The 50,423-nt window shown below is 40.6% G+C and carries 49 protein-coding genes, 1 pseudogene and 1 riboswitch; of the genes and pseudogenes, 11 read left to right on the plus strand and 39 right to left on the minus strand.

Annotation, left to right across the window (positions count from 1 at the left end):
* Positions 1-232: 232 nt before the first annotated feature.
* Entirely contained in the window at positions 233-355 is a 123-nt protein-coding gene (locus tag ACPC57_RS06215) for a hypothetical protein (protein WP_318150612.1), read from the minus strand.
* A gap of 315 nt (positions 356-670) precedes the next feature.
* On the opposite strand from ACPC57_RS06215, the gene ACPC57_RS06220 reads away from it, so the two are divergent.
* On the plus strand, positions 671-901 hold the full coding sequence (locus ACPC57_RS06220) for an RNA polymerase epsilon subunit (protein ID WP_105126479.1): 231 nt from the start codon (positions 671-673) through the stop codon (positions 899-901).
* 3 nt (positions 902-904) lie between these two features.
* The gene (gene rnjA / locus ACPC57_RS06225) at positions 905-2,584 is read left to right on the plus strand and encodes a ribonuclease J1 (RefSeq protein WP_274504324.1); all 1,680 of its coding nucleotides are present in this window, start codon (positions 905-907) and stop codon (positions 2,582-2,584) included.
* Between the two features lie 226 nt (positions 2,585-2,810).
* Here the strand turns inward: rnjA and glnA are convergent, their stop codons facing one another.
* The 13 genes from glnA to ACPC57_RS06290 form a co-directional block, all read right to left on the minus strand.
* On the minus strand, positions 2,811-4,157 hold the full coding sequence (glnA, locus tag ACPC57_RS06230; protein ID WP_434065695.1) for a type I glutamate--ammonia ligase: 1,347 nt from the start codon (positions 4,155-4,157) through the stop codon (positions 2,811-2,813).
* 27 nt (positions 4,158-4,184) lie between these two features.
* The gene (locus ACPC57_RS06235; protein ID WP_024392055.1) at positions 4,185-4,556 is read right to left on the minus strand and encodes a MerR family transcriptional regulator; all 372 of its coding nucleotides are present in this window, start codon (positions 4,554-4,556) and stop codon (positions 4,185-4,187) included.
* A gap of 75 nt (positions 4,557-4,631) precedes the next feature.
* A complete protein-coding gene (locus tag ACPC57_RS06240) occupies positions 4,632-5,147 on the minus strand; it encodes an FUSC family protein (RefSeq protein WP_217374312.1) in 516 nt (171 codons plus the stop codon).
* A gap of 544 nt (positions 5,148-5,691) precedes the next feature.
* Positions 5,692-6,891 carry a phosphoglycerate kinase gene (locus tag ACPC57_RS06245; RefSeq protein ID WP_418126808.1) on the minus strand — a complete coding sequence of 400 codons (1,200 nt, stop codon included), beginning with the start codon at positions 6,889-6,891 and terminating at the stop codon, positions 5,692-5,694.
* A gap of 137 nt (positions 6,892-7,028) precedes the next feature.
* On the minus strand, positions 7,029-7,871 hold the full coding sequence (locus ACPC57_RS06250; protein WP_434066521.1) for an aldo/keto reductase: 843 nt from the start codon (positions 7,869-7,871) through the stop codon (positions 7,029-7,031).
* Between the two features lie 14 nt (positions 7,872-7,885).
* Positions 7,886-9,085: an iron-containing alcohol dehydrogenase gene (locus tag ACPC57_RS06255; protein ID WP_434066522.1), complete on the minus strand. Its 1,200-nt coding sequence runs from the start codon at positions 9,083-9,085 to the stop codon at positions 7,886-7,888.
* Between the two features lie 187 nt (positions 9,086-9,272).
* Positions 9,273-10,283 (minus strand): type I glyceraldehyde-3-phosphate dehydrogenase, encoded by a 1,011-nt coding sequence (gap, locus tag ACPC57_RS06260; RefSeq protein ID WP_277845161.1) that lies wholly within the window; start codon positions 10,281-10,283, stop codon positions 9,273-9,275.
* A gap of 226 nt (positions 10,284-10,509) precedes the next feature.
* Positions 10,510-12,591 (minus strand): elongation factor G, encoded by a 2,082-nt coding sequence (gene fusA / locus ACPC57_RS06265; RefSeq protein ID WP_434065693.1) that lies wholly within the window; start codon positions 12,589-12,591, stop codon positions 10,510-10,512.
* A 500-nt stretch (positions 12,592-13,091) separates the two neighbouring features.
* Positions 13,092-13,562: a 30S ribosomal protein S7 gene (gene rpsG / locus ACPC57_RS06270; RefSeq protein ID WP_105182784.1), complete on the minus strand. Its 471-nt coding sequence runs from the start codon at positions 13,560-13,562 to the stop codon at positions 13,092-13,094.
* A gap of 16 nt (positions 13,563-13,578) precedes the next feature.
* Positions 13,579-13,992, minus strand: coding sequence for a 30S ribosomal protein S12 (gene rpsL / locus ACPC57_RS06275; RefSeq protein WP_002940030.1), 414 nt, complete (start codon positions 13,990-13,992; stop codon positions 13,579-13,581).
* A 229-nt stretch (positions 13,993-14,221) separates the two neighbouring features.
* Positions 14,222-15,844 (minus strand): chaperonin GroEL, encoded by a 1,623-nt coding sequence (gene groL / locus ACPC57_RS06280; RefSeq protein ID WP_217374318.1) that lies wholly within the window; start codon positions 15,842-15,844, stop codon positions 14,222-14,224.
* A gap of 98 nt (positions 15,845-15,942) precedes the next feature.
* Positions 15,943-16,224, minus strand: coding sequence for a co-chaperone GroES (groES, locus tag ACPC57_RS06285; protein WP_217374319.1), 282 nt, complete (start codon positions 16,222-16,224; stop codon positions 15,943-15,945).
* Between the two features lie 569 nt (positions 16,225-16,793).
* The gene (locus ACPC57_RS06290; RefSeq protein WP_289647110.1) at positions 16,794-17,189 is read right to left on the minus strand and encodes a single-stranded DNA-binding protein; all 396 of its coding nucleotides are present in this window, start codon (positions 17,187-17,189) and stop codon (positions 16,794-16,796) included.
* A gap of 65 nt (positions 17,190-17,254) precedes the next feature.
* Here ACPC57_RS06290 and ACPC57_RS06295 point away from each other — a divergent pair, with 65 nt between their 5' ends.
* Together ACPC57_RS06295 and ACPC57_RS06300 are read left to right on the plus strand one after the other, a co-directional pair.
* Complete coding sequence (locus ACPC57_RS06295; protein ID WP_434065692.1) at positions 17,255-17,494, plus strand: hypothetical protein; 240 nt, start codon at positions 17,255-17,257, stop codon at positions 17,492-17,494.
* Positions 17,495-17,620: 126 nt separating this feature from the next.
* Positions 17,621-17,995 carry a DUF2785 domain-containing protein gene (locus ACPC57_RS06300; RefSeq protein WP_434065702.1) on the plus strand — a complete coding sequence of 125 codons (375 nt, stop codon included), beginning with the start codon at positions 17,621-17,623 and terminating at the stop codon, positions 17,993-17,995.
* A gap of 33 nt (positions 17,996-18,028) precedes the next feature.
* On the opposite strand, the gene ytpR is transcribed toward ACPC57_RS06300, so the two are convergent.
* Genes ytpR through ACPC57_RS06320 form a run of 4 tightly spaced genes read right to left on the minus strand, consistent with a single transcriptional unit; the run spans position 18,029 to position 20,272 of the window.
* On the minus strand, positions 18,029-18,652 hold the full coding sequence (ytpR, locus tag ACPC57_RS06305) for a YtpR family tRNA-binding protein (protein ID WP_434066523.1): 624 nt from the start codon (positions 18,650-18,652) through the stop codon (positions 18,029-18,031).
* A gap of 18 nt (positions 18,653-18,670) precedes the next feature.
* Entirely contained in the window at positions 18,671-19,627 is a 957-nt protein-coding gene (locus tag ACPC57_RS06310) for a DUF1002 domain-containing protein (protein ID WP_217374322.1), read from the minus strand.
* 43 nt (positions 19,628-19,670) lie between these two features.
* Positions 19,671-19,991 (minus strand): thioredoxin family protein, encoded by a 321-nt coding sequence (locus ACPC57_RS06315; RefSeq protein WP_217374323.1) that lies wholly within the window; start codon positions 19,989-19,991, stop codon positions 19,671-19,673.
* The gene (locus ACPC57_RS06320; RefSeq protein WP_171989715.1) at positions 19,988-20,272 is read right to left on the minus strand and encodes a DUF4651 domain-containing protein; all 285 of its coding nucleotides are present in this window, start codon (positions 20,270-20,272) and stop codon (positions 19,988-19,990) included. The genes ACPC57_RS06315 and ACPC57_RS06320 overlap by 4 nt, the downstream gene beginning before the upstream one ends.
* 212 nt (positions 20,273-20,484) lie before the next feature.
* Between ACPC57_RS06320 and pepA the strand changes: the two genes are divergently transcribed.
* Positions 20,485-21,546, plus strand: coding sequence for a glutamyl aminopeptidase (pepA, locus tag ACPC57_RS06325; protein WP_217374324.1), 1,062 nt, complete (start codon positions 20,485-20,487; stop codon positions 21,544-21,546).
* A gap of 44 nt (positions 21,547-21,590) precedes the next feature.
* Here the strand turns inward: pepA and ACPC57_RS06330 are convergent, their stop codons facing one another.
* The 11 genes from ACPC57_RS06330 to comGA all read right to left on the minus strand — a co-directional run bounded on the left by ACPC57_RS06330 (position 21,591) and on the right by comGA (position 29,655).
* Positions 21,591-22,847 carry a bifunctional folylpolyglutamate synthase/dihydrofolate synthase gene (locus ACPC57_RS06330; protein WP_318151034.1) on the minus strand — a complete coding sequence of 419 codons (1,257 nt, stop codon included), beginning with the start codon at positions 22,845-22,847 and terminating at the stop codon, positions 21,591-21,593.
* Positions 22,848-22,901: 54 nt separating this feature from the next.
* Positions 22,902-23,453, minus strand: coding sequence for a folate family ECF transporter S component (locus ACPC57_RS06335; protein ID WP_277837564.1), 552 nt, complete (start codon positions 23,451-23,453; stop codon positions 22,902-22,904).
* Positions 23,454-23,494: 41 nt separating this feature from the next.
* A riboswitch (THF riboswitch) is annotated at positions 23,495-23,584 on the minus strand.
* Between the two features lie 123 nt (positions 23,585-23,707).
* Entirely contained in the window at positions 23,708-24,895 is a 1,188-nt protein-coding gene (locus ACPC57_RS06340) for an acetate kinase (protein ID WP_434066524.1), read from the minus strand.
* Positions 24,896-24,944: 49 nt separating this feature from the next.
* On the minus strand, positions 24,945-25,898 hold the full coding sequence (locus ACPC57_RS06345) for a class I SAM-dependent methyltransferase (protein WP_434065865.1): 954 nt from the start codon (positions 25,896-25,898) through the stop codon (positions 24,945-24,947).
* A 19-nt stretch (positions 25,899-25,917) separates the two neighbouring features.
* Complete coding sequence (comGG, locus tag ACPC57_RS06350; RefSeq protein ID WP_434065864.1) at positions 25,918-26,418, minus strand: competence type IV pilus minor pilin ComGG; 501 nt, start codon at positions 26,416-26,418, stop codon at positions 25,918-25,920.
* Positions 26,396-26,854 (minus strand): competence type IV pilus minor pilin ComGF, encoded by a 459-nt coding sequence (gene comGF / locus ACPC57_RS06355; RefSeq protein ID WP_434066525.1) that lies wholly within the window; start codon positions 26,852-26,854, stop codon positions 26,396-26,398. The genes comGG and comGF overlap by 23 nt, the downstream gene beginning before the upstream one ends.
* Entirely contained in the window at positions 26,817-27,110 is a 294-nt protein-coding gene (gene comGE, locus ACPC57_RS06360) for a competence type IV pilus minor pilin ComGE (RefSeq protein ID WP_217374330.1), read from the minus strand. Before comGE ends, comGF begins: the two co-directional genes overlap by 38 nt.
* A complete protein-coding gene (comGD, locus tag ACPC57_RS06365; RefSeq protein ID WP_160864045.1) occupies positions 27,082-27,486 on the minus strand; it encodes a competence type IV pilus minor pilin ComGD in 405 nt (134 codons plus the stop codon). Before comGD ends, comGE begins: the two co-directional genes overlap by 29 nt.
* A complete protein-coding gene (comGC, locus tag ACPC57_RS06370) occupies positions 27,476-27,754 on the minus strand; it encodes a competence type IV pilus major pilin ComGC (protein ID WP_217374331.1) in 279 nt (92 codons plus the stop codon). The genes comGD and comGC overlap by 11 nt, the downstream gene beginning before the upstream one ends.
* Position 27,755: 1 nt before the next feature.
* Entirely contained in the window at positions 27,756-28,793 is a 1,038-nt protein-coding gene (gene comGB, locus ACPC57_RS06375) for a competence type IV pilus assembly protein ComGB (RefSeq protein ID WP_318151035.1), read from the minus strand.
* Positions 28,705-29,655: a competence type IV pilus ATPase ComGA gene (gene comGA, locus ACPC57_RS06380; RefSeq protein WP_318150623.1), complete on the minus strand. Its 951-nt coding sequence runs from the start codon at positions 29,653-29,655 to the stop codon at positions 28,705-28,707. The genes comGB and comGA overlap by 89 nt, the downstream gene beginning before the upstream one ends.
* 87 nt (positions 29,656-29,742) lie before the next feature.
* Here comGA and ACPC57_RS06385 point away from each other — a divergent pair, with 87 nt between their 5' ends.
* On the plus strand, positions 29,743-30,693 hold the full coding sequence (locus ACPC57_RS06385) for a S66 family peptidase (RefSeq protein ID WP_217375199.1): 951 nt from the start codon (positions 29,743-29,745) through the stop codon (positions 30,691-30,693).
* A 60-nt stretch (positions 30,694-30,753) separates the two neighbouring features.
* On the opposite strand, the gene ACPC57_RS06390 is transcribed toward ACPC57_RS06385, so the two are convergent.
* The 4 genes from ACPC57_RS06390 to pbp1b all read right to left on the minus strand — a co-directional run bounded on the left by ACPC57_RS06390 (position 30,754) and on the right by pbp1b (position 41,786).
* Positions 30,754-31,095, minus strand: coding sequence for a DUF1033 family protein (locus ACPC57_RS06390; RefSeq protein ID WP_217374334.1), 342 nt, complete (start codon positions 31,093-31,095; stop codon positions 30,754-30,756).
* A 124-nt stretch (positions 31,096-31,219) separates the two neighbouring features.
* Positions 31,220-34,864 carry a DNA-directed RNA polymerase subunit beta' gene (gene rpoC, locus ACPC57_RS06395; protein ID WP_434066526.1) on the minus strand — a complete coding sequence of 1,215 codons (3,645 nt, stop codon included), beginning with the start codon at positions 34,862-34,864 and terminating at the stop codon, positions 31,220-31,222.
* A 177-nt stretch (positions 34,865-35,041) separates the two neighbouring features.
* Positions 35,042-38,614, minus strand: coding sequence for a DNA-directed RNA polymerase subunit beta (gene rpoB, locus ACPC57_RS06400; RefSeq protein WP_217374336.1), 3,573 nt, complete (start codon positions 38,612-38,614; stop codon positions 35,042-35,044).
* Between the two features lie 766 nt (positions 38,615-39,380).
* Complete coding sequence (pbp1b, locus tag ACPC57_RS06405) at positions 39,381-41,786, minus strand: penicillin-binding protein PBP1B (protein ID WP_434066527.1); 2,406 nt, start codon at positions 41,784-41,786, stop codon at positions 39,381-39,383.
* 152 nt (positions 41,787-41,938) lie between these two features.
* Between pbp1b and tyrS the strand changes: the two genes are divergently transcribed.
* The 3 genes from tyrS to ACPC57_RS06420 all read left to right on the plus strand — a co-directional run bounded on the left by tyrS (position 41,939) and on the right by ACPC57_RS06420 (position 44,451).
* Positions 41,939-43,195 (plus strand): tyrosine--tRNA ligase, encoded by a 1,257-nt coding sequence (gene tyrS / locus ACPC57_RS06410; protein WP_217374338.1) that lies wholly within the window; start codon positions 41,939-41,941, stop codon positions 43,193-43,195.
* Positions 43,196-43,251: 56 nt separating this feature from the next.
* Positions 43,252-43,629 (plus strand): HIT family protein, encoded by a 378-nt coding sequence (locus ACPC57_RS06415; RefSeq protein ID WP_274504334.1) that lies wholly within the window; start codon positions 43,252-43,254, stop codon positions 43,627-43,629.
* A gap of 111 nt (positions 43,630-43,740) precedes the next feature.
* Positions 43,741-44,451: a PASTA domain-containing protein gene (locus ACPC57_RS06420; RefSeq protein WP_434066528.1), complete on the plus strand. Its 711-nt coding sequence runs from the start codon at positions 43,741-43,743 to the stop codon at positions 44,449-44,451.
* A 48-nt stretch (positions 44,452-44,499) separates the two neighbouring features.
* On the opposite strand, the gene ACPC57_RS06425 is transcribed toward ACPC57_RS06420, so the two are convergent.
* The 6 genes from ACPC57_RS06425 to ACPC57_RS06450 form a co-directional block, all read right to left on the minus strand.
* Positions 44,500-44,709 (minus strand): heavy-metal-associated domain-containing protein, encoded by a 210-nt coding sequence (locus tag ACPC57_RS06425; RefSeq protein ID WP_130554922.1) that lies wholly within the window; start codon positions 44,707-44,709, stop codon positions 44,500-44,502.
* 167 nt (positions 44,710-44,876) lie between these two features.
* Positions 44,877-45,326 carry a CopY/TcrY family copper transport repressor gene (locus tag ACPC57_RS06430; RefSeq protein WP_277837549.1) on the minus strand — a complete coding sequence of 150 codons (450 nt, stop codon included), beginning with the start codon at positions 45,324-45,326 and terminating at the stop codon, positions 44,877-44,879.
* 103 nt (positions 45,327-45,429) lie between these two features.
* The gene (locus ACPC57_RS06435; protein ID WP_277845169.1) at positions 45,430-46,938 is read right to left on the minus strand and encodes a zinc ABC transporter substrate-binding protein AdcA; all 1,509 of its coding nucleotides are present in this window, start codon (positions 46,936-46,938) and stop codon (positions 45,430-45,432) included.
* Between the two features lie 9 nt (positions 46,939-46,947).
* On the minus strand, positions 46,948-47,760 hold the full coding sequence (locus tag ACPC57_RS06440) for a metal ABC transporter permease (RefSeq protein ID WP_130554925.1): 813 nt from the start codon (positions 47,758-47,760) through the stop codon (positions 46,948-46,950).
* Positions 47,753-48,457 (minus strand): metal ABC transporter ATP-binding protein, encoded by a 705-nt coding sequence (locus ACPC57_RS06445; protein ID WP_434065857.1) that lies wholly within the window; start codon positions 48,455-48,457, stop codon positions 47,753-47,755. The genes ACPC57_RS06440 and ACPC57_RS06445 overlap by 8 nt, the downstream gene beginning before the upstream one ends.
* Positions 48,458-48,901: a zinc-dependent MarR family transcriptional regulator gene (locus ACPC57_RS06450; protein ID WP_217374341.1), complete on the minus strand. Its 444-nt coding sequence runs from the start codon at positions 48,899-48,901 to the stop codon at positions 48,458-48,460. It abuts the gene before it with no gap.
* Between the two features lie 87 nt (positions 48,902-48,988).
* Here ACPC57_RS06450 and ACPC57_RS06455 point away from each other — a divergent pair.
* Together ACPC57_RS06455 and ACPC57_RS06460 are read left to right on the plus strand one after the other, a co-directional pair.
* Positions 48,989-49,171: pseudogene (locus ACPC57_RS06455) on the plus strand (DUF3173 domain-containing protein); the annotation flags it as partial.
* Between the two features lie 3 nt (positions 49,172-49,174).
* A complete protein-coding gene (locus ACPC57_RS06460; protein ID WP_434066529.1) occupies positions 49,175-50,308 on the plus strand; it encodes a tyrosine-type recombinase/integrase in 1,134 nt (377 codons plus the stop codon).
* Positions 50,309-50,423 lie beyond the last annotated feature (115 nt).

Raw genomic sequence — 50,423 nt, forward strand, 5'->3', positions numbered from 1 at the left:
GTCTTCATAGCTCAATTTCATAAAAATAGCACCCCAAAAGTTAGATTTTTTCTGTCTAACTTTTGGGGTGCGGTTCAATTTCCCAGTCTGTTATGCCTTTGATTCTTTCTTTAATTCTACTACTTGGTCATATTGAATATCCTCATCGATATGGTGGGCGATTCATGAACTAATGTTGATTCCCTCAACTGCCACAATCAACTTGTCCGCTGCTAACACGGATTGACCCAACTCAAAACGTGATAGCTGGGCCACTGTAAAATTTCCTCTGACGATATCCTTTTTGCTTGACCAAACGAGAACGACGAAGTTCTCGATAAAATTGACCTAACCCTACCTCTGGTCCTGTCCCCATTGTCTACCTCCTCTCAGTGAACCATCACAATATATTGTTAGATTTGTCATAATAAACATTTATATTTTTATCGATTTGCAATGTTATATTTGTGATTCATGATAATTTCAGAAGATACCACCCAGGTTCTCACCTGATTTTCATTTTTCTAACACTTCCATTTACCAAGTCCTAACTTTATGATATAATAAGGAGAATTATTTAGACTGTCGAAATCAACAACTCCAGAAAACTGAATACCAAGCAACAAATAGAAATCTATTTGGGTCTTTTTTCGTAGGTTGCAGTCAAAGCAGAAAGGAATATGTATAACATATGATTTATAAAGTTTTTTATCAAGAGTCAAAAGTGAGTCCTCGTCGCGAACAGACACGCTCACTTTACATGGAAGTTGAAGCAGAAAGCGAATTACAAGGTCGTATTATTGCGCGTGAGCTAGTAGAAAAAAAATACCCACAATACAATATCGAATTCATCGAACTTCTATCCGAAAAGCACCTCCAATATGAGAAGGAGCATGCTGATTTTAGTATTACGGAGTTCTAATCCATGTCAACAATAAATCTAAAACCCCAAGAAGTTGGCGTCTTTGCCATCGGTGGTTTGGGAGAAATCGGAAAAAATACCTATGGTATTGAATACCAAGATGAAATTTTGATTGTTGACGCAGGTATTAAATTTCCTGAAGACGATCTTTTAGGTATTGACTATGTCATCCCAGACTACTCCTATATCGTTGAAAATCTAGACCGTGTCAAAGGTCTAGTCATCACACACGGTCACGAAGATCATATTGGAGGAATTCCATTCTTACTCAAACAAGCGAACGTACCTATCTATGCTGGTCCGCTAGCACTATCTTTGATACGCGGTAAATTGGAAGAACATGGCCTGCTTCGTGATGCTACTCTCCATGAGATTAATCATAAGACAGAGCTTACCTTCAAACACTTAAAAGTTAGTTTTTTCCGGACAACTCACTCAATTCCAGAACCACTTGGAATCGTCGTAGACACACCCCAAGGTAAAATTGTCTGCACCGGTGACTTTAAATTTGACTTCACTCCCGTTGGAGAACCAGCTGACTTGCACCGTATGGCTGCGCTCGGTGAAGAGGGAGTCCTCTGTCTTTTATCCGATTCAACTAACGCAGAGGTTCCAACCTTTACTAACTCCGAAAAAGTTGTTGGTCAATCCATTATGAAATTGATTAAAGGCATTCACGGTCGTATTATCTTTGCATCATTTGCCTCTAACATTTTCCGCCTTCAACAAGCAGCCGATGCAGCAGTAAAAACAGGTCGAAAAATTGCAGTTTTTGGCCGTTCAATGGAGAAAGCAATTGTAAATGGTATTGAATTAGGCTATATAAAGGTCCCCAAAGGTACCTTTATCGAACCAAATGAAATAAAAGAATATCCAGCTAATGAAGTCTTGATTCTATGTACAGGTAGTCAAGGTGAGCCTATGGCTGCACTTTCTCGAATTGCTCATGGTACCCACAGACAAGTCCAACTTCAACCAGGTGATACTGTTATCTTCTCGTCCAGTCCTATTCCGGGAAATACCACAGGGGTTAACAAATTAATCAATATTCTGATTGAAGCAGGTGTAGATGTTATCCACGGTAAGATTAACAACATCCATACCTCTGGACACGGTGGCCAACAAGAGCAAAAACTCATGCTCCGTCTCATCAAACCAAAATACTTCATGCCTGTTCATGGCGAATACCGTATGCAAAAAATCCATGCTGGTTTAGCTGTCGATACTGGCGTTCCTAAAGAAAATATCTTCATCATGGAAAATGGTGATGTCCTTGCACTTACAAAAGATTCAGCTCGCATAGCCGGTCAATTCAACGCCCAAGACATTTACGTTGATGGCAATCGGATTGGCGAAATCGGTGCAGCTGTTCTTAAAGATAGACGCGATCTCTCTGAAGACGGTGTCGTTCTCGCTGTTGCAACAGTCGACTTCAAGTCGAAAATGATTCTTGCTGGTCCTGATATCCTTAGTCGGGGATTCATCTATATGCGTGAATCAGGAGATCTTATCCGTGAAAGTCAACGAATTCTATTTGATGCCATACGAATCGCCATGCGCAATAAGGACGCAAGCATCCAAACGGTCAATGGTGCAATTGTCAACGCCCTCCGACCATTCCTATATGAAAAAACAGAACGTGAGCCAATCATTATCCCAATGATTCTCACTCCGGATAAATAAAAAGGTCCAGTGGACCTTTTTATCTTTGAGCCCAAAATTTGAAAAGCGAAAACAAAGGTCCAGTGGACCTTTTTATCTTTGACCCCAAAATTTGAAAAGCGAAAACAAAGGTTCAATAGTAAAAAAATAGCTTTGAATAACGTCATAAGAAACGTTGATTCTAAGCTATTTTTTAATATTCAAAATTTGATCTGAATGAGAATAATTTAGTTTTTGCACATCCACATTAATACAAATCTAAATAGTTATCAATTTCCCATTGAGAAACGTAAGTTGCGTAACTTGCCCACTCAATCTTCTTAGCTTCCAAAAAATTAGTATAGATATGGTCACCCAATGCCGAACGAACAACATCATCTTCTCTCAAGGCTTTAAGAGCATTGTGAAGAGTTGATGGAAGATCTGCAATACCTGCTTCGCGACGTTCTTCATCTGACATTGCATAAATATTTGACTCTACTGGAGCAGGAGCCTCAATCTTGTGTTCGATACCATCTAATCCAACTTCCAAAAGAACTGCCATAGCCAAATATGGGTTAGCCGTTGGATCTACTGAACGCAATTCTAAGCGAGTTCCCATTCCACGTGATGCAGGTACACGAACCAATGGAGAACGGTTTTTACCTGCCCAAGCAATATAAACAGGAGCTTCAAAACCAGGTACCAAACGTTTGTATGAGTTTACTGTAGGGTTGGTAATTGCAGTGTAGTTATAAGCATGTTTAATCAAACCACCAAGGAAGTGATAAGCTGTCTCTGACAATTGCATGCCACGTGAATCTTCTGGATCAAAGAAGGCATTATTGCCGTCTTTATCAAAGAGTGACATGTTACAGTGCATACCTGAACCAGCAATTCCAAATTTAGGTTTAGCCATAAATGTAGCATACAAGCCATGTTTTCGTGCAATCGTCTTAACAACCAACTTAAAGATTTGGATATTATCACACGCTTTCAAAACATCCGCATATTTAAAGTCGATTTCATGCTGACCAACCGCTACTTCGTGGTGGCTCGCTTCAACTTCAAATCCCATTTCAGTCAAAACATTTACAATTTCACGACGAGTATTGTCCGCAAGATCTGTAGGCGCCAAGTCAAAGTAACCACCCTTATCATTCACATCAAGAGTTGGATTCCCTTGCTCATCCATTTTGAACAAGAAGAATTCTGGTTCTGGACCAAGGTTAAAGGATGAGAATCCTTCTTTTTCCATCCGACGAAGAGATTTCTTCAAGTTTCCACGAGGATCTCCCGCAAACGGTTCACCTTCAGTCGTATAAATATCACAAATCAAGCCTGCCACACGTCCATTTTCATCTCCCCAAGGAAAAATAGTCCATGTGTTTAAATCTGGATAAAGGTACATATCAGATTCATTAATACGTACAAAACCTTCAATAGACGAACCATCAAACATAACTTTATTTGATAAAACTTTTTCAACCTGCTCTTCTGTCGCAGGAATCTCTACGTTTTTCATCACTCCCATAATATCAGTGAACATGAGACGTAGAAATGTAACATTTTTCTCTTTAATATCACGTTTAATATCCGCTGTTGTGACAACCATATTTTTTTCTCCTCTTAATTAAACCTATTACGACGACCGAAAGATCGAGCTTGGACTTGAAAATCGCCCTTGTCTGCTAAATTCATCATGTAGGATACGACGCACATCCTCATCAGTTAAAGTTTTCTGTTCTGCTTGAACCTTTTCCTTTGCTTTACGATTAGCGTATTCTTTTTTAATCGCTGCAATGTTTAGGCCCTCATCCAAAAAATCTTTAATTTCAAGGAGTAAATCCATATCATTTAGAGAATACAAGCGGCGATTACCTTCGTTCCGATCAGGTTTTATCAACCCATGATCTTCATAGTAACGAATCTGACGCGCTGTTAAATCAGTCAATTTCATTACACTACCAATTGGAAAAATAGCTAAGGAACGTCGAAACTCTTTTTCTCTCATAATGAACTCCTTTCTGCACACTATTATAGGGCAGAATTCATAAACAGTCAAGAGTTGATGTCAGGTTTTGTGACATCATTCTTTATAAAATCGATTTTTTATCAAATTTACATCATAATTTACAATAACAGATATAAATACCCCGACGAAAGTTTCGAAAACTCTTTGGAGGGCGTAGAAAATCGAATCTCCTGCAGGAACTGAGAGAGCAATCATCAACATCGTAGCAACCCCGCTAATAACACCTGGAGCATTATTAAACGAAACATTCGTCATAATGGTTAGCATCGTAAAAATAGGGATGAAAATTAAGGTCACCCAAAAATTATGAGAGAATAGATCACTTAGAATAAAATAAAGCAAGGCATAAAAGCCACCTATTGAATTACTAAGGACTCGAGAAGAGCCAAAATGAACACTTTTCCCAAAATCTTCACGAAGACTGAAAACTGCTGAAAGAGCCGCAATCTGAATACCATCCCATTTTAAAAGATGAAACAATAAAATGACTAAAAATACAGCTAGACCTGATTTTAAAGTTCTCATACCCAATTTAAACTTCTGGGTATCAAATTTATATCTCTTAAACATACTTCTATTCTAACATGATTTGTTAAAAAATGATTCTAAATGCACATAATGTTATGAATCATTCGGACATCTTAGTGTAAAAATATTACCAGATACTTCAACACCACCAAAGAAAAAGAATTCCCAACTTTACAAAAAAATAAGTAGCCTATAGTTGATTTTAACACAAGACAAGAAGCCAAAAGCATTAGTAGAGCTTGAAAAGGTGAGTTTACGAAGTAATACTCAATGAAAATCAAAATCAGACTTTCTCCAAAGGTTCAGGGAACCTTTGGAGGTTGAAAATGGGCGAACGTAGTTTGTTTCGCTCTGATGCAAATCGAACTCTGTTCCCTTTATATTTCAAGGGAACAGGCTGTCAAACTCCACTGGAGTTTGACAGTCATCAAATCAAGTCAATAACGTCCGATTTTGATTTTCGAAGAGTATAAACAAAAAATGATTACACAACAAAACTTTTTCCTCCGAGCCGACACATCAGAGCGCAAATTGCATTCAAAAAAAGACCGGAGCTCAGGCCCCAGCCTCATTTCGTCGCAATTTTTTACTTGTCAGTAAGAGCTGCAAGTCCTGGAAGCACTTTACCTTCGAGGAGTTCCATAGATGCGCCACCACCAGTTGAGATCCATGAGAATTTGTCTGCATATCCAAGGTTGATAGCTGCAGCAGCTGAGTCACCACCACCGATGATTGATTTCACACCTGGTTGTTTCACGATTGCGTCCATTACACCGATTGTACCAGCTTGGAAGTCTGGGTTTTCAAACACACCCATAGGGCCGTTCCAAACAACTGTTTTTGCACCAGTCAACTCTTCGTCAAACTTAGCGATTGACTTAGGACCGATATCAAGACCAAGGAAGCCTTCTGAAATTGCTTCACCTTCAGTGTCGCGAACTTCAGTGTATCCAACAAATGCATTTGCTTCTTTTGAGTCAACTGGCAAAATCAATTTACCATTAGCTTTTTCAAGAAGCGCTTTTGCCACATCCAATTTATCTTCTTCTACAAGTGAGTTACCAATTTCAATACCTTGAGCTTTGTAGAATGTGTAAGTCATACCACCACCGATAATAACTTTGTCTGCTTTTTCAAGAAGGTTCTCGATAACACCGATCTTATCAGATACTTTTGAACCACCAAGGATTGCCACAAATGGACGCTCTGGATTTTCAACTGCTTCTTGGATGTATGCAATTTCGTTTTCCAAAAGGAAACCTGCTACTGCTTTTTCTACGTTTGCTGAGATACCAACGTTTGATGCGTGTGCACGGTGTGCAGTACCAAATGCATCATTAACGAAGATACCATCACCAAGTGAAGCCCAGTATTTACCAAGCTCTTCGTCGTTTTTAGATTCTTTCTTACCATCAACGTCTTCGAAACGAGTGTTTTCAACAAGGAGAACTTGTCCATCTTCCAAAGCATTGATAGCCGCTTCCAATTCAGCACCACGAGTAGCACCAGCTATGAAAGCAACTTCTTGACCCAATTTAGCCGCCAAGTCAGCTGCTACAGGAGCCAATGATTTACCTTCTTTATCTGCTTCTTCTTTCACACGACCAAGGTGAGAGAAAAGAATGGCACGTCCACCTTGCTCAAGAATATACTTGATTGTTGGAAGAGCAGCAGTAATTCGGTTGTCGTTAGTGATAACGCCATCTTTCAAAGGAACATTAAAATCAACACGGACAAGAACTTTTTTGCCCTTCAATTCAACGTCTTTAACTGTCAATTTAGCCATTAGTTAGACTCCTTAAAATTTTTTATCTTACTAATTATAGCACATTATTCATTAAATGCCTATTAAAATCTCACTTATTGTGATATTTGTAACAATGATTCCGGTCGTAGCTGAGTATCTACCCGAGCGATACCCAATTAAAAATTAACTTCATCCGGATTGCTCTGGCTGTTCACGCCATCTATTCCATCGAGTCGGAGTATGTCCTCTTCCGATAATTCAAAATCAAAAATATGCAAGTTTGCTTCAATATTTGCAGGAGTTACTGATTTTGGCAATGGCAAGAAACCTTTTTGCAAAGACCAACGAAGTGCAATTTGTGCAATAGATTTACCATACTTTTCAGCTACTTCTTGTGCAACAGGGTTCCCAAATATACTTCCTGTTCCAAGTGGACTGTAAGCCTCTAACAAAATTTGGTGTTGACGACAAAAATCAACTAGCTCAGTTTGAGGGCAGCCAGGAGCTAACAGAACTTGATTGATTTGAGGTTTCGTTTCAGCGGTTTCAAATAATGCCTCTAAGTGATGAACCATAAAGTTTGATACCCCAATTGCACGCGTCTTCCCTTCTTTATAGGCCTCTTCTAAAGCATTCCAGACACTCGCATTACGTTTTTTCCATGCATCATTTTCACGCAATTCTACAGGATTTGGCCAATGAATAAGAAGTAAATCTACATAGTCTAGACCTAACTTAGATAAGGATTCATCAATTGATGCCTTTGCAGATTCATAATCCTGCTTATCATTCCAAATCTTAGTCGTTACAAAGATTTCTTTCCGGTCCAACTTGCTATCTGCAATAGCTCGTCCCACACCCACTTCATTGCGATAAATCTGAGCTGTATCGACATGAACATAACCAACTTGCAGGGCATGACTAACACTCTGATATACAACTTCCCCTTCAGGAATTTGCCATGTACCGAAACCAATCTTTGGAACTTCTACTCCATTGACTAATGTATATTTTTCCATCTTTCTTTCCTCACTTAATAAAATTTTTCCATAGGGATAAATGAATCACGCACAATTGCCTCAACATCTTCAACAGTTAAGGGCACAAATACATTCCCTCCCAGTTTCCCATGTAGAACTGCTTGTTCACTCATCACTCTTACCAATTCTTGCGTCGGAATTCCGACATCTGATAATTTCATTGGAATTTCTAATTCATTTTCAAAAAACGAATACGTCTTAGAAATAGCCTGTCTGGACAGTTCTTCCTCTGTTCCTTCAACTAATCCCCACACATTTCGTGCATAAGCTGCAAATTTTGCATGAGTTGTCGGATCTGTATCCACGCAAAACTTCATCCATCTTGGGGTTAGAATTGCAAGACCAATTCCGTGTGTAATATCGTAATAGGCTGACAATTCATGTTCAATTGCATGGCAGGTCCAACCGCCTAATCGACCTCCAGCCACCAAACCATTTAGGGCCAAGGTAGAACTCCAAAGTAAATTTGCACGAGCAGTATAGTTTTCTGGGTCAGCTATTGCGACCGGACCATGCTTGATAATTGTTTTCAACAAGCCTTCTGCAATACTATCTTGAACGTCTACTCCATCTGTTCGATTGAAATATTGTTCAAACAGATGGCTCATCATATCAGCAGCACCAGCAGCAGTTTGCCATTTTGATACGGTGTATGTTAAAGTTGGGTCTAAAAACGATGCCTTTGGAATCAACTCCCAGCCACCTGTACCAAGTTTTTCGTTTGTAACCATATTGGAAATAACAGCACCCCTATTCATTTCTGTTCCTGTTGCTGCCAGTGTCAAAATATCAACAATAGGGATTGCCTTTCCTATCAAGCTACTATCCTTTACTAAATCCCACGCATCGCCATCATAAAACGCTCCCGCAGCCATGACTTTACTCGCATCAACAACGGATCCCCCGCCTACAGCTAAAATTACTTCGATACCGTTTTTTCGAATAAGATCTACACCTGTTCGGACAGAATCAATTCTAGGATTTGGCTCAATACCTGCTAATTCAATAAAAGTAAAACCATGCTCATTTAGTAAAGTTAGTACACGGTTATACAATCCTGAACGTTTAATTGACCCTCCACCATAAACCAAAAGAACATTTTTTCCGTAGGTTCCTAATACTTCTGGTAATTCCGTCAAACGGTCACGACCAAAACGAATATCTGTAGGAATCTGTAATCGAAAATTATTCATTTCTTTTCCTTTCTACTCATCCTTATTGTATGCATTTCGTATACCTCAAAAGTATATTACAGCGAATCTTTTCCAAGATTCAACTGCTAACTATATGATAAGTATATCACGTCTCATTCGAAAATTGGATTTTCAGAAATGGAATCGCAAAAAAAGAGGCCGAAGCCTCTTTGATTTTCACTAAGGATTATTTAGCGATTTTTGCGAAGTACTCAAGAGTACGAACAAGTTGTGAAGTGTAAGACATTTCGTTATCGTACCAAGAAACAACTTTAACCAATTGTTTACCATCTACATCAAGAACTTTAGTTTGAGTTGCGTCAAACAATGAACCGAATGAGATACCTACGATATCTGAAGAAACGATTTGATCTTCAGTGTAACCATATGATTCGTTAGAAGCAGCTTTCATAGCAGCATTTACTTCGTCAACAGTTACATTTTTCTCAAGAACAGCAACCAATTCAGTTACAGAACCTGTTGGAGTAGGTACGCGTTGTGCAGCACCGTCCAATTTACCGTTCAATTCTGGGATTACCAAGCCGATAGCTTTAGCAGCACCAGTTGAGTTAGGAACGATGTTAGCAGCACCAGCACGAGCACGACGAAGGTCACCACCACGGTGTGGACCGTCAAGGATCATTTGGTCACCAGTGTAAGCGTGGATAGTTGTCATCAAACCTTCAACAATACCGAAGTTATCTTGAAGTGCTTTAGCCATTGGAGCCAAACAGTTTGTAGTACATGAAGCACCTGAGATAACTGTTTCAGTACCATCAAGAATGTCATGGTTAGTGTTGAAAACGATTGTTTTAACATCGTTACCACCAGGAGCAGTGATAACAACTTTTTTCGCACCATTTTCGTGGATGTGTTGTTCAGCTTTTTCTTTAGAAGCAAAGAAACCAGTAGCTTCAAGAACGATTTCTACACCATCAGCAGCCCAGTCAATGTTAGCTGGTTCGCGTTCAGCAGAAACTTTAACGAATTTGCCGTTAACTTCAAAACCACCATCTTTAACTTCAACAGTACCGTCGAAACGACCTTGAGTTGTGTCATATTTCAACAAGTGTGCAAGCATAGTTGGGTCTGTAAGGTCATTGATACGCGTAACTTCAACACCTTCAACATTTTGGATACGACGGAATGCAAGACGGCCAATACGACCAAAACCGTTAATACCAACTTTAACTACCATTTATGATTTCCTCCTTATGAAAATCGAGTTATATTTTTTAAAAGGCAAGCCTTTTAATCCTATTGTGAAAATTGTAACTTGTAGACTTACAAGAAAGTTTTCAACGTGATTATTATATAACTATTTGACGAAAATTGCAAGTATTTGCCACCTCTATCTTGCAAGCTATTTATGAAAATTTTAATGAAAAAATGAAAAAGGCAGCCGAAGCTGCCTGGGTTAGCAATTATGCATTGCGGCCGTTTTTCTTAATAATTTCATCTTGTACAGATTTTGGTACATCTTCGTAGTGGTCAAATACCATCATGAACGTACCGCGACCTTGTGTTGCTGAACGAAGAACAGTTGCGTAACCAAACATTTCAGCAAGTGGTACATAAGCACGAACGATTTGTGTGTTACCACGAGCTTCCATACCATCGACGCGACCACGACGTGCAGTAACGTGACCCATAACGTCACCTAGGTTTTCTTCAGGTGCAGTGATTGTTACAAGCATCATTGGCTCGAGAATAGTTGGTTGAGCTGATTTAGCCGCTTCTTTAAGGGCAAGAGATGCTGCCACTTTGAAGGCTGTTTCAGATGAGTCGACATCGTGGTATGAACCATCGTAAAGCTTAGCTTTAACGTCAACAATTGGGTAACCAGCAAGAACACCGTTAGCCATAGATTCTACGAGACCTTTTTCAACCGCTGGGATGAATTCACGTGGAACCACACCACCGACGATAGCGTTCTCGAACTCGAAACCTTTACCTTCTTCGTTTGGTGTGAATTCGATCCAAACGTCACCGAATTGACCTTTACCACCAGACTGGCGTTTGAAGAAACCACGAGCTCGTGTAGGAGCGCGGAATGTTTCACGGTATGATACTTGAGGAGCACCTACGTTTGCTTCAACCTTGAATTCACGACGCATACGGTCAACAAGGACATCCAAGTGCAACTCACCCATACCAGAGATAACTGTTTCACCAGTTTCAACGTTTGTTTCAACGCGGAATGTTGGATCTTCTTCAGCCAATTTAGAAAGGGCAATACCCATCTTGTCTTGATCAGCTTTAGATTTAGGCTCAACCATCAATTGGATAACTGGTTCTGGAACGTGGATTGACTCAAGGATGATTTTTGCTTTTTCATCTGTCAATGAGTCACCAGTTGTAGTATCTTTCAAACCAACCGCAGCGGCGATGTCACCTGCATAAACAGTTTCAATCTCTTGACGGCTGTTTGCGTGCATTTGAAGGATACGTCCGATACGCTCACGTTTACCTTTAGAAGTGTTCAATACGTATGAACCGCTGTTAAGAACACCTGAGTATACACGGAAGAATGTCAAACGACCTACGAATGGGTCAGTCATGATCTTGAAAGCAAGAGCTGCAAATGGCTCTTCATCTGATGCATGACGTTCTTCTTCAGCATCTGTATCTGGGTTAACACCTTTAATAGCAGGGATGTCAAGTGGGCTTGGAAGGTAGTCGATAACCGCATCAAGCATCAACTGAACGCCTTTGTTTTTGAAAGCTGAACCACACAATACTGGGAAGAATTCAACGTTGATAGTTGCTTTACGGATAGCAGCTTTCAATTCTTCGTTTGTAATTTCTTCACCTTCAAGGTATTTCATCGTTAATTCTTCGTCAGTTTCAGCAACTGCTTCAATCAATTTTTCACGGTATTCTTCAGCTTGCTCAAGGTATTCAGCTGGAATATCTTCTTCAAGAATATCTGTACCAAGGTCGTTAGTATAGATTTCAGCTTTCATCTTGATCAAGTCAATGATACCACGGAACTCATCTTCAGAACCGATTGGCAATTGGATTGGGTGAGCATTTGCTTGAAGACGCTCATGAAGTGTGCTTACTGAGTAAAGGAAGTCCGCACCGATTTTATCCATTTTGTTCGCAAATACGATACGTGGAACACCATATTCAGTTGCTTGACGCCATACTGTTTCAGTTTGTGGCTCAACACCTGATTGTGAGTCAAGAACGGTTACCGCACCATCAAGAACGCGAAGTGAACGTTGTACTTCGATTGTGAAGTCCACGTGTCCTGGTGTGTCGATGATGTTTACACGGTGGTTTTTCCATTGAGCTGTTGTTGCAGCAGATGTGATAGTTATACCACGTTCTTGCTCTTGCTCCATCCAGTCCATTTGTGATGCACCTTCGTGAGTTTCACCAATTTTGTGGATTTTACCAGTGTAGTAAAGAATACGCTCAGTTGTCGTCGTTTTACCCGCGTCAACGTGCGCCATGATACCGATATTACGAGTTTTTTCCAATGAAAATTCGCGTGCCATGAGGTTTGTTCTCCTATATTTTATAATTCTATTTTGATTATACCATATTTTAAGAAAAGCGGGTGGGTAAATCCCACCCGCTTAATTTCTTACTAATGGTGTTAAATGGCTGAGGCAAGCCTCAATCCGATTTGTGATGATTGAACGAAAAGTTGGTACCATAATCACAATCACAATTGATTTATGTAGAACTGACTTAACGTCCTCGTATCTTAATTAGTTGAGTTCGGACTAAAAATTCTGGAAAAAAGATAAATCTTCCTTGGACCTTAAGGTGCATCGTCTGATTTCCTATTGTTCCTTGAATTTTCTTAACGTCCTCACATCCTATATTAGTTGAATTTTAGCTACAAATGTCTAACAAAAAGAGACACAATCGTTTTGGCTTTAGCCAACTACAAGTGTGGCTACCTTTAGGTGTAAAATCTCCTAGAAACTGAAGTTTCTTCGTCGGTTTTCCTATTTTGGCTAGCATTTGCTTAACGCTAAAATATCCTATCTTACCAGCGGAAGTGTGCGAATGCGCGGTTTGCTTCTGCCATTTTGTGAGTATCTTCACGTTTCTTAACAGATGCACCAGTGTTGTTTGCTGCATCCATGATTTCTTTCGCAAGGCGATCGATCATAGTGTGCTCACCACGGTTACGAGCGATTGTTACCAACCAACGAAGACCAAGTGTTGTACGACGCTCCGGACGAACTTCAACTGGGACTTGGTAGTTAGAACCACCGACACGACGTGCACGTACTTCAAGTACAGGCATGATGTTTTCCATTGCTGTTTCAAATACTTCAAGTGCATCATTGCCAGTTGCTTCTTTGATTTGATCAAAGGCACCATAAACGATTGATGCAGCAGTACCACGTTTACCGTCCAACATAACACGGTTAATCAAACGAGTTACCAATTTTGAGTTATACAATGGATCTGGCAATACTTCGCGCTTAGGCGCTTGATTTTTACGACTCATTTATATTTCCCCCTTCTTAACCTTTTGGACGTTTAGTACCGTATTTAGAACGGCCTTGCTTACGATCGTTTACACCAGCAGTATCAAGCGCACCACGAACGATATGGTAACGTACCCCTGGAAGGTCTTTTACACGTCCACCACGAAGAAGAACCACACTGTGTTCTTGCAAGTTGTGACCGATGCCTGGGATGTAAGCAGTAACCTCGATAAGGTTGCTCAAACGTACACGAGCAAATTTACGAAGGGCTGAGTTAGGTTTTTTAGGTGTCATTGTTCCGACACGAGTTGCAACACCGCGTTTTTGTGGTGATGAAACGTTTGTTTGAACTTTTTTACGGCTGTTGTAACCAACGTTCAAAGCTGGTGATTTAGATTTTTCTACTTTAGACTTACGTGGTTTACGTACCAACTGGTTAATTGTAGGCATCTACATTCTCCTGTATATATTTTTTATTTTTGGTGATAGGGCATTGGTGACAACCCCTATCTGTGTGTACTTTTGCAACATTTGTCAGCACGTCCCTGTACACTCTTGAGAGACCAAAAGTAAAAAGTACCTTCTAATATAGTACCACATCCCAAACCCATTGTCAAATAGATATGTTTGAAAATTTCAAAAAAAACACAGCCAATCAGCTGTGTCATTTTACTATTACTTAATAGCCCATCCCCATTCCATCCATACCTTGTGGCATAGCTCGAGTGTCTGGTTCTGGTTTATTGGCAACCACTGCTTCTGTCGTCAAAATCAAGCTGGCTACGGAAGCTGCATTTTGAAGAGCTGAACGTGTTACTTTAACAGGATCAATAATACCTGCATCCATCATGTTGACCCATTCGCCTGTCGCTGCGTTAAAACCAGTGCCAAGTTCAGAATTCTTCAACTTGTCAATGATAACTGAACCTTCATAACCTGCGTTATAGGCAATCTGACGAACTGGTTCTTCCAAGGCACGAAGGACAATATTACGTCCTGTTTCATCGTCGCCTGTCAACTCCAATTTCGCTACACTATCGATAACATTGACAAGAGCTGTACCACCACCGGCTACGATTCCTTCTTCAACTGCGGCACGTGTTGCGTTGAGGGCGTCTTCGATACGGAGTTTCATTTCTTTCAGCTCAGTCTCAGTAGCAGCACCAACTTTGATGACAGCGACACCACCTGACAATTTAGCCAAGCGCTCTTGCAATTTTTCACGGTCAAATTCTGAAGTGGTTACCTCAATTTGTGACTTGATAACAGCGACACGGTTGGCAATTGCTTCTGGATTTCCAGCACCTTCAACAATGGTTGTATTATCTTTATTGACCACAACTTTAGCTGCTTGACCAAGTGCCTCGATCGTCGCATCTTTCAAGTCCAAACCAAGGTCTTCTGTAATCACTGTACCGCCTGTCAAGATAGCAATATCTTCCAACATAGCTTTACGACGGTCACCAAATCCTGGCGCCTTAACAGCAACTACGTTGAAAGTTCCACGAATCTTGTTGAGTACAAGTGTTGGTAAGGCTTCCCCGTCCACATCGTCAGCAATAATCAACAGTGGACGATTGGTTTGGAGAATGCTTTCCAAAAGTGGCAAAATATCTTTAATATGAGAAATTTTCTTATCGGTAATCAAGATGAATGGATTTTCAAGTTCAGCCACCATCTTTTCATTATCTGTTACCATATATTGTGACAGATAACCACGGTCGAATTGCATACCTTCAACGACATCCAATTCTGTTTCCATACCGCGAGATTCTTCAATGGTAATAACACCATCTGTTCCTACGCGCTCCATAGCTTCTGAAATGTACTCACCAACTTTTTCAGAACGTGAAGACACGGCTGCGACTTGAGCAATTTCTTCTTTATTTGAAACTGGATTGGCCTGAGCTTTCAGAGCCTCAACTGCTGTTGCAACTGCTGCTTCAATCCCGCGACGGATACCGATTGGGTTGGCACCTGCAGTCACGTTTTTCAAGCCTTCGCGAACAATCGCTTGTGTTAAAACAGTAGCAGTTGTTGTACCGTCACCAGCGATGTCATTGGTTTTTGAAGCCACTTCGGATACCAACTTAGCACCCATATTTTCAAAATGGTCTTCCAGCTCAATTTCTTTGGCAATTGTCACACCGTCGTTTGTAATGAGTGGTGATCCATAAGCTTTTTCCAAGACAACATTGCGACCTTTTGGTCCTAAGGTTACTTTGACCGTATCAGCCAAAATATCGACACCACGAACCATTCTCTCACGAGCATCTGCTGCAAATTTAATTTCTTTTGACATAATTATACCTCCCTCCCCGCCTAAATCAATAAAAAATCCTATTTCACATTTCTTACAATTTCACAAGCGGGTTCAAATCTTTTTCTGTTAGTAGTTTCTTATTCAACGATTGCTAAAACATCAGCTTCACGAATGATGTGAACGGTCTGGTCACCGTCTTTGACTTCCAAGCCTGCATGAGCATCAATCAAAACAGTATCTCCAACTGCTACCGCTGGGGCAACCAAGTCACCATTCAAGGTACGACTTCCTTGTCCAATCGCTAGTACACTTGCTTCTTTTGTCTTTTCTTGGCTTGCGCCTGCTAGGACAAAGCCACCAACAGTTTGTTCTTTTTCTTCAATTTTTACAACGATACGATCGCCCAATGGTTTTAACATACTACTACCTCCTAATATTTTTAGCATTCTATACGTGTGAGTGCTAACTCACATTTCTTATTATATCACTTGGTCAATAATAGTCAATAAAATTCTATCTTTTTTTCGTGAAAATCCGTCCTAAGTCTGATAAAAATAATTTGCATTTTTATTTTTGCGAACATATGCTATACTATTGTCTAAAAGAAGTGAAGGCAGGACTGTAATGAACTATTTTCGACTTTTAAAAACAGATTACCTAGAAAGCCGATTTTCAGCCTACGAAAGTTTTGCAGAATGGTTTTTAAAACGAAAATTAGGCTTTTGGGGCAAAATAATATTCGCATATCTACTCTGGCTAGTCTGGATATTTTTCTTTAGCCACCCTCACTACATCATCTTTTTCTTCTACGGAGTTATCCTACTTTCTCTAATTATCATGCTGATAGAATGGTGGAAATATAGAAAATGAACAGCAAAAAACACCAACTTTCATTGGTGTCTTTAAGGAGATATGAAAAATATTTAGGATTGACTAAAGTATAGCCTATTTTTCAATACGCTCCATCGGTCTTGGGACTGATATGACATCAAAACGGCAATTCTTCCTCTTCCAAAATCACATCCGCCAAATTATCATTCGCATTATTTTCACGCATAGCACGTTGGGCGCGGCTTTCGAGTAGCTGGAAAGATTGACCTAAGATTTCGGTCACATGGTGGTTGCTGCCGTCTTTTTCGTATTTTCGCGTTCGCAACTCACCGTCAATAGAAATCAGACTGCCCTTGCTGCCATAGGAGACAAGTGTTTCCGCCAGTTTTCCCCAGAAAATAACATTGAGAAAATCTGCCTCACGTTCGCCATTTTCTGTCTTGAAACGGCGGTTCACAGCAATTGTGACACGAGTCAGATTTTTGCCATTTGGCGTTTGAGTCAGTTCCGGTTGGGCCGTCAAGCGACCGATTGCAATGATTTTATTATACATTTTTTATCCTCCTACTTATTTATTCGTAGGAAAGATGATAAAATGATGAAAAAGGAGAAATATGTATGAAAAATATCCTTGCCTCAAAGCTCCAATCTACCCAACCTTATACAAATCAGGAACTAGCTTGGTTGCTAGAAAACATCGGTCATCCCGATTCTGATATTCGTGACAAATTGGTCTACGCTACCATTTGTCATATCTTGCTAAACAGTTTGATTACAAGGGAACAAGCACAAGAATTACTTCAACGTTCACTGGACACCAAGCCATTTTCCCTAGAAGCGTCCACACTAATCTGTTGACAATGATTCTGAGTCTATTTATCATGCTTTTTTAAATGATGAGGACCTCGAACTACTTTTTCAACAGGCCTTGGATTATTTGGCGATTGAAAATGACTGGTCTGGTTATGATGAAAACCCGGCTGGATCCACACCGCTGCACATGGTGCTGATTTCTTGTTGGCCGCAAGCTATCACACCAAATTTCCTGTCCCAAAAAGCAAAGAGACATTGCAAGCCATTCTTATTTGTCTATCTAAACAAAATCAAACCTTCACAGCTGGAGAGGAAATTCGCTTAGCACAAATCCCTGTCTACCTCCTGCTAAAGGAAAAAGTGTCAAGCCAAGAGCTGACGGAATGGATTAGCAAGCTAGACTTTCCAAATCAAGAACCAGTAGACTACTTCCGACGGCTCAATCTCCAACATTTTCTGTCTAGTCTTTACTTCCAACTCAGGTCACACCAAGCATTGACCGAAGAAATCGAACAGGCTATTGAAGGAAAAATTGAACCAGCATAAAAGAATTGGCCAAAATTGACCAATTCTTCTTTTCTATCCCTTCCAGTGTTTAGCTGGTTCAAAGGCTGCTCCGACTTCTGCAGAGTCGTCCAATTCGATAATGCCACGCACTTGTGGTGCGTTTGGTAGTGCCAATTCACGTGGGCTACACATCATACCAAAGCTATCCTCACCACGCAATTTCCCTGGGAAAATCAGGCTACCGTTCGGCATCATTGCCCCCGGAAGAGCCACAATGGTTTTCAAGCCTTGGGCAGCATTTGGCGCACCAGCTACGATTTGCACTGTTCTGTCACCAATATTGACCTGACAGATATTGAGGTGGTCGCTGTCTGGATGAGGAACCAATTCCACAATCTGACCGACTACGAACTTTGTAGCATTGTCGTTGACCAAGCTTTCAGTAAAGCCTTCTTTTGACAATGCTACATTCAAGGTCGCAACTTGCTCGTCTGTCAGGAAAACTTGCCCATTTCCGGCAATCTCAATCAAGCTCGATACATCAAAGAAATTCCAAGCTACTGTTTTTCCTGTTTCTTCTAAGAAAACACGCGCCACTTGACCCTTGCGTTCAAACTGGACAGCCTGCCCCTTGTCCTCAGCCACAATCACCATCAGAACATCGCCAACGTGTTCCTTATTATATGTAAAAATCATTTCTTTTTCATTTCTCCTTTATGCAAATAGACCAATCAAGCCTTTCCAAAGATTTTCAAAAAAGGCACCGATTTTTTCTAAAATCCCTGAATCTTGTAGATTCTTATAGGCTTCTGAAATTTGTTGCTCCGCCTGTTGCTTGAACTGGTTGAGCTGAGCGGCAACTTCAGCCGAATCAATGGCAGAGGTTTCCTGATAGGCTTTCGCAAAGGTAACCAATTTTGAAACTTCATCTGCTGTGATGACATTTTCCAAACCGTTATTGGCCAAGACATCGTTAATAATAGTATTGATATCTGATTCGGACGCTACCTGACCATTGGACTTTTTGTAGTCGGCAAGAGCTGTCTTGATTTCCGCTACCGCCTTATCCAAGGCTGAACTATCAAAATTGGAGTCACCTGTATGAGCCGTCGCCACTTCATTGACTGTCTCTAGCTCCTGTTGAGCTACTTCGGTTCGGGCTGTATCAACTGTTTCACCATTGGCCGCGAGAGCCTTGTAAACACCTGTCAGGGCAGACTCCCCCGTTACCTGAATCGGAGAAGCTACATCAATCAAGACATCCGACGCACCAGCTGTAATAGCCGCATTGGCATACTGTGTTTCGGTAATCAAGGTGATGTTCTGTGGAGTCTTAATATCCACCACTACCCCTTTTCCAGCATCCTGCTTTTGCACCAAGACAGATGAATAGAGGGAAGCTGTATCTGCTCCAGATGTACCTAAATATTGATCCATATCCGTGCCAACAACCACCTGACGACTAACATTATTGACATCCGAAATACCAAATAGATTGTTAACCTCTGTCGCCTGCTCATCTGACAAACCGCCACCATAGACCAGTGTTGGCTTGCCCCATTTTTCATTTATTACATCTGTTTGAATCTCAGCCTGCACCAAGGGAGCAAGACTCAAACTCAATCCCAGCACCACAGGTGCTAGAAGGATTTTTCCAAGTGATTTCTTCATGTTCTTTCCTTTCTTTTGGACATTGCAGAGCTTCTCTGCTAATCTATCTACCCAATCCAGATAAGAAGTTCATGATTTCTTCCTTGGTCTTGCGATTCTTATCGACAAAACGACCGATTTCCTTACCATTTTTCAAAACAACCAGACTTGGAATGCCTAAAATAGCCCATTCCTGCGCCAAAGACATAAAGTCATCTCGATCCAGTTGTACAAAACGGAAATCTGGAAAAGCCTCTTCGATAGCTGGCAAATGCGGTTTGATATAGTGGCAATCTCCACACCAAGTCGTCACAAATAGAAAAACAGTTGGCTTGCCATCTTCAATCAAGGCAGCTACTTCTTCAAGATTTGTTGGAAAAATCATCTTTCTTCCTCCCTGTATTGAATAGAACCTTGCGCATTTTCAAATAGAAATACCTGTCCTGCCTCCATCACAACTCCTCCAACGAGAGAGTCTTGCGTTGAGGCTGTTTCATCCACATAGACAGTCGCAATTTCTCCTACAATAGCGAAAAAGTCACGCACCTCCTGTAAGGCCTGTGCTTTTTTACGGTCTTCCTGAACCTTACGGTAAAATTGAGCACTAGCAGTGAGCACACCTGCCCCCAATAAGCCTGCTAGCAAGGCTGTCTTTTTCTTTTTCATGTTGACTATTTTATCATATTTCCTCGGAATTTTCCCAAAAATGCCATTGAACTTGTGACAGCTGAGACAAACTCTCCACAAACATATGAAAAAGATTCAGCTTTCAGAAAGCATGATTTCATCATGTGTTTATTGTATATTTTTCCATATTTTCAAGACAAGTCTATCTCTTCGTGATAAAATAGTAGTAATCATGTCATGGAGGAAGAAGAATGACTCTTTTCGAAAAAATTAAAGAAGTTACAGAATTACAAAGCTTACCAGGCTTTGAAGGACAGGTTCGCAACCATATCCGCCAGAAAATCACACCGCATGTAGACCGCATCGAAACAGATGGACTAGGTGGAATTTTTGGCATCAAGGATACGACTGTTGAAAATGCTCCTCGCATCTTAGTGGCTGCACATATGGATGAAGTCGGCTTTATGATTAGCCAAATCAAGCCAGACGGTACTTTCCGTGTTGTCGAGCTAGGTGGCTGGAACCCTTTGGTCGTTTCAAGTCAAGCCTTTACGCTTCAACTACAGGACGGTCGGACCATTCCTGCCATTTCAGGTTCCATCCCTCCACATCTAACACGCGGCGGCAACGCTCCAGGCGTACCTGCCATAGCTGATATTATTTTCGATGCTGGTTTTGCCAATTATGACGAAGCTTGGGGGTTCGGCGTTCGTCCGGGGGATGTTCTCATTCCCAAAAATGAAACCATTCTAACAGCCAACGGAAAAAATGTCATTTCTAAGGCTTGGGACAACCGCTTTGGTGTCCTTATGGTGACCGAACTACTAGAAAGCCTATCCGGTCAAGCTTTGCCAAATCAGTTGATTGCCGGGGCAAATGTGCAAGAAGAGGTTGGCCTACGTGGAGCTCATACTTCTACAACCAAGTTCAATCCAGATATTTTCCTTGCTGTTGATTGCTCGCCAGCTGGAGATATTTATGGCGACCAAGGAAAAATTGGTGACGGTACTCTGCTTCGTTTCTACGATCCTGGACATATCATGTTAAAAAATATGAAAGACTTCCTCCTCTCAACTGCCGAAGAAGCAGGGGTCAAATTCCAATACTACTGCGGTAAAGGTGGAACAGATGCTGGTGCAGCCCACTTGAAAAATCATGGTGTTCCATCAACAACTATCGGTGTCTGCGCTCGCTACATCCATTCACATCAAACTCTCTACAGCATGGATGACTTCTTAGAGGCTCAAGCCTTCTTGCAAGCTATCGTTAAAAAGCTAGATTGCTCAACGGTTGATTTGATTAAAAATTATTAAAACAAAAGACTTTGCTAGGTAGAATGCCCGGCAAAGCCTTTTTTCTATATAAGCTCTTCTAAAATATACTTCCTCACATAAGTAATAAAGTAAAGCGAGCCTGTAATCAGGTAAAGTTTTTTGGGATTGTCCAAGTCCGCCTGATCCAACCACTCCTGATAGGTCTGAACCCGTTCATAACCTGATGGATAATCATCCAGCTGTACCGCACGGAAATCATCAAAGGTTGTGACGCTAACAGGTCCAAATTGGCTAAGTTTCGATAACATCTGATCCACAGGCTTGGTATTGATGGCTGCAAAGAGGATTTCGATGTCTCTATCGGCATAGTTTTCCTCTAAGAGCTGGGTCAGGACAGCGATACTTTCATTATTGTGGGCTCCGTCAATCATAAGCATTGGTTTCATCAATTCTAAGCGGCCCGGCCAGATGGCTTGGGACAATCCCTGGCTGATAGTTTCATTGATAATCTTTGGAAAATGTGAGCTAAGAAGCTGAGCTGTGGTCACTGCCAAGGCTGCGTTGACCTCTTGGTGACGCCCCCGCATCTGTAGCCTCAAATCCTCAACTCGGCCGAAGGGGCTTGAAACCGCAAACCCTGCTCTGCTATTTTCTAAAAGAATCTCCCGCCCCACCGCATAGGTCGGACTCTGAAGCTGACTGGCGTGATCCTCAAATACCGCCTCCACTTCTGGCTGGTCGGTCGCATAGAGGAGGGGGACCCGCTCACGCAAGACAGCAACCTTGTGACGGGCTATAGCAGCGTGAGTCTCTCCTAAAAAGGATTGATGGTCTAGACCAATAGAGGGGCACACTACCGCCAATGGACTTAAGACATTCGTGGCATCCAGTAAACCACCCATGCCTGCCTCCACCAAAAGAATATCGGGATGCTGGTAGTGAGCAAAATAGACAAACATTGCCACTACAACAATCTCAAACTCTGAGATGGCGTCTAGTTCTGCTGTCTGGTCCAAGTTATCAATCAAGGGTTGCAAGTCTGTCACAATCCTCGCAAAGTCTTCCTCTGAAATCATCTCCTGCTCAAAGACAATCTGTTCTCGAAAATCAATGATAGACGGCGATGTAAACCGGCCAACGGTATATCCAGAAGTCTGCATGATAAACTGCAGGGCATTAAGGGTCGATCCCTTACCATTTGTTCCCACAAAGTGAACCGTTGGTACACGATGCTGGGGATTGTCCAAGCGCTCCAAGAGCCAGTTGACACGTGCAACACCATTTTCTAAATCTGATGCAGGACGATTCGATAGCCATCGGCGAGTTTCTAGGTAATTCATCATTTCACCTCTACAAAAGAGCAACAGGGGGATGACCTGTTGCTGGATACTATATTATTTAATACCCATTAGTTTTGCGAACTCAGGTATTTTTTGTAAATTCGGTAAGACAAGCATAGTTACGACGATGCGTAATGGAATTTCAAAAACTGCCTTAATCAAGCGACTACTATATAAAGCAATCCAAGGTGTTTCAAAATGGAAATGGAGGGCAATCGGTGTCATGATAAAGGAAATCACAACCTGAATCAAAACAACAACCCCAGCAACATAGAACCAGTCAGCTTTATTATTAATATCTAGTGGTTTTTGATAAAAGAACCAGCCATAGATAAAAGCCGATACCGCCTCAATCAAAATCCAAGTAAAGAGAAGAGTTTGTCCGCTAAACAAGACAAAGACTGGGTCTGAAATAGCTGCAAAGACAGCTGCCCAAACTGGACCCGCAATAGCTCCCAAAATACTATTGGGAATGAAGGTAAACTGAACCTGCAAAGTGTCCGAAAGACGGATTGAGAAATAATTCTCTACAATCATGACCAGGGCAAGGGTCACTGCAATGGCAGTCAATAACTGCACAGTCAGTTTTGGAATTTTCTTTTCCATAAAAACGCTCCTTTTAAGAAATGGAGCTGTCGTATTCATTCGACAGCGGATGCAATGGTTTACCGCACTGACGCTTCGTTATGTGGCAACATCCCATCCACATACACTTAACGCAAACCACCTACTCTGTGCAAATTTCTTTGCTAGTCTATTTTATCATACCGAGGTCAGTTTGACCAATTGCCAAAATCTATTACTCCTAACAGTTACTGACTATAAGAAAAACTGGCAGGGTTACTGCCAATTTCCTTCTATTATTTCAAGCGTTCAACTTCACGCGCAATAACCAATTCTTCATCCGTTGGAATAACCAAGACACGAACTTTTGATTCTGGCGTTGAAATGTCACCATAGTTGCCAAATACATTTTTTGCTGGATCCAACTCAATACCAAACCAAGACAAACCTGCAATGACATCATTACGCATTGTAGCAGCATTCTCACCCATTCCTGCTGTAAAGATGATGGCGTCAGCACCATTTAAAACCGCAAGATACTGACCGATAAATTTCTTAATACGGTCAATGAAAATATTGTAGGCCAATACTGCATCTGGATTGTGAGATTGGATGCCTGCTTCAATATCGCGCATATCACTTGAAAGACCAGATACACCAAACAAGCCTGACTGTTTATTCAACATGTTAACAACGTCTGCAGCATCTTTAAACTCTTCAACATTCGCAATCAGATAAGGAATGATAGCAGGATCAATATCCCCTGAACGAGTTCCCATCATCGGACCAGCCAGAGGTGTGAAGCCCATTGACGTATCCACAGATTCACCATGATAGTTAGCAGTGATGGATACACCATTTCCGATATGAGCCGTAATTAATTTCAATTCTTCAATTGGACGACCCAAAACTTTTGCTGCCTCATGCGCTACATAGAAGTGGCTTGTTCCATGAGCACCATACTTACGAACTTTATAGTCTGTATAATATTTTTGTGGAATCGGATAGAGATAAGCGTGTTTTGGCATTGTTGTATGGAAAGCAGTGTCAAAAACAGCTACATTCAATACTTCTGGCAATACTTCTTCAAATGCGCGCATCGCCGCCACGTGTGCTGGGTTATGAAGTGGTGCCAAGGCACTCAACTCTTCAATTTGTTCAATCTCTTTTTGACCAATAACCGCTGACTCTTTGAAGTATTCTCCACCCGCAACTACACGATGTCCAACACCTGTAATTTCTTCATAAGTTGCAATAATATTGTGTTTGAGCAAATCTTCTAAAAGAATTTTAACCGCAACTGTATGATTAGGAATATCTAATACTTCGGTTTCTTTCTTCCCATCATATTTAACTGTAGAAATAGAATCATTTAAGCCGATACGTTCGATAATACCCGCTGCTAAAACTGTTTCTTCTGGCATTTGATAAAGTTGCCATTTTAAACTAGAACTACCTGCATTAATTGCAATTGTTTTTGACATATCTTACCTCTTTTAAAGCGTTTTCCCCACTAGTATAACAGATTTTCACTCAAATTGCATTCTCTTGCTTCCAATTTTTGAAATTGACCATGAACTTCTGAATCGCTTCAGGTTCTTGCAGGCTTTGCAAAGGATAAACGAAAGGAGTTAAAGGTCTGGCAGCTTTCTTTTGTAACACAAAAATGGACTTGGCCATGGCAGCCTTCCCAAAAAGATTTGATGGCAGGGCAATCATGGCAACAATATTGGCTTTTTCTTGTAACCAGCCTTTTAATAAATCGCTTTGCGGACTCGTTAATAAATCATTTGGAGCCAGTAAAATCGCAAATCCATCTTTTTCCAGATATTTGAGGGACTGTTCCATGAGCAAATGATGGGCGTAGGTATGTTCATTTGGACTGGCTACCTGATAACGGCTAGCAATCTGGTCATCTGGATAGTAACCAATAGGCAAATCTCCCAAAATCACTTGGCTTTCTTTCAAAATCTGCGGACGTACCGCATCTCCCTGAGCAAATGAAATAGCTGCTCCCATGACATCCGCGATACTAGCCGATAAATCAATCAAGAGGTCATCTATTTCAATCCCTAAATAATCTAATTCCTTCTGGCTGGCGTTGAGAATGGTCTGAGCTAAGTTTCCTGTACCAGAACCAATTTCCAAAACCGTTACTCTTGGAGTAGAGACCAACTGGTCAACAAGGAAAGATAAAATAAATCCGATAGAGTCAGGTGTGAACTGATGGTTGTACTGCATCGGTTCTGTCTGGTTAGCTTTAATGAGTAAGAATTGGTAAGCACGACGCCATTCTTCCTTTGTCAAGGCTAATTCTCTCAAGATTTGATTGTTGTTGAGAACAAGTTCGGTTTCATGTTGACCAGCTACATAGGCAGCATTTTGCTCAATCATAGCATCATAAATATTGGTCCCAAGTTGATTTTGAATCGTCTGTACATTTTCTAAAAGCAGGTTGTAGGCCTGTTCAATTTTTTCATATTTCATATTCTTATCTTATCAAATTTTAAGGAATTTGACTAGAAATTGGGAAGTGGTAAGTGAATTGCTTACCTCCATTTAGTGTTACGACAACGGACAATTGATTATTTTTAATGCGATAGTCTGATTGGCCCTGTTGAAATGAAATCTGCCCTTTCTTGACGACCGATTTTTTGGATGACTTTTGAGTCGGCGATCCCTTTGTAGCCTCCTCCACATCAGCTTGTTTCTCACCCAGGTTTGGAGAATCTGTCTTTGAACTCCCTTCCTCGAGACGAGTTTGTTGGGCTATTTCTTGATCCTGACTAACTTTCTTTAATTGAATCTCCTGCTGGTATTCTGTCTTTACTTGCTCTGATATCATTTGAGCCATCATATAAGCAGTAGCTTCTTGCTTCGTCACTTGTACCAGTTGACTTTCAACAAATTGCCTATTGAGATAGAACTGGAGAATCAGGCTAAAGACAGCGAGCATTAAGAGTGCATAGAGCAGAACACCTGCCTTAATTCGTTTTTTCAAAAACATACCTAAAACTCCTTTCCTCCCCACTTTCAAATGTTACATCCAGCTGTATAACCTCGCCTTGTTGGGCATAAGTAGCTGAATAAACTTTGTACAACATGGGCTGATAGCCCTGACCATTTGCATTTGTCTTGCGAAAATCATCTGCCACAGACTTACCAAATGCCAATGATTTTTCCCCTTTGGTTAGGTACAACTTTCCAGAATCAACCCGATCAAGACTTGCTCCTTCCCATTCAGCCCGCAATTGATCACAAAATAGTAACCACTGTTTTTCCACATGACGTTCTTGATAGCCAACCTCATACGCTATCAATTTTGATAATCCTTCAATTACTAGCAAGCTGCCAGAAATAATGAGTAAGGTAATTAAACATTCCAAGAGGGTGAACGCGGCTAACCTAGTTTTTCTCAATCCTAATAACCTCCTTACCTTCATGGTAAACGGTAAGTTTGCGAGATGTTCGTTGTACTGAAACTTCAACCCCGTTTAACTCTAAATGGGATTCTCCTGTCTGAACTGCCATCTTTGCAACATTATAAACTTCTTGTTGGTACAAACTGTTTACTAGTTGCTTTCGTCCGGTATCTATAGCTGTCAAAATCAAGCTACAAATCGTTACCAGGGTAGCTAGGGCAACTAAACTTTCTAACAAGACATAGGCTCTACTCTTCAATTTTCTTATATCGACCACTCCCTATATATAGTTGATACTTGATTGTTTCATGACTCATCTTAAAACTGATTTTTTCCAAGGAAGAATTACCCCCATCATCCTGAAACACAATTGTTTTTTCTTCTACTATGGATACATTAGGCGGCAATGAAATGATTCGATAGCCATTTGATACTTCTTCTCCAGCTATACGAAGCGCTACCTTTTCTTGAGTTCTAGCAGCCAATTCTTGACTGTCTTTATACAAGGACTCAAATTCCAAAAGAAACACCTGCTCTTGCACTACCTGAAAAGCAGTATGCACCGACCCCGATAATAACAACGCTAGAAAACAGACAACACCTAATGTTAGTAAGCTCTCTAGAAGAGTAAAGGCCTTATTTTTAAGGTACATTATTATATTTTTCTAGTTGATCTTCAGTTATCATCTGCTGATTATATAATTCTTCCGCTGTTGGACGAACACCATGCTCCAATTCGTAAATGTCCATTTGACTTTCAACAACTTTTACAACCACCGCATTGCCGTCTTCTTGTATTTTTTGCTTTTGCTTACTGAGATTTGGCACAAATAATAGTAAGAGAATACTAATAATTCCAAGCACCACTAACATTTCGACCAAAGTGAATCCTTTGACTTTCTTTTTCAACATTTTTTTCATTTTATAACTCCATATTCTGATAAATAGGCAGCAACATGGCTGCATAGATGAGAACGACCATTAAGGCCACAAAGAGAAAAACCAATGGTTGAATCAACTGCATGGCCCTATTAACACGAGTAAAAAATTCCTCCCAACACTCTGTTGCATACACAGATAGCTCACTTCCTAATTTTGATTTGACTTGCCCATACTCAATCATTAGACTCAGTTCCCGTTTGAAAAAGCCATACGTTTGTATATGAGAATGGAAACTATGCCCATCAGAAAGTGAACGCTCTAAATCCTCACCAATCTCACGAAAAAGCTGTGATTTTTGTTCCTGCATCAAGCCCACAATCTGAGGCATATCAAGTCCCTGACCAATCAAGCTTCCCCACTCCCTCGCGTAATAGGCGGTCAAATAGGTTTGGATGAGTTTTCCGAAAAATGGCAGAGCTACTAAGCGAGAAAAAGCCTTGATTTTATTTGTTCTGTGATACCAAATAAGCCCACCTAAGACAGCAAGAAAGAAAAGGCCACAAAAGGATAAAAAGATTGTTGGCAAGTGTTGAATCAATATAGTCGCAACATTTCCTTCTTCCAACTGGGGCAACAAATAGTTTTTTAGTCCCAACATTATCAATAATAAAAAGGCAAGCAAGATGATTGGATAGGTTGCTACTTCTATCAATTTTTTACGGACCTTACTAACATTTTCAAGATAAGATTGAATATGACTTAGACTCAGACTGGTATTGCCATGAACCTCCGCCAAGGCCACCTGAGTGACAACCGCATCCGAAAAGCGTAAATCTCCCAAAAGACTTGAAAATGGCTTTCCTGCAAGAAGACCGTCGGACAAAACTTGCGTGTATTGGTCCGCCAAGAGTTGACTCCGTTTGAGAAAATCGACAATTTCTCCCAAGTGAAATCCACTAGCAAAAAGATTGTTAAAGAGCTCAATCACCTTACGCTGTCGAACCAAGGACAATTTTTTCTGTTTCTGCCTGCCGAGGACTGATATGTCCCGCTGCAAGAAGGCATTCAATTTGCTCATTCCACTTGTCCGAGGAATGGTTTTGGTAGTTTCCTTTTGCAAAATCAACAACACCTCCTCCCCCTATTAATCGTTGATAGGCAATTCCTTGAAGAGCATTATTCAATTCTTCAGGACTTACACCCAGTTCTAACATGCGAGCATAGACACCAGCAACACTTCTAGCATGAACCGTTGAGAAGACCGTTGCCCCTGTCAAACTAGCTCGAATTACTGCTCGAGCAGTTTCTGCATCTCTAATTTCTCCAATAATCAGTAAATCTGGTCGATGACGAAGTGATAGTTTGATGAGATTATCATAGGTAGCACCAATTGCCTCATTGAGCTGGAGTTGGAGCATATCTTCCTGCTTGATTTCCACTGGATCTTCTATAGTTAGAATTTGCTTATCTGGAAATTTCAATCTCGCCAGCTGGTACATGAGTGTGGTCTTGCCAGAACCGACCGGCCCCGAAAAAAGATAGAGCCCTCGTCCCTTGATTTCTTGAGCAATTCTATCCAATGCTCCAAACCAAAATTTAAGTTGTTGATCTTGATCATAGAGCAGACGAATGACCAAACTTTCTTTACCACGATAATCACCAACCGTTGATAACCGAAGGGAAATCTCCCCTGAACCATAATCGTATTCACAAGAGCCTTGCTGGCTACGCCGTTTTTCACCGACATTCAAACCCGCTAAAAACTTGAAATGGCTAATAATGGCCATCACCTCATCCTCGGTTAATTCTTGAATATATTCCCGTTCATCCATTACTCGATGATAGACTTGGTAGTTTTCTCCTCTTGGAATCAAATAAATATCACTGACCCTTTCGACAACTGCCTCTTCAATCATTTTTCTTGCTTTTTCTTGAATCATATAACCTCCCTACTCCATCTATTCGTAAAACATATTGATTTGTGGCATATTTATGTTAGAATAGTAAAAAAGTTGTGGAGGTTTCCCATAAAAAGATTAAAAAAAGGCGACCACATACGCGTAGTCAGCCCATCTTCGTCTATTGAAAGTATTGGTGGCTTTGAGGCTAATGTAGCAGCTAAGAAAAAGTTAGAAGCACTTGGGTTCAGACTCTCCTTTTCAGAACATTATTTTGAAAATGATATCTTTGACTCAGCTCCGATTGCTAGTCGAGTTGCGGACTTGGAGGCGGCTTTTGCGAATGAAACAGTTGATGCCATTCTGACAACCATTGGTGGTTTCAACTGCAATGAATTGTTGCCCTATCTGGATTTTGATTTGATTGCACAAAATTCGAAAATTTTCTGCGGTTATTCGGATACGACCGCTCTGCTCAATGCCATCTACGCCAAGACAGGCATGCAAACTTATATGGGCCCAGCTTATTCCAGCTTTAAAATGGAGCTGGGACAACAGTACCAAACAACATCTTGGCTAAATGCAGTCACTCAGGATACCTATCAATTAACTCCAAGTCTTGAATGGTCTAGCGACGCTTGGTACCTACCAAACGCCCCTCGCACTTTTTACCCAACAGAATGGAAAGTCTACAATCCAGGCCAAGCCTCTGGTATTGCCATCGGCGGAAACATCTCCACCCTCAATCTGCTGACAGGAACCGAGTTTGCACCCAGACCCGATAAATATGTTCTATTTTTAGAAGAGGCAGAAGACGATGATTATCTCATTATCGCTCGTCATTTAACAGCTCTTCTACAAGCCTATCCAAATCCACAGGCAGTTGTCTTTGGTCGTTTTCCTAAGGAAACCAGATTGACAGAGGAAATTTTGCTGACGATTTTGGACAAGCACCCTATTCTCAAAAAAGTTCCTGTTCTGTACGATTTGGACTTTGCCCATACCCAACCTCTCTTTACTATTACAATCGGTGGACAGGTAGAGATTGACACCAAAACATTTTCTATCACATTCAGTTAAAAAAAGGATTGCCACTTCATTAGGCAATCCTTTTTAGTCAACCGTAACAAATGATTCTTGTTATAGTCTACATGGTCGAACTCTCGGTTGAAGAGATTTTTTAGTCAAGCCTGCAGGTAAATTTTCCTTCGATTCTATCAACAAAAGGGAATGGAAACGCTGTAAATACTCATCACACTCTTCACACCAGTACTGGTCTGATTCATCCCAAAAAGCCACCATTGTCCCATTTTTGCTTTTTTTCATTGGAAAACTTTCTGAAAGTTTTACCCATTCCTTCTGAAAAGTAGAAAGTGCATCCTCGTAACGTTCGTACGTCACTCTACTGACAACATCTTCTTCCCAACCATCTAAGAACCACCACGGTTCAAAATCTCCATACATTTTAATTACTTGATACATAATACTAATTCCTTTACCGTACACATTATATCGAATTTATATGTATAAAAAAAACATTCTGCTTGTGAGTATTGCCACAAGATAACATAAAAAGCACACCTCAAAAATGAGATGTGCATTCTTTTTATTCAGTGGCTGTAAGTTTTGCTTCTTCAGCAAGCTCTTCTGCTACTGTATCTTCAATAATTTCAACTTCATTGATGGCTAGTGGTTCAATATTACGGTAGCGGGCCATACCTGTACCCGCTGGGATAATCTTACCAATAATAACGTTCTCTTTCAAACCAAGAAGGTTATCACGTTTACCACGAATGGCTGCATCAGTAAGGACACGAGTTGTTTCCTGGAAGGATGCTGCTGACAAGAATGAGTTGGTTTCAAGAGATGCCTTAGTAATCCCCATAAGGACTGGACGAGCTGTTGCTGGAACACCACCAGCGATAACCACATCAGCATTGGCATCTGTAAAGTCTGCAATATCCATAAGTGTACCCATAAGCAGATCTGTATCGCCTGGATCCATGACACGAACTTTACGAAGCATTTGGCGAACCATTACCTCAATGTGCTTGTCACCGATTTCTACACCCTGGCTACGGTAAACTTTTTGAACTTCAGAAAGAAGGTAAGTTTCAACTGCCAAGACATCACGAACTTCAAGCAAGCGTTTTGGTTGGATAGAACCTTCAGTGAGGGCGCTACCTCTCGCAACTTGATCACCAACTTCGACTTTCATACGGGCTGTAAATGGTACTACGTATTCACCTTCGCCAGTTTTACCTTTAACAAAGACTTTCTTGGTACGAGTAGAAGCATCTTCTTCAATAGCGATAACTTCACCTTTAACCTCAGTGATAACTGCTTCCCCTTTCGGATTGCGCGCCTCAAAGATTTCTTGGACACGAGGAAGACCCTGAGTGATATCGCTGTTTGAGGCTACACCACCCGTGTGGAAGGTACGCATTGTAAGCTGTGTACCAGGTTCACCGATAGATTGGGCTGCAATCGTACCAACTGCTTCACCCACTTCAACCGCATCACCTGTCGCCAAGTTGATACCATAACAATGACGGCAGACACCGTGGCGAGTATTACATGTAAATACGCTACGGATGGTTACTTGTTCAACACCTGCATTGACAATTTCACGGGCAATATCTTCAGTAATCAATTGGTTTGGACCAATGATAACGGCACCTGTTTCAGGATGTTTAACAGTTTTCTTAGTGTAACGACCTTGCAAACGCTCTTCAAGTGGCTCGATCATTTCCTTGCCATCTGTGATTGAACGGATGTCAAGACCACGGTCTGTCCCACAGTCGTCTTCACGGATAATAACGTCTTGGGCAACGTCAACCAAACGACGAGTCAGATAACCTGAGTCGGCTGTCTTCAAGGCCGTATCCGTCATACCCTTACGGGCACCATGAGTTGAGAAGAACATTTCCAAAACAGAAAGACCTTCACGGAAGTTAGACAAGATAGGCAATTCCATGATACGTCCGTTCGGAGCTGACATCAGACCACGCATACCGGCCAACTGGGAGAAGTTGGAAATGTTACCACGGGCACCAGAGTCCATCATCATAACGATTGGGTTCTTCGGATCTTGTTTTTCAACCAGACGTTTTTCCAATTTTTCCTTAGCTGAACGCCATTCATCTGTAACAGCTGCATAACGCTCATCATCAGTAATCATACCACGACGGAATTGTTTCTTGATTTGTTCTACACGTTCGTGAGATTCTTCAATGATTTCAGCCTTGTTGTCGATGACCGGAATATCGGCAATACCCACTGTCAAACCAGCAAGTGTTGAGTGATAGTAACCCAAGTCTTTCAAACGGTCAAGCAGGGCTGATGTTTCAGTTGTACGGAAACGCTTGAAGATTTCAGCGATGATATTACCAAAATTTTTCTTCTTGAATGGTTGGTTGATTGGCAATTCTGCAATAGCAGCCTTGATATCTGACCCTGTCTCCAAGAAGTATTTATCAGGAGTTCCTTCTGTCAAGTTAGCATTATTTGGCTCTTGCAAGTATGGAAGTCCTTCTGGCATAATCGCGTTGAACAAGATTTTTCCGACGGTTGTCATCATGATCTTGTGTTTTTGGTTATCTTTCCAAGGTTTATTAAGGCTATCTGTTGCGATACCAACACGAGTATGCAAGTGAACATAGCCATTGCGGTAAGCCATAACAGCCTCATCCGCATCCTTGAAGACCATACCTTCACCTTCACGACCAGCATCTTCCATGGTCAAGTAGTAGTTACCCAAAACCATATCCTGAGATGGTGTTACGACTGGTTTACCATCTTTAGGGTTAAGGATGTGTTCTGCCGCAAGCATAAGGATACGTGCTTCTGCTTGTGCTTCTTCTGACAATGGAACGTGAATCGCCATCTGGTCACCGTCAAAGTCGGCGTTGTAGGCTTCACAGACAAGCGGGTGCAAACGAAGGGCTTTACCGTCGATCAGGACTGGCTCAAAAGCCTGGATACCCAAACGGTGAAGGGTAGGTGCGCGGTTCAAAAGAACTGGGTGTTCTTTGATCACTTCTTCCAAGATATCCCAAATACGGTCATCACCACGTTCAATCAAACGTTTTGCAGCTTTTACGTTACCAGCAATATCACGGGCAACGATTTCGCGCATGACAAACGGTTTGAAGAGCTCAATAGCCATTTCACGTGGTACACCACATTGGTACATTTTAAGAGTTGGACCAACGGCGATAACGGAACGTCCTGAGAAGTCAACACGCTTACCAAGCAAGTTTTGACGGAAACGACCTTGTTTACCTTTAAGCATGTGGCTGAGTGATTTAAGTGGGCGGCTACCTGGTCCTGTAATTGGACGACCACGGCGACCGTTATCAATCAAAGCATCTACAGCTTCTTGGAGCATCCGTTTTTCGTTTTGTACGATGATCCCTGGAGCGTTAAGTTCCAAGAGACGAGCCAAACGGTTGTTACGGTTGATAACACGGCGATATAATTCATTCAAATCAGATGCAGCAAAACGGCCACCATCCAACTGAACCATCGGACGCAAATCTGGTGGAATAACTGGCAAGATATTGAGAATCATCCACTCAGGTTTATTTCCGGATTTGTAAAAAGCATCCAATACATCCAAACGACGCACAGCTTTAATCCGTTTTTGTCCAGTAGCGGTTTTTAACTCTTCTTTCAACGCAGCGATTTCTTTTGGAAGATCGACTTGTTTCAAGAGGTCTTGGATCGCTTCTGCACCCATTTTGGCAACGAATGAACCATAGCCATATTCACGCAAACGCTCACGGTATTCGCGCTCAGTCATGATTGACTTGTGCTCAAGCGGTGTATCTTTAGGATCGATCACCACGTAAGCCGCGAAGTAGATAACTTCCTCAAGCGCACGTGGGCTCATATCCAAGGTCAAGCCCATACGACTTGGAATACCTTTGAAATACCAAATGTGTGAAATTGGTGCTTTCAACTCAATGTGTCCCATACGTTCACGACGGACTTTTGCACGAGTCACTTCCACACCACAGCGGTCACAAGTAATCCCTTTATAACGGATACGTTTGTATTTACCGCATGAACACTCCCAGTCTTTTGTTGGACCAAAGATTACTTCGTCAAATAGTCCATCACGTTCTGGTTTAAGTGTACGATAGTTGATTGTTTCAGGTTTTTTAACCTCACCGTAAGACCATGAACGAACCTTACTTGGTGAAGCTAACGTGATTTGCATACTTTTAAATCGATTTACGTCAACCACTAATAATCCCTTTCTTTTCTTGTGAGAGGACGGATTCCCATACCTCAAATTCTTGAACAATAATTAGCAGAATGGATAGCTGGTAAGCTATTTTTCTATAAATCAGACGGTGGAAGACTGTTGGTCCTTATCTCTTTCAGTCCTGAGATTTGGACCAACTTATTCCATCCATTCTAATTATTCTTTGCCTTCTGCTTCTTCTGCTGCAAAGGCTGCGGCTGCATCAGCTGCGGCTTTTGCACGTGCTTTTTCAAGATCATCTACGTGGATGATATCATCATCTTCACCTTCATCAAGGTCACGCAATTCTACTTCATTGTTGTCTTCATCAAGGACACGCATATCCAAACCAAGTGATTGCAATTCTTTGACAAGAACGCGGAATGATTCTGGAACACCTGGTTTTGGAATTGGTTTACCTTTAGTGATGGCTTCATAGGCTTTAAGACGGCCTGTCACATCATCTGACTTGTAAGTCAAGATTTCTTGTAGGACGTTTGAAGCACCGTAGGCTTCAAGGGCCCAAACCTCCATCTCACCGAAACGCTGACCACCAAACTGAGCCTTACCTCCGAGTGGCTGTTGGGTAACGAGTGAGTATGGTCCAACTGAGCGGGCGTGAAGTTTATCATCAACCATGTGATGAAGCTTGATCATGTACATGACACCAACAGATACACGGTTGTCAAATGGCTCACCTGTACGTCCATCGTAAAGAATGGTTTTGGCATCTGAATCCATACCTGCTTCTTTAACAGTTGACCAGAGATCTTCTGAACTTGCACCATCGAAAACTGGTGTTGCGATATGAATGCCCAAGTTGCGAGCCGCCATACCCAAGTGAAGCTCCATAACCTGACCGATGTTCATACGTGATGGCACCCCGAGTGGGTTCAACATGATGTCAACTGGTGTTCCGTCTGGAAGATATGGCATATCCTCAACAGGTACAATACGTGAAACGACACCCTTGTTACCGTGACGACCGGCCATCTTATCTCCGACCTTGATCTTACGTTTTTGAGCGATGTAAACACGAACCAGCATGTTGACACCTGATTGCAATTCATCACCGTTGGCACGGGTAAAGATTTTCACATCACGAACGACACCATCGGCACCGTGAGGTACACGAAGAGAGGTATCACGGACTTCACGTGATTTGTCACCGAAGATTGCATGCAAGAGGCGCTCTTCAGCAGAAAGATCTTTTTCACCTTTTGGTGTGACTTTACCAACAAGAATGTCGCCCTCTTTAACTTCGGCACCAATACGAATAATCCCCATTTCGTCCAAGTTGCGAAGAGCATCTTCACCAACGTTTGGAATTTCGCGAGTGATTTCTTCAGGGCCTAACTTAGTATCACGTGTTTCTGATTCGTATTCTTCCAAGTGAACAGATGTATACACATCGTCCTTCACAAGGCGTTCAGACATGATAACTGCATCCTCAAAGTTGTAACCTTCCCAAGTCATGTAGGCAACGATAGGGTTTTGACCAAGAGCCATTTCCCCGTTTTCCATGGAAGGTCCATCTGCGATGAAGTCCCCTTTTTCAACGATGTCGCCCAATTTTACAAGGGTGCGTTGGTTATAGGCTGTACCAGAGTTTGAACGACGGAATTTAGAAATGTGGTAGACATCAAGCGAACCATCTTCACGACGCACTTCTACCTTATCCGCATCTGCATAAACAACCTTACCATTATGTTGAGCGATAATAGCCGCACCTGAGTCATGTGCAGCCTGGTATTCCATACCAGTCCCTACTAATGGTGCTTTCGGATCAATCAATGGGACAGCCTGACGTTGCATGTTGGCACCCATGAGGGCACGGTTGGAGTCATCGTTTTCCAAGAAAGGAATACATGCTGTCGCAACGGCAACTACCTGTTTAGGTGAAACGTCCATGAAGTCTGCTGAATCTGCTGGGAACTCTTGGTTGTTACCTTGGTGACGTCCCATAACAATCTTATCAACGAAACGGTTGTTTTCATCAAGAGGTGATGTTGATTGTGCTACGATGTAGGCATCCTCTTCATCCGCTGTCAACCAAACGATTTCGTTTGTAACTGTACCAGTTGCACGGTCAATCTTGCGGTATGGTGTTTGGATGAAGCCGTACTTGTTGAGGTGACCATAAGAAGACAAGTTGTTGATCAAACCGATGTTTGGTCCCTCAGGCGTTTCAATCGGACACATACGACCATAGTGAGTGTAGTGAACGTCTCGAACCTCATAACCAGCACGGTCACGAGTCAAACCACCAGGTCCCAAGGCTGACAAACGGCGTTTGTGAGACAACTCAGAAAGTGGGTTGTGTTGGTCCATGAACTGTGACAACTGAGATGAACCAAAGAATTCTTTGATTGCAGCTGTAACAGGACGGATATTGATGATTTGTTGTGGCGTCAATACTTCATTGTCTTGAACAGACATACGCTCACGCAAGTTACGTTCCATACGAGTCAAACCGATACGTACTTGGTTAGCAAGCAATTCACCAACGGCACGAATACGACGGTTACCCAAGTGGTCAATATCATCTACACGACCAAGACCCTCAGCCAAGTTGAGGAAGTAGCTCATTTCAGCCAAGATGTCCGCAGGTGTTATTGTACGTACTTTTTCTGCTGGATTAGCATTACCAATCACCGTCACAACACGTTCTGGATCCTTAGGAGCTACAATCTTGAATTTCTGCAAAAGAACTGGCTCAAGAAGAACAGCGTTGTCATTTGGAATATACTCTACCAAGTTGAGCTCATCGAATTGTGCTTCTACTTTTTCAAGCACATCACGACTCAATACAGTACCAGCTTCCAAGACAATTTCGCCTGTCTCACCGTTAATCACATGCTCAGCAAGTGTTTGGTTGAGCAAACGAGTACGGAGGTTGAGTTTTTTATTAATCTTGTAACGACCAACAGGTGCCAAGTCGTAACGACGTGGGTCAAAGAAACGAGCTGTCAAAAGACTACGAGAGCTTTCAGCTGTCTTTGGTTCACCTGGACGAAGGCGCTCATAGATTTCCTTAAGCGCTTCATCTGTACGAGAATCTGCTGGGTTTTTATGAATATCTTTTTCAATGGTATTGCGAACCAATTCGCTATCACCAAAGATATCAAAGATTTCATCATCACCTGAGAAACCAAGCGCACGAACAAGCGTTGTGAATGGAATCTTACGCGTACGGTCAATACGAGTGTAGGCAATGTCTTTTGAGTCTGTTTCCAATTCCAACCAAGCTCCACGGTTAGGAATAACCGTTGATCCATAACCTACTTTACCATTCTTATCTACTTTATCATTAAAGTAGACACCTGGTGAACGAACCAACTGAGAAACGATGATACGCTCTGCACCGTTGATGATGAAGGTACCCATTTCAGTCATGATTGGAAACTCACCGAAGAAGACTTCTTGTGTCTTGATCTCGCCAGTTTCTTTATTCACCAGACGGAAAGTCACATAAATTGGAGCTGAGTAGTTAGCATCATGCGCACGCGCTTCTTCCAATGTGTACTTAGGCTCTTTCAATTCATAACCAACGAATTCCAATTCCATGGTATCCGTAAAGTTTGAAACTGGAAGTACGTCTTCAAAGACTTCTTTCAAACCATAATCTAAAAAGTGTTGGAAAGAGTCCGTTTGGATTTCAATCAAATTTGGTAAATCAAGAACTTCCTTGATTCTTGAAAAACTGCGACGGGTACGGTGCTTACCGTACTGAACTTCATGTCCTGCCAAAAGTTTTCTCCTTTGTAATAAGATACGAGACCGTGAAAACCAAAGTGAAAATAGGAGAGTGACGCCGTGTCACCAGACACAAGGAGCTCTATCTTTTTCACACAGGTTTTAGGTCGAGTTCAATTAAAGATACGAGACCGTGAAAACCAAAGTGAAAATAGGAGAGTGACGCCGTGTCACCAGACACGAGGAGCTCTATCTTTTTCACACAGGTTTTAGGTCGAGTTCAATTAAAGATACGAGGGCGTCAAACACTCCAAAAGAAAATAGGACATCGACAAAGCAATCAAAAGATTGCAAGGAGATGTATCTTTTTCTACAGGAGTATAGCCCGAGTTCAATTATATTCAGCATGTGATGACCTGCGCTTGCTTTTTCTGAATTTTTAGAATCTTTAAGAATAGGTAACAATTCTCAAAGAACTTCTTCATAGACACAAAAAGAGCAGCTAAATCTTCCTTTTAAAAAGTGTGATTTAACTGCTGCAAGCCTTGCTTGGACAATATTTCAAACAAGACACACGACAAATAATTTATACAATTATAACACAAGAACTAGAATAAATCAAGAAATGAATCAGTTCTGTATCTTGGATATCATTCGAAAGTAATCAATCGAGCTGAATTGTCTTTTTGCCTGAGATCGTCATAAAACTATCATCTTGCTCTTGAGATAAATTCTACAATGATAACCACGTAATCTACTCTAATTTTGAATCATTATCTAATTATATGGAACAAGCGCTTCAATTTGAAACCCTAAAAGATTAGTCGCTGCTAGATGTCTGAGTGTCTGTATCTTGGTCATTATTTGAACTCGAAGAACTTGTTCCACTGCTTCGACTAGAGCTACTGCGTTGAGTTGAGCTACTTGATGTGGTCGTTTGCGACCCAATTATAGTATTCCAAGCCTGACGTTTATCGCTGTCGGTCCCGCCAACCATGAAATTATAATTGGTTACAGGTGCACCGTTTTTGGCCCAATAACTTGTTGTGGTCGCACCACCAATCGTTACTTGACGACCATTCACCTGAACCGTTCCGGCACGTTGACCAGTAGAAGATACAACATTAGAGGAGATGACACTCCTATCCAGTTCAAACTTACCTGAAAACATATCCGATTTGACATTGTATAATGCATCCACAAGGTATGCAACGTATTGTGAATTATTATAGTATCCTGTCCAGACATACATTTCTGAGTTGTCATCATTCCCCACCCATGTTCCTAAGGTTACTTTCGGAGTAGATAACATTAACCAAACATCATTTACCTCATTACTTGTACCCGTTTTTCCAACGAAGTCAGATGTTGCGGCTTGAGGATTCAAGATACTTAATCGACTTTTGAATGTTGAGGTGTAACCAGAATTAATCACTTGTCGTAATAACATATTCATAATGCTTGCCGTAGCTTTTGAATACACTTGAACGGGAGCAGCTTCGTGCTGGTATACCACCGTTCCATCCGATGCAGTGATACTTTCAACAATATAGTGCTTATTATAAACACCGCCATTGGCTAAAGTCTGATAGGCGTTGGTATTCGTCAATACAGAGATTTCAACCCCTCCGCCTAATGGCACACTTTCAATATCATACATTGGAATATGATAATTCATTTTTTCCATGTAATCCTTAGCATTAACCCCTGCGTTTTGAATCATTTTATAAGTCCAAAAAGCCGGGATATTTACAGACATATCAATAGCAGTCTGTAAATTCATCATACCAGTACCTTTACTACTGCCGTACATAATTGGCTGACCACTTGAGAAGTTTGTAGGATAATTAGATAGAATACTTGCAGACCCTAGCAATCCTTGATCAATAGCAATACCATAAGCTAACAATGGTTTAATAGTAGAAGCAGGTGACCGTTGTGTGTCGAAGGCGTGGTTATTTTGATTTGTTGCAAAGTTTCTACCACCAATAAATCCTAGAATAGCTCCTGTACTATTATCAATCAAAACACTTCCTGTTTCAACATATTCATTTCCATTGTCTAGAACTGAACCGTAATTCGCTACGACAGATTGCATTGCAGAATAGATGCCTTTATCAACGGTACTCTTTATAATATATCCCCCTTGACTTAATTCCTGAGTCGCCATCTCCTCATATGATGATTTTATATCATCATTTTTCAAGTCGTTTTCAGAAACTGCATCCCGTTTAACGAGATAATCAAACATGACCTGCTGTGCCTCCTCCATAACTTCATAATAGAGGTAGTCTTTTGTATCTGAAGCGATGGGTGCAGGGGCGATAAAATCTTGCTTAATATCATAATCTTTATAAGCTTCGTATTCCTCCTTAGTCAAAAAAGAAGCTCGATACATATTATAAAGAACGTCCTGATAACGCTCAATTCCATAAATCATGTCATCATCCGATTTCCGTGTTCCATCTGAAGCATACGGAGAATACACAATAGGACTTTGAGGCAATCCAGCGATATAAGCAGCCTGTGGGACGCTTAACTCCTTAGCCGTTTTTCCAAAGATCCCTCTTGCAGCTGCCTCTACACCTGCAATATTTTTTCCCTGATTGTTTCGTCCAAAAGGAGAGACATTCAAATAAATTGTTAATATCTCATTTTTTGTCATATTTCGCTCTAAAGCTAAAGCAGAAATGATTTCATTAGCCTTTCGCGTAAAGGTTGGAGCATCACCCACCAATTGTTGTTTGATCAATTGTTGGGTCAAAGTAGAGCCACCACTAGAAGATCCTAGTCCGATAGATCCTAAAGCAGCACGTAATACTGCTTTTGGTACAACACCATTATGCGTCTCAAAGGTTTCGTCTTCTGTAGCAATAACAGCCTGCTTTAGATAATCCGAAACCTCTTCAGACGTAACTGGTATACGTAATAAGTCAGAATTTACTTCTGAAACTAAACTACCATCTGAATAAGTTACCGTTGAAATACGACTAACTTCCGATACCTTTTCAACCAACTCTTCTGTTTTTGGCACTTCAACTTTGTCGAAAAGACTAACAACAAAGCCCACTCCGACCCCACCACCAAAAATAGCAATTAAAATTCCTAAGACAACTATCGAATTAATCAATAATTTAAGGGTCCGAAGGAAGATTCCAAAACCATTCTCTAACTGATGAATATCAACTTTCTTTTTTAAATCTTGTTTTTCTGATTTGTTATTCATAAAAACTCCTTATCACTCAATTATACCAAATTTTGTATATTTTCCGCAATTTCATGGTATAATAGGAAGGAATTTTTTAATACAAAGTTCGACCCAAATACTTTAAAACATGACTTGGGTCCTAACTATTCAATCAAAAGGAGATAGCCTACATGAACATTTTTGAAGAACTGAAAGCTCGCGGCCTAGTCTTTCAAACGACAGACGAAGAAGCCTTGGTAAAAGCATTAACTGAAGGAAAAGTTTCTTATTATACAGGCTATGATCCAACAGCTGACAGTTTACATTTAGGCCATCTGGTTGCCATCCTAACAAGCCGTCGGTTACAATTAGCTGGGCACAAACCTTATGCTCTTGTTGGTGGTGCTACAGGTCTGATTGGTGATCCATCTTTTAAAGACGCGGAACGTAGCTTGCAAACCAAAGATACAGTAGACGGTTGGGTAACAAAGATCCAGGGTCAGCTCTCTCGCTTCTTGGATTTTGAAAATGGTGACAACAGAGCTGAAATGGTCAATAACTACGACTGGTTCTCAGATATTAGCTTCATTGACTTCCTTCGTGATGTCGGTAAATACTTCACTGTCAACTACATGATGAGCAAAGATTCTGTTAAAAAACGAATTGAAACAGGAATTTCTTACACTGAATTTGCATACCAAATCATGCAAGGCTATGATTTCTATGAGTTGAATGATAAGCATAATGTTACATTGCAAATTGGTGGTTCAGATCAATGGGGCAATATGACCGCCGGCACGGAATTGCTACGTCGCAAAGCTGATAGGACTGGTCACGTGATGACTGTTCCGCTCATCACTGACTCAACCGGTAAGAAATTTGGTAAGTCTGAGGGTAATGCTGTTTGGCTTGATGCTGATAAAACTTCTCCTTACGAAATGTACCAATTCTGGCTCAATGTCATGGACGACGATGCCGTTCGTTTCTTGAAAATCTTTACATTCTTATCACTAGATGAGATTGCAGAGATTGAAGAACAATTTAATGCAGCCCGTCATGAACGTTTGGCTCAGAAAATTTTGGCTAAGGAAGTCGTGACATTAGTTCATGGTGAAGAAGCCTATAACCAAGCCCTTAACATTACTGAACAATTGTTCGCTGGCAATATCAAAAACCTATCCGCAAAAGAACTCAAACAGGGGCTTAGCAACGTTCCAAACTACGCTGTACAGGCTGAAGACAACCTCAACATCGTTGAACTCTTGGTTACCTCTGGTATTGTTAACTCAAAACGCCAAGCTCGTGAAGATGTAGCAAATGGTGCCATCTATGTCAACGGTGAACGTGTGCAGGATTTGGACTACACTCTTTCTGACAGCGACAAGATTGACGGCGAGTTGACCATTATCCGTCGTGGTAAGAAGAAATATTCTGTTTTGACTTATTAACATTTTTCAAGGAAATCCTATGTGATTTCCTTTTCTGCTAACCTAGGAGAAAAGATATGACCTGCATTTTTTGCCACCAACTCAATGAAAATGCCATTCTCTACCAGACGAAACATTTCAAAGTAGTCTGGGATATTGACCCTGTCCAAACTGGACATCTACTGATTATCAGCAAGAAACACTATGACACGCTCAGCCAAGTCCCTCCTGCTATTCGCTATGAACTGTCTGACTTGGAAGTCTTGTTAACTGAAAAACTCTATCAAGCATTGGCAATTGACGGTGTGACCATAGCTTGCAACGATCGCTTGTTTGACACTGGCACCCATTTCCATGTTCATCTCATCCCACGCTTTCAATCAGATGGCTTCTGGGACCAAATTTCGCTTGCACAAGTGCAACTGGATTTGACTCATTTTCTCAAAGCATTATAAAAAGCAGCCCGACAAAGATATTTTTCAGATAAGATATTTTGAGTTTATTGATAAAAAGCTCACCAGTGCTTTATAATAATACATATATGCTACAAGATTGAGGAGAGAAAGATGGCTCAAAAGAATAACCTGCTAAAAAATTTGAATAAGCTTGTTGATATTATCACTGATACTACAAAAATAATCGGGGATACTGTTCAGGCTGCAGCTCCTATTCTTGATAAAGCTTTAGACCGTCAACACGAAAAAAATCTGAGTCAAATTCAGGTACCTAATGTTATCGACTTAGTTGTGGAGGAAGCCAAACGCCACCTTGAAGAAATTGGTTTTCGAGTCACTCTCACTCTGGTGAAACCGAATAAAAAATACCGCCAGGAAACTACTCGAGACAATGAAGTAGTTGATATGATTCCAAAAGCAGGAAAATTCGATAAAGGAAGCCTCATCAAACTCTACTATATCAACCAAGAAATTATTGATGCGAGTAATCAAGAAGTTACAATTCCAAACCTCATAGGACTAACCATTCCAGAGGCTCGCGAACACTTGCAAGAAGTCGGTTTCAAACCAGCAATGGAAATTCTCACAGCAGATGCCAAGTATGCAAAACAAAAAATAAATGTTGTGATTGATATGGAGCCAAAGGCAAACCTCTTTACTACAACAGCTGTGAAAGGTAGCCTCATCAAGTTAAAATATCTAGATGAAGAAACATTGGAACAAAGCCTACAGTTAGCTAGCCAAGCCGAAGAAAATCAATTAGATGTGGGGCAACTATTCAAACAGCTTCCAAATCTATTTGGAAACAAGGATGTCGAATAAAAAATAAGGAGAGATCATTTTAGAATCTCTCCTTATTTTTTATCTCATTTATACCAACTCTTCCACTTCATAGATTGTATCATCCAACACCTCTTGGTACCGTTTCAAGTCATAGGCCACAGAGGTTTCCACCTCCGCCAACTGCTGATCCAGCTGGATTTTCACCTCTTCCACCCCGTCCAAGTCCAAGAAATGATTTGTCACATGCTTCACACAGTTTTGACAAGATAAATTTTTCAATTTCAAGGTTTGTTTCATGTTCTTTCTCCTCGTTCTTACACAATAAAAATAAAAAGTAGCACAACTCTAAAGGTTTGCAAATTGAGCAAACTCTGTTCACATCCTCAAGCCAAAGATTGAACTCTGGTACTTACTCATTTTCAAGTAACACCACCCAAATTTTACACTCATTTAATCAACACACCTTATGTCGATTTTTGAAGTGTGTGATGATGACCACAAGTACATTGACCTGGCAGACACTGACAGACAATACTCTCAGGTGCCGTCTTTTGTAACTGCGAGATTTTGCTGACAATATTCTCAAGGCTTTTTTGGGAAAATGTCCCTGTGTCCAGCAGCTTTTCAACTAGTTGCCCCTGCTTCGTGGAGCATATGGTAGCCAATAAGAGCTCCACCTGCCCCTGCAAATGTTCCTCTTCACTAATCAGCGGATAATAGTGATACTTGCTTGTTTCCTTGGCCATACGCAAATAGTTTTTCTTCCGCAGTCGCCCCAAAAGTGTCTTAATGGTCGTCGCCTGCCAATCAAATCCTTCCTGCAAGGCCTGAATAATTTCCTGGGAAGTCGTTCCCGGCTGTGCCCACAGAACCCGCATCACCTGCCACTCTGCAGCTGAAATAGCTTGCTCCAAAATCTCACCTCCATCTAACCATTTCTACAAATATAGTTTACAACTGTAGTCAAAAAATGTCAAGAAGAAAGACCGAACTTCTCGTTCAGCCTTTTCTTTTCTCTTAATGAGCCAGCATTTCTTGACCGATTTCCAAACCAGTCAAACCAACAGGGTAGTAAGTCGGCCAGTTTTCCAATTCTTCCAAAAGCTTATCTTGACTCTCTCCACCAAAGTAGATATGGAAGTGACCGGTTTTTACTGGTGCAATATTGTGATCACTAAATTGAACATACTTATAGTTTCTAGCATTTGCATCTGTTGCCTCAAACAAGAAACGAACGCCACGATTTCCTTTTTTGTAAGTCAAAATCTTATAACCCACATACTTATAAGTAAATTTCTCTTTCTTATCGCCTACCACAAATTCCATTGTGTTATCTGTAATGTTAATTTGATCAACATCTGTTTTGTACCCGGTATCATAATATGCCTTATATTCATCAGCTGTCATATCGCCTTTCAGTTTAGCCTTATAATCCCAGACTTGATCTAAGGTCCCATCAAGCAAATATGGATAAACAGATTGCCATTCGCCTGCATAATCTGAAAGTGTACGATCTTTCACAGCACTGTCTTCAAAATACCCATTATAGACCGTTTGTGGAGTCTCAGCCCCATCCTCTGGTAAAATTTCAGAACCAACTTGAGAAGTTGTTTTTTCAAGGGCAGTCAGATTATCTTCCATAACAGAAATATAATCCTTACCATTTTTCATATCTTCATCTGTCAAACTTTCAAGAGGATTCAGAACATCCAGCTGAACACCTGTTTCATTTGCGAGTGTTTCAGCAACAGATTTCGACGCATTTTCTTCAAAGTATATATACTTGATTCCATATTTTTTGATATAGTCGGTCAATTCGGCTAACCGCGAAGGGGTAGGATCTTCATCCGCAGCAACACCTGTGATTGAAACTTGTTTCAAACCATAATCTAAAGCCAAATAAGCAAAAGCTGTATGTTGTGTAACAAAATACTTCTGTTTAGCGGCAGATAGTGTCTCAGAATATTTAGCATCCAAAGCATCTAATTTCTCAATATAGGCTGCCGCATTTGTTTCAAAAATATCTTTCTTTTCTGGGTATTTAGCTACCAAACTATCACGAATAGTTTCTACAAGAGTAATTGCACGGGCTGGAGACAACCATACATGCGGATCATAAGCATGGCTATGCCCCTCCTCACTGTGGTCGTAATCCTCACCTTCTTCACTACCGGGTAACAAGAGCATGCCTTCCGTTGCTCTAATCACACTGACCTTTGAGGTGTCAATAGATTCCTCAACATCATGAACCCATGTTTCCATATTTTCATTTTCGTAAACAAAAACATCAGCTTCTTGAATTCGAGCAATATCTCTTGCTGAAGGTTCATAATCATGAACTTCTGTTCCAGCCTTAACCAACAGATCAACATTTGCCTCATCACCTGCCACCTGCTTAGTGAATTCATAAACAGGATAGAAGGTTGTTACAATATTTAGCTTCCCATCTTCAGAAGCTGTGCTATTGCCACATGCTCCTAAAAGCAAAGCTGAAATAGACACGAATATCAATCCAACTTTTTTCATCATTACTCCTTATTTTCTAAATTTTTGAACAACATTCACCAGTAAGAAAAAACTAATGAAAATCAAGGTAATACTTGCACTTGCTGGAGTTTCTGCATAATAGGATGTCATCAAACCTGTCACCATTCCTAAAAAGCCAATTGCCATCCCCGTAAAGATAACAGCTTTAAAACTCTTACCAAGTTGTAAGGCAATAGAAGCAGGTAGAACCATAATGGTTGAAACCAATAAAGCCCCCGCAGCAGGAATCATAAGAGCAATCGCAACACCAGTAACTACATTAAAGGCAATAGACATAGCTCTAACAGGCAATCCATCTACAAATGCGGTATCTTCATCAAAGGTAAGAATATACATAGGACGTAAAAATAACAACGTCAATAGAATGACAATCAAAGCAATCACAAATAAAGCAACTACTTGTTCTTGACTGATTGTTACAATCGAACCAAAAAGATATTGTTCCAGGCTAAGTCCAGACTTTCCTCCTGATTTATTCATAACAATTAACGAAATCGCCAAACCAGTCGACATGAGAATTGCCGTTCCGATTTCCATAAAGTTTTTATAAATAGTCCTCAAATATTCCAAAAATACAGCTGCTACAATTACAACAAGTACTGTTGAAAGAGTAGGCGAAATACCCAAAACCAAACCGAATGCAACACCAGCTAAAGAAACGTGACTGAGGGTATCTGACATTAGGCTTTGACGCCTAAGGATTAAGAAAACCCCTAGGATTGGTGAAAAGAAACTCATGGCAATAATCGCCAGAAAAGCGCGTTGCATGAAGTCGTAATTAAATACAGATAAATCAAACATGGACAACCTCCTCATCTGTTTCATGAACATTGAAACAACGCCAAGGAGACTGTTGATCACGAACCAGGTGAATATTACGATCAGCGTATTTATTCAATTCATCGGGATCGTGAGTAATCATCAATACAGATTTACCATGCTTTTTGGCTGAGTGATGCATGAGCTGGTAAAAGGCATCCTTTGTCCCTGCATCCATACCAGTAGTAGGCTCATCCAAAATAAAAATATCCGGATCCGAAGCAAACATACGTGCTATTACAGCTCGTTGTTTTTGACCACCACTCAATGCTCCCAAACGTTTTTCACGATGCTCCCACATCCCTACAGATTCCAGACTTATCCGAACATGTTCCTCATCATGGGCTGTCAATCGACGGAACCACCCTTGCCGAGAATAACGACCAGATTTTACAAACTCATAAACTGTACTCGGAAAGCCAGCATTAAAACTTGCTATCTGCTGAGGTAAGTAAGCCATTCGTAATTTCTTACCTTTTATACTTTTTTCTGCAATAATGACTTTTCCATGTTTTGGCTTTAATATCCCTAAAGTTGCTTTAATTAGAGTAGATTTCGCCGCCCCATTCTCACCAGTTAATGTAACGAATTCACCACTATCTAAATGGTAGTGAATATTTTCCAAAACCGGCTCCTTGTCGTAGTAAAACGACAAATCTTCCACAGTAATATATCTCATTTATTTTCTAATTTTCTCCACTAACTCATTCAAAAATCTTGCAATAAGCTCTTGTTCGTCAAGACTATAACTACCTAACAGTTCTTCATAAGCTTCCAAAGTATGTGCATGATGATGCGCATGCTCCGCAGCAATAGGCTTTGCAGCCTCAGTCAGACTAAAACGAACAATACGTGCATCCTTTGAATCCTTTACTGCTACTAATAAACCCTGAGCAACCAAAGATTTAGTAGCCTTTGTAATAGCAGCTTGACTAACATTCAGCTGCTTTGCAATTTCAGTATTAGTATAGGCAGCTTTTTCAATAAGCATCAAAATATGCTCCTGCGTATTCGTCAACTTCACCGTACTTTGACAAGAACCAACCAATATTTCCAACTGGTTCTCAGAACTCAAAACTATTTCATGCAAACACTTCTCAATATCTAATGCAAATTGGCTCATAAGCACATCCTTAACCTTTTAATTAACTTGTTAAGTATATCATACTAATAAGAAATAAACAAGAAAAAAATAAAAAATATTTAAAAGCTAACAAAAGATGACCTTATCGAACTTGGATTTGCTCCAGGAACTGCAAGAAAGATTATCCATACTGGCAAATTACTATTAGTGAATCGTGGTTTTAATATCTACGATAACAAACGGATTGGCACAATTCCAGCCAGTGTTGCTGAAGAACTACTAGGAATTGAACTCCAGAAAGAAGCATAATGAATGACTATTCGTAAAACTAAAAGTGGTAAATGGACCGTTGATGTTTCTAACGGTTTCCACCCAGTAACACAAAAAAGAATACGTATTATTCGTAAAGGATTAAAATCTAAAAAGGAAGCCCTAGAACTTGAACAACATATTAGAGTTGTAGAATTAAAAGAAAAACAATTTGACTTTGTAGTAACAACAGATATGCTATTCGACTTACTTGAAGAAGATGATCTGAAAAATGGCAGAAAAATAAGCTATACAAGTACACAAAGAAACAATTATGAGCGTCATATTAAGCCTTATTTTAAAAATACAAATTTAAATAAATTAACGTATGACCATATATTCGAATTTCGTGAATACCTAAAAACAAAAACTAAAAAACAAAATAGAAATGAAGTTTTAAGCTATAATACAATTAATAAGGTTATAATTCTACTTAAAAAAATTTTTGATACTGGTATAAGAAAATCTCTCATTGATAAAAACCCAGTTAAGAATCTGAGAAAATTACCAATTAAGAAGCCTGATATTAAATTTTGGAGTATAGAAGAATTCACGAGATTTAGAGGACTTATTCGAGATGATGAAATAAGCTATGACCTGTTTTTCGTAATTGCTTTCTTTACTGGAATGAGAATGGGAGAAATCCTCGCATTGAACTGGAATGATATAAATCTTTTAACAAATACGATTTACGTAACAAAAACGGTATACTTTGTCAATAATACAAGCTACATTAATACAACAAAAACACAATCAGGAACTAGAAATATAGCAATAAATCAGAAATTAGCAGAAATGCTAAAAGATTGGAAAGTAAAACAAAAAGAAAAACTTGAGGAATTTACGAAAAATACAGACGAACTACAAATAATACAGAGTACACCAATAACAATTACAAAAAATATGATTGATAAGAAGTTTAAGCAAATACTAGAAAGGGATAAAGATTTAAATAAAATAAGAATTCATGATTTGAGACACTCTCATGCATCATTACTAGTAAATCAAGGAGAAGATTATCTTGTTGTCAAAGAAAGATTAGGACATGCATCTATTACAACAACAATCGATACTTATTCTCATTTGTACCCAAGCAAACAGAAATCATTGGCTAATAAACTTGACGATTTATTTTAAATTGGAAAAAAATGGTAACTTAATATACAACAGATAAAAAAGAGGCTGGGCAAAAACTAGCCAGTAAATAAAAAACACAGATAGATTCAAGCTGATTTTGATGAAATTCAGCCGA

This window comes from Streptococcus sp. VTCC 12886, assembly GCF_049893425.1.
Taxonomy (GTDB): domain Bacteria; phylum Bacillota; class Bacilli; order Lactobacillales; family Streptococcaceae; genus Streptococcus; species Streptococcus suis_AA.

Excerpts from the sequence above, each read along its gene's own strand:
- ACPC57_RS06215 (WP_318150612.1), bottom strand. The coding sequence starts at position 355 with ATGGGGACAGGACCAGAGGTAGGGTTAGGTCAATTTTATCGAGAACTT.
- ACPC57_RS06220 (WP_105126479.1), top strand. The coding sequence starts at position 671 with ATGATTTATAAAGTTTTTTATCAAGAGTCAAAAGTGAGTCCTCGTCGC.
- rnjA (WP_274504324.1), top strand. The coding sequence starts at position 905 with ATGTCAACAATAAATCTAAAACCCCAAGAAGTTGGCGTCTTTGCCATC.
- glnA (WP_434065695.1), bottom strand. The coding sequence starts at position 4,157 with ATGGTTGTCACAACAGCGGATATTAAACGTGATATTAAAGAGAAAAAT.
- ACPC57_RS06235 (WP_024392055.1), bottom strand. The coding sequence starts at position 4,556 with ATGAGAGAAAAAGAGTTTCGACGTTCCTTAGCTATTTTTCCAATTGGT.
- ACPC57_RS06240 (WP_217374312.1), bottom strand. The coding sequence starts at position 5,147 with ATGTTTAAGAGATATAAATTTGATACCCAGAAGTTTAAATTGGGTATG.
- ACPC57_RS06245 (WP_418126808.1), bottom strand. The coding sequence starts at position 6,891 with ATGGCTAAATTGACAGTTAAAGACGTTGAATTGAAGGGCAAAAAAGTT.
- ACPC57_RS06250 (WP_434066521.1), bottom strand. The coding sequence starts at position 7,871 with ATGGAAAAATATACATTAGTCAATGGAGTAGAAGTTCCAAAGATTGGT.
- ACPC57_RS06255 (WP_434066522.1), bottom strand. The coding sequence starts at position 9,085 with ATGAATAATTTTCGATTACAGATTCCTACAGATATTCGTTTTGGTCGT.
- gap (WP_277845161.1), bottom strand. The coding sequence starts at position 10,283 with ATGGTAGTTAAAGTTGGTATTAACGGTTTTGGTCGTATTGGCCGTCTT.
- fusA (WP_434065693.1), bottom strand. The coding sequence starts at position 12,591 with ATGGCACGCGAATTTTCATTGGAAAAAACTCGTAATATCGGTATCATG.
- rpsG (WP_105182784.1), bottom strand. The coding sequence starts at position 13,562 with ATGAGTCGTAAAAATCAAGCGCCTAAGCGCGAAGTATTGCCAGATCCA.
- rpsL (WP_002940030.1), bottom strand. The coding sequence starts at position 13,992 with ATGCCTACAATTAACCAGTTGGTACGTAAACCACGTAAGTCTAAAGTA.
- groL (WP_217374318.1), bottom strand. The coding sequence starts at position 15,844 with ATGTCAAAAGAAATTAAATTTGCAGCAGATGCTCGTGAGAGAATGGTT.
- groES (WP_217374319.1), bottom strand. The coding sequence starts at position 16,224 with ATGTTAAAACCATTGGGCGATCGTATCGTTGTAAAAATTGAAGAAAAA.
- ACPC57_RS06290 (WP_289647110.1), bottom strand. The coding sequence starts at position 17,189 with ATGTATAATAAAATCATTGCAATCGGTCGCTTGACGGCCCAACCGGAA.
- ACPC57_RS06295 (WP_434065692.1), top strand. The coding sequence starts at position 17,255 with ATGAAAAATATCCTTGCCTCAAAGCTCCAATCTACCCAACCTTATACA.
- ytpR (WP_434066523.1), bottom strand. The coding sequence starts at position 18,652 with ATGATTTTTACATATAATAAGGAACACGTTGGCGATGTTCTGATGGTG.
- ACPC57_RS06310 (WP_217374322.1), bottom strand. The coding sequence starts at position 19,627 with ATGAAGAAATCACTTGGAAAAATCCTTCTAGCACCTGTGGTGCTGGGA.
- ACPC57_RS06315 (WP_217374323.1), bottom strand. The coding sequence starts at position 19,991 with ATGATTTTTCCAACAAATCTTGAAGAAGTAGCTGCCTTGATTGAAGAT.
- ACPC57_RS06320 (WP_171989715.1), bottom strand. The coding sequence starts at position 20,272 with ATGAAAAAGAAAAAGACAGCCTTGCTAGCAGGCTTATTGGGGGCAGGT.
- pepA (WP_217374324.1), top strand. The coding sequence starts at position 20,485 with ATGACTCTTTTCGAAAAAATTAAAGAAGTTACAGAATTACAAAGCTTA.
- ACPC57_RS06330 (WP_318151034.1), bottom strand. The coding sequence starts at position 22,847 with ATGAATTACCTAGAAACTCGCCGATGGCTATCGAATCGTCCTGCATCA.
- ACPC57_RS06335 (WP_277837564.1), bottom strand. The coding sequence starts at position 23,453 with ATGGAAAAGAAAATTCCAAAACTGACTGTGCAGTTATTGACTGCCATT.
- ACPC57_RS06340 (WP_434066524.1), bottom strand. The coding sequence starts at position 24,895 with ATGTCAAAAACAATTGCAATTAATGCAGGTAGTTCTAGTTTAAAATGG.
- ACPC57_RS06345 (WP_434065865.1), bottom strand. The coding sequence starts at position 25,898 with ATGAAATATGAAAAAATTGAACAGGCCTACAACCTGCTTTTAGAAAAT.
- comGG (WP_434065864.1), bottom strand. The coding sequence starts at position 26,418 with ATGTTTTTGAAAAAACGAATTAAGGCAGGTGTTCTGCTCTATGCACTC.
- comGF (WP_434066525.1), bottom strand. The coding sequence starts at position 26,854 with ATGAAGGTAAGGAGGTTATTAGGATTGAGAAAAACTAGGTTAGCCGCG.
- comGD (WP_160864045.1), bottom strand. The coding sequence starts at position 27,486 with ATGTACCTTAAAAATAAGGCCTTTACTCTTCTAGAGAGCTTACTAACA.
- comGC (WP_217374331.1), bottom strand. The coding sequence starts at position 27,754 with ATGAAAAAAATGTTGAAAAAGAAAGTCAAAGGATTCACTTTGGTCGAA.
- comGB (WP_318151035.1), bottom strand. The coding sequence starts at position 28,793 with ATGAGCAAATTGAATGCCTTCTTGCAGCGGGACATATCAGTCCTCGGC.
- comGA (WP_318150623.1), bottom strand. The coding sequence starts at position 29,655 with ATGATTCAAGAAAAAGCAAGAAAAATGATTGAAGAGGCAGTTGTCGAA.
- ACPC57_RS06390 (WP_217374334.1), bottom strand. The coding sequence starts at position 31,095 with ATGTATCAAGTAATTAAAATGTATGGAGATTTTGAACCGTGGTGGTTC.
- pbp1b (WP_434066527.1), bottom strand. The coding sequence starts at position 41,786 with ATGAATAACAAATCAGAAAAACAAGATTTAAAAAAGAAAGTTGATATT.
- tyrS (WP_217374338.1), top strand. The coding sequence starts at position 41,939 with ATGAACATTTTTGAAGAACTGAAAGCTCGCGGCCTAGTCTTTCAAACG.
- ACPC57_RS06415 (WP_274504334.1), top strand. The coding sequence starts at position 43,252 with ATGACCTGCATTTTTTGCCACCAACTCAATGAAAATGCCATTCTCTAC.
- ACPC57_RS06420 (WP_434066528.1), top strand. The coding sequence starts at position 43,741 with ATGGCTCAAAAGAATAACCTGCTAAAAAATTTGAATAAGCTTGTTGAT.
- ACPC57_RS06425 (WP_130554922.1), bottom strand. The coding sequence starts at position 44,709 with ATGAAACAAACCTTGAAATTGAAAAATTTATCTTGTCAAAACTGTGTG.
- ACPC57_RS06435 (WP_277845169.1), bottom strand. The coding sequence starts at position 46,938 with ATGAAAAAAGTTGGATTGATATTCGTGTCTATTTCAGCTTTGCTTTTA.
- ACPC57_RS06440 (WP_130554925.1), bottom strand. The coding sequence starts at position 47,760 with ATGTTTGATTTATCTGTATTTAATTACGACTTCATGCAACGCGCTTTT.
- ACPC57_RS06445 (WP_434065857.1), bottom strand. The coding sequence starts at position 48,457 with ATGAGATATATTACTGTGGAAGATTTGTCGTTTTACTACGACAAGGAG.
- ACPC57_RS06450 (WP_217374341.1), bottom strand. The coding sequence starts at position 48,901 with ATGAGCCAATTTGCATTAGATATTGAGAAGTGTTTGCATGAAATAGTT.
- ACPC57_RS06460 (WP_434066529.1), top strand. The coding sequence starts at position 49,175 with ATGACTATTCGTAAAACTAAAAGTGGTAAATGGACCGTTGATGTTTCT.